The sequence below is a fragment of the Arthrobacter sp. CAU 1506 genome, from assembly GCF_005047635.1.
Lineage (GTDB): Bacteria > Actinomycetota > Actinomycetes > Actinomycetales > Micrococcaceae > Crystallibacter.
The window spans coordinates 115,344-163,512 of sequence record NZ_SUKC01000011.1 but is presented as its reverse complement, the minus strand read 5'-3'; the positions used below and the strand labels follow the sequence as shown (position 1 = coordinate 163,512).

Here is a 48,169-nt window from a genome sequence, read left to right as displayed (position 1 = left end):
CGTCGCGGTGATGGCCGCGCTGAAACAGGAAGCGGACCGGTTGGCGAACGCCGGGGACCGGCGGTCGCGGGGGCAGGTGATGGCCGATACCGTGTTTGAACGCGTCACCGGCCGCAGCACCGCAGACCCGGCCCGGCTGGAAGTGCAACTGGTGATGACCGACCGGGCCTTGCTGAAGGGCGAGCGCGAACCGGCCTGGCTGACCGGCTACGGCATCGTCCCGGCCCAGTACGCCCGCGACCTGATCCGCCTGCCCCAAAACCCGCAACCCCAACCAACCGAAACCGAAACCGGCCGACCACAAGCAGGCCAAAGCCAGCCCGGCGAACGCATGGCCGGCCCGCCGGGTGACGGCATCAGGCAGCAGACGTCGTTTGGTGCGGGAGCCGAGCGAAAGGAGCCGCCGGGAAGCCGCGTCGGGCATCAGGACCCGTCCGCTGCTGGAGCGCGGCAGCAGGCTCCGCCGGCCGGGACCGAGCCGGGTTGGCAGACCGCCCGCGAAACGGCCCGACGGGAGCGGTTGCGGAACCTGAAGGTCGGCGGGGTGGAGGACGTCTGGATCCGGCGCCTCTATACCGCGCCGGGGACCGGGCAGTTGCTGGGCATGGACTCGAAGGCCCGGAAGTTCCCGGACGGGATCCGGCGGATGGTGATGGCCCGGGACGCGGTCTGTGCCAGTCCTTGGTGCGACGCGCCGATCCGGCACATCGACCATATCGTCGCGTGGGCCGAGGGCGGGCCCACCACCCTCGCCAACGGGCACGGACTTTGTGAACGCTGCAACCAGGCCAAGGAAGCCGACGGCTGGACCACCACACCCATCGACGGGCCAACACACAAGGTGAAAACGACCGCCCCGACCGGCCATACCTACACCAGCACCGCACCGCCGCTGCCCGGCACGCCGCCGGGCGGGTCGGCCGCAGAGGCAGCGGGTGTGCAAGAGGCAGCGGCAATGCGGCAGGGCCAGCGAACCGCTACCGCGCCGCTGCTCTTGGTGGAGGCGGCCCTGCGGCAGACGGGTGCCGCCGGCGCTGGCCGCCCAGATATCGGTGCCAAGGGTGGCTGGGCGGTCGTCCGCATCCCGCGGGACAAACTGATCCGCCCTGCGGCCTGACCGCAAAGAGCGGCGTGGGGACAACACTCGCGGTTGGTGCCCCGTGCAAGTTCACATTCGGACACCAGCCTTCTTGAGCCATCGTGGCTGACAGGGGGACTGCCTCCAGACTCGGCCCGATTCTGAGTACTCGGTGCGCCGAGCCCGGTTCGGACTACGGGGCGCGGTAAGGCAGACTTGTAGGCGATGAGCATGATGACCTTTTCCTCCCTGTCAGCCATTCCCGCACAAGCTTCTGGTGATTCCAGTGCACTCACCGGTGTAGCTGACTGGGCTGTTGGCTTGATGGAGACCATCGGTGCCCCCGGCGCCGGACTGGCCATCGCGTTGGAAAACCTTTTCCCGCCGCTGCCCAGTGAAGTGGTGCTTCCGCTGGCCGGCTTCACGGCGAGTCGCGGAAGTTTCACCCTCATCGAGGCACTGCTCTGGACCACGCTGGGCTCGGTCTTCGGCGCTTGGGCGCTGTACGGTCTGGGGGCATGGCTGGGCCGGAGGCGAATGCGCACCATCGTTGCAAAGCTTCCGCTGGTCGATCTGGAGGACGTGGACAAGGTCGAGGCCTGGTTCGGCCGGCACGGCTACAAGGCCGTGTTCTTCGGGCGGATGATTCCGATCTTCCGAAGCCTGATCTCTATCCCCGCTGGCATCGAACGCATGCCTGTGGCCAAGTTCCTCTTGCTGACCAGCGCGGGCAGCCTGATTTGGAACTCCATCTTTGTGTTCGCTGGTTTCTACCTGGGGGAGAACTGGCACATCGTGGAGCAGTACGCGGGCATCTTCCAGAAGGTTGTCATCGTCGTCGTCGTTCTTGCGGTTCTCTACTGGGTAACCACCAGAATCCGTAAGATCCGCAACCGCAGGGGCTAGTAACCCGCCGCTACACTCGTCTGTTCCTGGGGTTCTTGACTGCCCCGAAGCGATCTTGCCGCTGCAGCGGCTGAAGCCGATGTGACCTTCCACCCGTTCTAAGCGGCTTTCACCCGTTGCCGCTGCGCTGAGCGTAGGTTCAAACACCTCCTCCCAGTTCTCCGCCGACTGCCGCCTGCCGTGACTGACCGCACCCGCGGTGGATGCGTCTCATCGACATCACCAAGCGGGTGTCTCACGCCCGATCACAGCCGGCAGCGCGCCAACATCCAACATCCCAGCCCGGTGGCCCGCATCCCGGGCCATGGCTAGTGCTGTCGGCAGATCAGGTGCGGCCCGTCGGTCCATCCGACGATCGCCCCGGCGACGCTGCGACCGACGCTGCCACCGAACGCCGCGGCTGATGCTGCTACCGAACGCTGGGGCCGACGCCGCGCGCCATCTGTAGGCCCACTCATCCTTTCTGCTTGACAAGCGCTTTCGACGTTGTATGGTTAGTTACATCAGTAACTAACCCCTCCACCGAATAACCAGTGGAGGGAACCTGGAAGGAGCGGCTGTGATCGACGATTCAAGGCCGATCTTCCTGCAGATAGCGGAGCTCATCGAGAACGACATCGTGGACGGGGCGCTGGCCGAAGAAAGCCAGGTGCCGTCCACCAATGAGTTCGCCGCTTTCTACCGGATCAATCCCGCCACTGCGGCAAAAGGAGTCAACCGCCTGGTGGATGACGGGATTCTGTACAAGAAGAGGGGGATCGGCATGTTTGTAGCAGCCGGCGCCCGTTCCCGGTTAGTGGCCCAACGGCGCGACGACTTCTTCAGGGAGTACGTCCAGCCGATGACCCGGGAGGCACGAAAACTGGGTATCAGCACCGCACAGCTGACCGAAATGCTCCACCGCACCGAGTCCACCAGCGACATGACAGAGGGAAGCGTGTCCCGATGAACAACCCGACCACACCCGCCGCCATAGAACTGCGGCAGGTGACCAAGACGTACCGCGATGCGACGGCGTTAGACAACGTCAGCCTCCGCTTGGAAGGTAACCGGATCTACGGTCTGCTGGGCCGCAATGGCGCCGGCAAGACCACCTTGATGTCGGTGCTCACCGGCCAAGGCTTCCAGACCAGCGGCGAAGCACTGGTCTTCGGTCAGCACCCCTATGAAAACGACGGCGTGTTGTCCCGGATCTGCTTCATCCGTGAATCGCAGAGGTATCCGGAGGACTTCAGCGCGCAGCGGGCGTTCAAGTCCGCGTCCTTGTTTTTCAAGCACTGGGACCAGGCTTTCGCTGACCAGCTGGTTGAGGAATTCCAGCTGCCACTCAAACGCCGGATCAAGAAGCTCTCCCGCGGCCAACTCTCCGCAGTCGGGGTGATCATTGGGCTGGCGTCCCGCGCGGAGATCACGTTCTTTGACGAGCCGTACCTGGGGCTTGACGCCGTGGCCCGGCAGATCTTCTACGACCGGCTGGTCGAGGACTTTGCCGCGCACCCGCGGACCATCATTCTCTCCTCGCACTTGATCGATGAAGTGGCGAACCTGCTGGAGCACGTGGTCCTGATCGACCGCGGCCGGATCATCCTGGATGACGACGCCGAGGCCATCCGCGGCACGGCCGTCACCGTTGCGGGCAACGCCTCTGCAGTCCAGTCGTTCGCGGCCGGCCGCGAGGTGCTGCATCGTGAGTCCTTGGGCTCGCTGGCTTCGTGGACCGTCGAAGGCCGGATGACGAATGCCGAGCGTGCAGAGGCAGCCGAACTAGGACTGGAGCTGGCACCGGTGTCGCTGCAGCAGTTGGTGGTGCGCAAGACCATGGCAGCAACCGATGCTGTCCTCGATACCGACTCCGAGCTGGAGGTCCTGAAATGAACCGCGTCGTCAACGTTGCGCGCATGCAGCTGATCAACAAGTGGACCTTCCTGGGCATCCCCGCCATCATCATGGTGTCGGCCTTCCTGATAACCCTCGCCATCTGGGCGATGATCCCGGCCAGCGGCGAGACGTTCTACTCTGGGGCTTCGCAGGCGGTGATGTGGTACTTCATGGCGCTGGGCATCCAGTCGCTGACCCTCACGTTCCCGTTCTCGCAGGCCATGAGCGTCAGTCGAAGGACCTTCTACATCGGCACCGTGGGACTGTTCGCCACCGTGGCGCTGGCCATCAGTGTGCTCTACTACCTGCTGGGCCTGGTGGAAGTGGCCACCAACGGCTGGGGCTTCAACGGACAGCTGTATGCGCTGGACTGGATCGCCACTGAGCACGCGGTGGTGCAGATCCTGTTCTACTTCATCGCCATGGTGGCGCTGTTCATGATCGGTTTCTGGTTCGCCACCATCTACAAGCGGTGGCAGGCAACCGGGATGTTGGTCACATGGATCGCCATCGCCGTGGTCCTCATCGGGCTGCTGGGCTTGACCAGTTGGCAGGGATGGTGGCCTGTGGTGGGGCAGTGGTTCGTGGCCCAGACACCGCTGAGTGTCTCCGGCTGGGTGGCGCTGTTCTGCGCGGTTCTTGCTGGCGGGTCCTACCTGACGTTGCGCCGCGCAACCCCCTGATCCAGGCCCCGATCGACGTTCGAAACTTCGGCAGTACGGCGGCTCCCGCATAGCAAGCGGGAGCCGCCGTACTGCGTGTTGGTGGACCGGAACTGTCCGGGTCATCACCTAGTGTGGATCCGTGGCAATTGACTTCACGGCGATCGATTTCGAGACGGCAAACGGGTTCAGGGGCTCGCCATGCTCCGTCGGCTTGAGTAAGGTCCGTGACGGCCGGATCGTCGAGGAAGCCTCATGGCTGATGCGCCCGCCGGACGGCTTCGACCAGTTCGATCCGCGGAATGTCCAGATCCACGGTATTTCCGCAGGCATGGTTGCCGGTAAGCCCCGCTTCGGGGAACTGTTCGCGGACATGGCGGATTTCATCGGCTCCGACGTGCTGGTGGCCCACAACGCTGCGTTCGACATGGGGGTCATCCGGTCGGCCTTGGAAGTGTCTGAACTTTCCGGCCCGGCTTACGACTACGCCTGCACCGTCATCCTGTCGCGGCGCAGCTACTCGTTGGTGTCCTATTCGCTTCCGTTCGTGGCGGAAGCTGCCGGCGTGCCGCTGCTGAACCACCACGACGCCGTGGCGGACGCTCGGGCGTGCGCCGGGATCATGATCGACATCGCCAGCCGTAATTCGGCAGGTAGCATTCCTGACCTGCTCACAGCGATGCAGTTGCGCACCACACGCCTTGAGGCCTATATCCACGGAACTGCCGCCGTCTCGAAGCCAACGCGGACGGCACTGGAACGCCAAACGCTGGCCTCCGCCGGGGGAGTGGCTCCGTCCTCTGCCTGGACGTACTGGCCGGACGAGGGCAGCAACCCCGAGCCGAACCAGGACGCCGACGACTCCCATCCGTTGTACGGCCAGACCGTGGTTTTCACCGGTAATTTGGGCCTGTCTCGCCAGGAGGCCAAGAACCGCGCGGCCGAACTGGGTGCGCGACCGGCCAGCAACGTGACCCGCAAAACCACGGTACTGGTGGTCGGAGACGGTTTCGTCGCCTCGGATCTCAAGAGCGGCCGGGTCACGGCCAAGGCCCACAAGGTGCTGCAGTTGCACGGCAAGGGCCAGCAGATCGAGGTGCTGTCCGAGGGTGAGTTCCTGCAGATGATCGGCGGCCGCTGGCCTGCGCACAGCGCCTGACTGGCACCTAGCCGGCCGCAGCCGCCCGTCAGACCCGCAGACGGACCCCGGTGAGCTCCTCGGACAGGTCGATCAGCCGGGAGGCAGCATTGCGCTCAAGCGCATGACGCTGCGGCGCAACGACGGCGGGGCGCCCGGTCAGTTGGAAGCGTCCGTCGGGCCCCCAATAGTCGCCGTTACGAACCTCATCGCCGGCCGTCGCCTGCACCAGCGGCCACGCTCCGGCGTCCTTGCCCTGTGCCAGCAGGCCGAACAGCAGCCGCTGCCACCGGGTGGCCGGTTGAGAGAGCCGTAGCCCCGGCCTGTCCGGCGTGAAGTACTTCCGGCCATATCCCGGATGCGCCACCACGGACGAGGCAGGCGAGCCTGCTGCATCCAGCAGGCGCGCCAGTTCGAAACCGAAACTCATCACCGCGAGCTTGGACAGGGCGTAGGACCGGTAGCTGGAGTACTTAGCCGGCACAGCGGCCCGGCGGAAGTCCGGGCGTGCCCAGCGGTGGCTGATGCTGCCCACATGCACCACGCGGCCGCGGCTGTGGGTCAGGGCAGGCATCAGCCTGGCAATCAGAGCGAAGTGGCCCAGATGGTTGGTGCCGAACTGCAGTTCGAAGCCATCCTCGGTGAATTGCAGCTCCCGGGAACCGATGACTCCGGCATTGGCCAGCAGGGCATCGATCCGCTTAAGCCCGGCCAGTTCCTCCGCGGCGTGCCGGACCGAGTCCAGACTGGCAAGGTCCAGCTTCTGGAACCTCACGTCTGCTCCAGGCACCGTATTCCGGACTGCTTCCATAGCAGCGCGGCCGCGGGCCTCGTTGCGTGCGGCCATCACCACCGTCGCCCCGGCCGCGGCCAGTTGCTCACTGGCGAAATAGCCCAAGCCGGCATTAGCGCCGGTCACGACGATCGTCTTTCCGTCCTGGCGGCCCGGGGCGGCCGGGTTGCGGGCCATGCCTAGCCTTGGGTCTGCGCCAGGAAGCGGTCGGCCATGCCGCGGATGGCGTCTGTTCCCTCCAGGGCGGCCAGCCAGTCGCCGGGCAGTGCAGCTTCGCCGTAATGGGCGCCCAAGAGGCTTGCGGCAATGCTGCCGGTCGCGTTGCTGTCGCCGTCGTGATTGATCGCCGTGGCGACGGCCCTGCGGAAGTGCTGCTCCGGCGTCGTGCTGTCCGCCGTAGCCAGGACCGCGTAGAGGCCTATGGACAGGGCTTCCTCAGCAGACCGGCCGTCGCCGAGTGCCGCGGTCAGGTCGGCAGGTGCCACCGGGCCTTGGGCGGAGAGTTCGACGGCTGCGCGCAGGCGGCCGGCCAGTTCGGCGGCCGCGGGATCGTGCTCGGTGCGGGCCAGCATGGCGACGGCGGCGCCCGGCAGGGTGGCCTGTTCATGTACCAGCAGACGGATGAACGTCGCCAAGGTGGCCGCGCTGCGGTGTGCGGCCGGATGGCCGTGGGTGAGGGCAGAGCCGTCGGTGGCCAGTCGCTGGACGGTCTGGTCGTCGACGAACGGCAGCAGTCCGAAGGGAGCTGAGCGGGTCACGGTGCTGCTGTCGTGGGCGTCCCGGTTAACCGGTCGGGCCCGGGTGCCCATCTCACCGCTGGCCAGCCCGGACAGGCACGCCTCGGCGGGTGCGCGCCGCGTGTGCAGCACGGTCTGGCCGTCGATCCAGCGCGGCTGCGGCGCCGGCGCGCCATCCGGAAAGCGGCCTTCCTGTGTGGCGTACCAGCGGAGGTAGGCGAGCCAGAGGCAGGCGGCTTCGTCCGCGGCAGTGCCGGCGTTTGCCCACTCCAGGGCCTCGGTCAAGCCGTCGAGGGTGTACAGCGTCAACTGCGTGTCACTGGTGAAATGCCCCGGATCCGGCAGTTGGGAGAAGTCGCGCAGGCCGTCGGCGCCGAACTGCCCGGCGATCAGGTCGAAGGAGTCCAATTCAACGGCTGCCCCCAGTTGGTCGCCGAGCGCGCCGCCGAGCAGGCAGCCGCGTACCCGCGAGGGATAGTCCGGAACAGCATGCGAAGGGTCGTTGGACCGGGAACCGGGAAGCGGGGCATCGGTGATCACGATTATTAGCTTAGGCGTGCGGACCGACATTTTGCCCGACTGGGCTTTCGGGATGTGTTCAGGGTTTTCCCAGAACCCGGTGACAGAGTGGAGTAGTTTTGAGTCAATCGCCGGCGTCCCGCCGGCCCGGTAGGAGGACAGTATCCATGGCAGCAGCCCACCCGGCGGCATCGGCACCAGCCGTCCCCGCCGCCCCACCCCGGCTCGGCGAAGGACGCAGCTACTCAGCCCGCATCGGGGCCGAGGTGGCAGGTTCGTTCTTGCTGTTTTTCGGTGCGCTCGGCATCGGCATGTTCAATCCGCAGGGCTCTTTCGGCGTTCCCTTCGGTTTCGGTTTCGCCGTCATTGCCGGCATGCTCGCCTTCGGCTACATCTCCGGCGGCCAGTTCAACCCGGCGATCACGCTCGGCAGTGCGCTCGCGGGCCGCACGGCCTGGAAGTCGGTTCTGCCCTATGTCTTGGCGCAGCTGGTCGGCATGTCTTTGGCCGCCGTTGTGCTGTGGGTCATCATCGGCAGCCACCCGGCCGGCGCGCAGTCGGAAAGCGTCTTCGCTTCCATCGCCAACGGCTATGCCAGCGGTGATGAGCTGGGCTTCTCGATGGCCGGCGTGTTCCTGGCCGAAACCATCGCGACCGGCCTGCTGGTGGCTGTCTACCTGGGCGCGACCTCGTCCCGCGACCGGCTGCGCAGCGCCCCCTATGCCGTTGGCCTGGCCTTCGCCGTGCTCACCGCGGTAATGCTGCCCATCTCCAATGCCGGCCTGAACCCCGCCCGTTCCACCGCCGCGGTGTACTTCGCCGGTCCCAGCGCGGTGAGCGAACTGTGGCTGTTCTGGGTGGCTCCGCTGCTCGGTGCCGTGATCGCCGGGCTGCTGTACCGCAGCGCCGAGATGGTTCCCAAGGCGCGTAATGCCGCTGACGACGGCGGTGCCCCGGTGGCGTCGGCAGCCGCACCTGTGGAGGGCGCGACAGCCGTCCGGGAGAGCGGTAGCCGAGGTGATGTTCCCAACACCGCGGTGCAGGACCAGCCGGACGCGCCGGTGCCGGCGGACGACCAGGGCGCGGCCGAAGCCCGCGATTTCTTCGACCGCAAGCCGAACCGGCCCCGCCCGGAATCCGACTGACCTCAAGCTGCAAGCGCAACGGCACGTCCCGATTTCCGGGGCGTGCCGTTGCGCTTGTCCGAAACTGTCCTGGCCGGCGGCTAGCTTTGAAGCATGAGGTTATTGCACACGTCCGACTGGCACCTGGGCCGCTCATTCCACGGCGTCGGGATGCTGGAGGCGCAGCGCGGATTCATCGACCAACTCCTGGAAACCGTGCGTGACGAGGACATCGATGCAGTGCTGATCGCCGGCGACGTGTACGACCGCGCGTTGCCCGGCGTGGATGTGGTCAACCTCTTTTCCGAAGCTTTGTCGCGTATCCGTGCCGTCGGGGCCACCGTAATCATGACCAGCGGCAACCATGATTCGGCCAGCCGGTTGGGTTTTGGATCCGGCATCCTGGCCCACGGCGGTGTGCATATCCGCACTCGGCTGGACCAGCTCGCAGATCCGGTGGAGCTGGACCTTGGCGGGGCCACCTTGGCCGTATACGGCATCCCGTACCTCGAACCACGGATGTGTGCCGAGGAGCTCGGGGCGGCGGCCCCCAGCCATACCGCGGTGACACGGTCGGCGTTGGACCGCATCCATGCCGATCTGGCACAACGGCAGGCCAGTGGTCCCGTCCATTCGTTGATCATGGCGCACACGTTTGCCAGTGGCGGCATCAGCTCGGACAGCGAACGGGACCTGAGCATCGGGGGAGTAGGGGCGGTTCCGCTGGATTTGTTCGACGGTTTTGATTACGTGGCGCTGGGACACCTGCACGGACGGCAGGCGTTGAGCAACACCGTGCGCTATTCCGGCTCGCCGCTGCCCTACTCCTTCTCAGAGGCCGGGCATGACAAGGGCGGCATCATTCTCGAGTTCACGGCGGGCGGGCTCAGCACCGTTGAAAACGTCTCCTGGCCCGCCCAGCGCAGGCTCGCCGTGCTCAAGGGGACCCTGCAGGACCTGCTGGAATCCGCGGACCACGCCTGGGCGCAGGATGCGTACTGCCAGATCACCCTGACCGACGACGAACGGCCGCTGAAGGCGATGGAGCAATTGCGCGAACGTTTTCCGGACACCTTGGTGCTGAGCTTCGAACCAGCCTCCGGATCCCGGCGGGACACCATGAGCTACAGCCAGCGGATCGCGAAAGCGCAGGACGACCTGCAGGTCTGCTGCGGTTTCCTGGAGCATGTACGTTCCCGGCCCGCCGACGATGCCGAGCGGGCGCTGCTGGCGGAAGCGCTGAAGGCAGTACAGGCAGCGGAGGTGTCGGCATGAGGATTCACCGGCTGGAAGTACAAGCCTTTGGTCCCTTCGCGGCTCGGGAATCCATCGACTTCGACGAACTCAGCTCGCAGGGACTGTTCCTGCTCAACGGGCCGACCGGTGCCGGCAAGACCAGTATTCTGGACGCCATCTGTTTTGCGCTGTACGGGTCCGTACCCGGAGCGCGTCAGCAGGGCAAGCGGCTGCGCAGCGACCACGCCGAACCGGGGACCGCCCCCGAAGTCGTCTGCGAATTCTCCGCTCGCGGCCGCCGCTTCGAAGTGACCCGCAACCCGCAATGGGAGCGTCCGTCGAGCCGGGCCCGGTCCGGGTCGGTGACGGAGCAGGCACACACCCTGTTGCGCGAGAAGGTACATGGCGTGTGGGTCCAGAAAAGCGGCCGCAACGACGAGGCCGCCGCGGAACTGCTGTCGGTGCTGGGCATGAGTCTGGAACAGTTCACCAAGGTAGTCCTGCTGCCGCAGGGGGACTTCGCTGCCTTCCTGCGGGCCGACGCCAAAGAGCGCCGGCCGCTGCTGCAGCGCCTCTTCGCCACCGACCGCTACGAGGCGGTGGAGCAGGCGCTGGCAGATGAGGCAGCGAAGGCGCGTTCGGCTTATCAGTCTGCGTTGGCGGGTGCTGATCAACTCGTGGAACGGGCAACGGAGGAAGCAGCGCGCCATCTGGCGGCCGACGACATGCCGGACCAGTCGCTGGCTGCCGGGGACCTGCTTGTTGCCTACGAGTCGTCGGTGGGCTCCGCCGCCGCCTCGGTGGAAGGCGCTGCCACCCGCGGACAGGAAGACCTGGGCCGGTTGCTGGAAACCATCGGCAGGCGCGAGCGGGCCGTGGCCGATCACGCGGCCCTGGCGGAACTGGAAAAGCTTTCCGTCGAGCACCGCCAAGCCGCTGACGGCCACGCCGCGTTGACCGAAACGCTGGCAGCGCACCGGTCGGCGGAACTGTTGGCCGCGCCCATCCGTCATCGCGACCAGGCCGCGCTGGCCATGGAACGCGCGGCGAAGGACTTCTTGGACCGGATCGACGCGGCCGAGACGCATCCGCTCTATCCGGCTTTCGTGCCCAGCCGTCCGGAACCCGACCACTCCGGACAGACGCTGCTCGACGAGGCGTCGGACCGGCTTGGCAGCGAGCTTGGGCGAATCCGGTCTTTGCTGCCCGAAGAGCAGCGGTTGCAGACCTCCCGTTCCGACGTGCAACGTTTCGAACAGCATGCGGCGCAGCTGGCGCAGGATCTGGCTGCGGCCACCGCAGATCACCAACAACTCGCCGCCACGGGCCGCGGACTGCAGGATGAACTGGCTGCACTCGCCGAGACCCCGGACGTGGAGCTGCTCACGGAGCGCCTGGAGCAGGCGCAGCACATCCGGGATGCGGTGGCCGACCACACCGCCTGTCTAGCCAAGGCGGAAGCTGCACGCGCAAGCCGCGATGCCGCGCACACCCGGCAACTCGAACGCAAGGAAGCCTGGCTGACCTTGCTGGAACAGCGCTTGGACCAGGCGGCAGCCGAGCTGGCGGCCAACCTTGCCGAGGGAGACCCTTGTCCGGTATGCGGCGGGACCGAGCATCCGCAACCAGCAGTAGCCGCCTCCGGCCAGCTGATCACCCGCGAGCAGGAAGCCGCAGCCCGGGAGCAGCACGATGCTGCCGAGGCACGGTACACCGAGGCACGCGAAGCCTGCGCCAATCTGGAACAGGAGCTGTCCAACTTGGCTTCCCGAGGCGGGGCGACCGACGCAGCCGAAGCGGCCGCGGCCGTGGCAACCGCCCGGGCCAGCTTGGACCATGCGATAGCTGTGCGGGACCGTCGCCGCACGCTGCAGGAACGTTTTGCCGCTACGACGCAGCAGCTCGAACAGATCGCGCGCGAGCTCTCGGCCCTGGCTGTGGCAAAGGCCAGCGCCGATTCCGAGCTCAAGGCGGGGTGGGAACGCACGGACGAGCTGGAACGGAAGCTGCGCGAGGCGCTGCCCGACGGGGGCAGCCTGCACGAGCATGCGGCGTCCCTGTCCCAACTGGACCGGCTCCTGGCTGATGCCCGCAAGCTCCTCGCCCAGCACCGCCATTGCAGCAACGCCTTGGACCAGGCCGAAGGCGAGCTGGCCTCCGCGATCGACCGATCCAACTTCAGCACTGAAGATGACGCCAGGGTCTCGCTGCTGGCGCCGGCACAGCTGCAGGCACTGGAGCAGCGCCACACTGCCTACATCGAGGCCGGTCAGCGGCTGGCGGTGCTGGAGAGCTCGGAACCCGTTGTCCGCGCCCGCGCCGCCCTCGAAAACGGAGAAACCTTGCCGGATTCCGAGGAAATGGAAGCGGCACGCGATCAAGCCGGGGCCTTGGACCGCACGGTGCGGGAGCTCCAGGTGCGGCACGGTGTGCTGGCAGCGTCTCAGCAACAGTTGGCCGCCTACCGCCGGCGTTTCGACGAGGAACAACTCCGTCTGGCGCCGATTGCCGCACGGCACGAACTGCTGCAATCGGTGGCGGACACGGTGAGGGGACTGGGCGAGAACGAACGAAAGATGACGCTGACCACCTACGTCCTCGCCGCCCGGTTGGAGCAGATCGCGGCTGCAGCTACAGAACGCTTGATCGCGATGACTGACGGTCGGTACACCCTGGTCCACGACGACTCGAAATCCGGGAACAAAAAATCCGGACTCGGCCTGCACGTCAGCGATGAATGGACCGGACAGCGGCGCGACACCGCGACCCTTTCCGGCGGAGAGTCTTTTATGGCCTCGCTCGCGTTGGCCCTGGGACTGGCCGACGTCGTCCAAGCCGAAGCCGGCGGCGTGGACATCGAAACGCTCTTCGTCGACGAGGGATTCGGCAGCCTGGATGAGCAGGCCCTCGAACAGGTCATGGATGCTTTGGAGGGGCTGCGCGACGGCGGCCGGGTGATCGGCCTGGTCAGCCATGTGGCGGACATGAAGCAGCGGATCGGCGCTCAACTTCAAGTCACGAAGGGACGCCACGGCTCAACCGTCCGCACGGCACTCACCGGCGTCGCCTGACCACCGGTATGATAGTAACGTTATCCGGGTTGTGCGCATCGGGAGGCGGGACGATGCGCGGTTCGAACCAACGGAAAAACCTATGACATCTCCCGATTCCGACGCGCCCGCGCGGCAACACTCCGCGACCGCTGCTCCGGCCACCAGGCGCAAACGCCGCAATCCCTTCGGCCGCTACGGCCGGTTGGCCCGGCTGGCCGGCACTTCCTTCCTGGCCATCGGATTCCTCGCCCGACTGCCCTTGGCGATGTTGACGGTCGGAGCTTTGACTCTGGTCACCGTGACCAGTGGGTCCTACGCCTCGGGTGGCTTCGCCGCCGGTGCTGTAGGCATCGGTTCAGCCGCCGGGGCACCGCTGTTCGGCTATCTCGCGGATCGAGCGGGACAACGCCCGGTGCTGCTGATCGCCGCCGCGGCCCACACCTGCGCCATCGTCTTGCTGCTGACCTGCGTCTACATCGGCACCAGCGGGGCCGGGGCTGCCGCCGTGTTGGCGGCGGCATTCCTCGTTGGGGCCACCTGCCCGCAGGTCGGGTCGCTGGCGAGGGTGCGCTGGATGGCGATGACGCGCAGCGATAAGCCGGCGCTGGACACGGCGCTGTCCTACGAGAGCACGGCGGATGAACTGACGTTTGTGTTGGGGCCGGCGCTGGTCGGGCTGTTGGCCGCGCTGATCGCGCCTTGGCTTCCCTTCGTGCTGGCGGCCGCGCTGACCGTCACTATGGTGACCGCGTTCGCCGTCCACCCCACGTACCGCACGGTGGTCCCGGTGACCCCGGAGCTGGTCAAGGCGCACCCGGAAGCGGCTGCAGCCGCGACCCCGGTGCGGATCAATTGGCCGCTGGTCTCCATTCCGGTGCTGGGCATGGTGGCCATGGGCACATTCTTTGGGGCGACCCAGAATGCGCTGAGCGCTTTCGGCGGCACCTTTGGGGCGGCCGATGCCGCCGGCCTGCTGTATGCCCTGCTGGGCCTGACATCGGCGTTCGGTGCCCTCTCCGTCGCGTACTGGCCCGCGCGCTGGACGCATGCCTGGCGTTGGGTTGTCTGTGCTGCGTTGATGACGGCTTTTTGCCTCTTGCTGCTGCTGCCGGCCGACGTGCTGCCGATGATCTTCGTGCTGCTGCTGGTCGGCGTTCCCGTCGGGCCGACCATGGTCACGATCTACGGCATTGGAAGCATGGTCGCCCCGGACGAGCGGCTCGGCACGGTCATGACGCTGCTGGCCAGCGGCGTTGTCCTGGGCTCTGCGCTGGGTTCGGCGTGCGCCGGTGCGCTGGCCGAAACCTCCGGGCACACAGGTGCCTTTTTGGTCTCGATTGGCGCCGCGTGCATGCTTTTGGTGCTCGGCCTGGTGGCTGCCGCCGTCGTCAGGCGACGGCAGCGCTGAGCCCGCTCACCGCAGTTCAGCCTCGATGGTGGCAGCTGACCGCTTCAATGCTGCCGCGATCTCCTGGTCGGGGGTCTCGGTTCGGATGTAGACCACCGCTATGGCCGCCGGCAGCTGGCCGGGAACGGAAACCGGCACCGCAACCGCGGAGACGCCGGGGATGACCTCGTCATGGCTGACGGCGTAGCCGATTTCCTTGGCCAGCTGGGCTTCCGGCCGGATGCGTCGTCCCGGAGCGTGTTGTTCCCACTGTTCCCGGGTCAGCGCCGACTGGATGGCGATTCCCGGTGCGCCGGCGTCGAAGGAATGACGCGTGCCCGGATGCTGGACCAGAGCCGTTGTGTGCCGCGGCTCCACCGTGAACAGCGTGACGCAATCGTGTTGATCCCAGACCGCGATGAAAGCGGTCATCATCAGGTCGTTTGCCAGCAAGGTCAGCTCCGGCAGCGCAGCCGACTGCAGGTCCCGTGACACGCCGCGAGCCAGCGCGGCCAACCCCGGGCCTGCCTGCACTCGCCCGGCCGAGTCCCGCGTCAACAGCGAATGGTCCTCGAGGGTCCGCAAGATCCGGTAGGCGATCGAACGGTGCACGCCCAAGGCCTCGGACAGTTCGGCGATGGTCATCGGCGCCTGCGCTTCGGCCAGGATTTCCAGCGCTCGAATGCCGCGTGACAGAGTCTGGGAGTGCGCCGGGGCCGGCTTGGTGGGAGTCTGGCTCATCGGACCATCCTAGGAAGATTGACTGCTTGAAAGCGGACGTGGAGCGGTGACACCAGCGATGTGCCACGCCTCACACCACTATTGTTCTATATCAGGACGAAGTGTCCAACTATAGAACGAATAAAGGCTGCTCTGGGCCCACGACCCCTTGGTGGGCTGAGGCCTCACGGGAACAGTCGACCCTGCCGTTACCCAATTGATATGGGGGCGCTATGTGGGCCGCGCCACTCTCCGGTAATATGGCTCGGGTCACATTACCGACCGTTCGGTAAATACCGTTCTGTGAACGCAACGGAGAGAATATGTCCACGTCAGAAGAGCTGGCAGGCAACATCAGCCCGGCAGCCCGCCGCGAAGAGCGCAAGGTGCTCGCCGGCACCTTAGTTGGCACCACCATTGAGTGGTACGACTTCTTCATTTACGCCCAGGCAGCCGGATTGGTGCTGGCCTCGCTGTACTTTGCCCCGCTGTCGCAGGAGAGCGCCGGGCTGGCGCAGATCGTCTCTTGGGCCTCGCTGGGCATCAGCTTCCTGTTCCGCCCGCTCGGCGCCATCGTCGCGGGCCACCTCGGCGACCGCCTGGGCCGGAAGATGATGCTGGTCTTCACACTGGTGCTCATGGGTGCGGCCACCGCGCTGATCGGTGTGCTGCCGACCTACGCCCAGATCGGCATTTGGGCTCCGATCCTGCTGGTGTTCCTGCGGATCCTGCAAGGTTTCTCGGCTGGCGGTGAATGGGGCGGCGCTGCCCTGATGTCCGTTGAGCATGCCCCGGTGAACAAGCGAGGCTTCTTCGGTGCATACCCGCAGATCGGTGTTCCGTGCGGCATGATCCTGGCCACCGGCGTGATGTGGCTGCTCAGCACCTTGCTGACAGAAGAAGCGTTTATGAGCTGGGGCTGGCGTGTACCGTTCCTGTTCTCGATCGTGCTGATCCTGGTGGGCTACTTCATCCGCCGTTCGGTGGACGAGTCCCCGGTGTTCAAGGAGATGCAGGAACGCAAGAAGGAATCGGCAGCTCCGCTGGGCCAGTTGTTCAAGCACAACTGGAAAGAGGTCATCCAGACCGCGCTGATCTTCATCGCCAACAACGCAGCCGGCTACCTGCTGATCGCGTTCTTCGCGTCCTACGCCACCAAGCCGGTGGAAGCCGGCGGGCTTGGCATGGACCGTCCGTCCGTGCTGCTGGCAACCACGCTGGCCGCCTTCGGCTGGTTGATCTTCACCATGTACGGCGGAATTCTCTCCGACAAGATCGGCCGTGTCCGCACCTTCCAGATTGGCTACGTGTGGGTCCTGCTGTGGCAGATCCCGATGTTCATGCTGATCGACACCGCCAGCATTGTGCTGATGGGCATCGCGATGTTCGTCCTGACCATCGGCCTGGGCCTGTCCTATGGTCCCCAGTCGGCTCTTTACGCCGAGATGTTCCCGGCCCACGTCCGCTACTCCGGCGTATCGATCGGCTACGCCATCGGCGCGATTCTTGGCGGCGCCTTCGCCCCGTTGATCGCGGAAGTGCTGCTGGGGGCGACCGGAACCACCATCTCCATCGGCATCTACATCATGGTGCTCTGCGTCATCTCGCTCGTAGCCGTCTCCGTGGTCAAGGAGACCAAGGGCAAGAACCTGCGGGTGGAGGAAGCGCATCAGGAGTACCTGCAGCAGCACCCTGAGGCACGCGACTCCCACTAGGGAAAGCTCTCCCACCAGGGAGCAGGGACTTCTCCTCTGGACCGCCGTCGGTAATAGATACCGGCGGCGGTCCTTTTTGGGCTGTGGGCGGCCGCTACTGCGGGAGCGCGGTCAGGACTTCGTCGTCGCTGACCTGGTTGAAATGCCGGTAGGCCTCGCCGACGGCGCGAAAGCCCCGTGGCTGACGCAGGCAATAGACGGCGTCGGCCAGCTTCTCCAGTTCTGCGCAGGTCTGCGGAGGACCCACCGGCACGGCGACGACGATCTCTCGTGGCTTGCTTTGCCGGACAGCCTTAATCGCGGCCTTCATGGTGGCGCCGGTCGCCAGGCCGTCGTCGCAAAGTATGGCGGTGCGGCCGACGACCTCCGTCGTCCTTCCGTGCAGATACGCCTCCTGACGGCGCTGCAGCTCGGCACGTTCGGTGGCTTGGACGGCTTGGAGGCGCTGCTCACTGTAATTGCGGCGGCGCAGTTCGGCCACAATGTGGTCCACCATGACGACGGCGGTGTGCCCGCCATGCGCTGCCAGCGCGCCGAATGCTACTTCCGGTTGATCAGGGATCCCCAATTTGCGGACGATGAGGGCATCCAGGCCGGCGCCCAGTTCTTTCGCCACAACGGCAGCCACGGGAACGCCGCCGCGCGCCAGCCCAAGCACGGTGACGTCCTTGCGCCCGCGGTAGTCTGCCAACTCGGCCGCCAATTGATACGCCGCATCGGAGCGATCTGTAAAAGGGGATGGTGCTCCGCTCAACAGTCCCACGGCCTCAAGTATCCTCTCCCATGCGCCAACGGGCGAGGGCGAGTGCGGACTGGGTCAAACCCGCGCCGGGCGAGTGCGGACTGGGTCAAACCCGCGCCGGGCGAGTGCGGACTGGGTCAAACCCGCGCCGGGCGTCGAGGGGACAGTGCCGCCGCCGGACGGGGTCGCTCGAAGGACAACGGCCGCGGGTTGAGGCCCGGGCACCCAGAGATGGTTGTACGGAATCATAGAGGTTCCGACCGACAATCGGTTGAGGCGCGATGGGTAGTTCTCCCCATCGCGCCGGTTCAACTGCCCGGATAAGCTCGTATCAACGGTCGGGCTCGGAACGGGGGCCCGCACCGCCTCGGCCGGACTTGGGTCCGGGCGTGGAAGAGCCGGAGCCGCAGGATTCCCCCCAACGCCTGCTGCTCCGGCCCTTTCGTTTAACCCTGGTGCCCCAAGGTCCCAGTCTGTTGCCTTCAGCTGCCGCCGCCGAAACGATGCGCCGATAGCTCTCGGGTCGGTTGTCTTCACGGAAAGAAAGACCGTTCCCGGAACGGGTGGATGCCCCTGACGCGCATCACCTGGCGTCAGGAGCATCCACCCGTTGAGATATCGAGAGGCGGCGCTATTTATTCAGGGTGTCAGCATCTTCGACGAGCAAATCGTCGAACTTCTCTAGATCGTCGCTGAGACCTGCGTACACTTCAGGCTTCTTCGACTTGAGGTAAGCGCCGTAGACGATGCCGCCGATGACAGCGAGCACGAGTATCCACGGGAGCACGACCACATAGGGCTCCTCGGAACCGGCGACCAGCGGGAACTGCACAATCGCCATGATGCTGAAGACCGCCAGGGCGATAAAGCCAATGGCCGGTGCGATCAGCGTCGTCCAGAGCCGCGGGTCGCGCTTCTTGCGGAAGTAGACGACGACTGACAGGGCGGCGATCGCCTGCACGATGATGATCGAGAGTGTCGCAAAGCCAAGGCCCACCGGAACGAGTGTGAGGATCGACGGCAGGTCCGGGAACGCGAAACGGAAGATCGCCGCGATGACCAATGCAAAAATCAGGTTGGTCAGCAGCGCGCGCTGTGGCGCGCCCTTCGCGTTGGTCTGAGCCAGCCAATGCGGCAGCACCCGTGCGCGACCCAGCGAGTAGAGGTAACGTCCGGCCGAGTTGTGGAATGCCAACTGCGCGGCGAAGAGGCTGACCACGACGAGCACCAGGGCGATGACGACGAAAACCGGCCCAAGATGCTTGTCGATGAGCATCAGGGTGAGGTCGCCCGCCTCGAGATGCTCCATTGCCGTCGCCTGCGCGATGTCGGGACCGATCGAACTGACGATCGCCCACGCGGCAAATGCATGCATGAGACCGATGATGATGATGGCCGCGTAGGTCGCTCGGGGAATGGTCCGGTGAGGATCCTTCGCTTCCTCACCGAAGAGCGCCGTTGCCTCGAAGCCGATAAACGCGGTGGCCGCGAGCAGCAGGCCGATCCACAATGATCCGCCCATGACGATTTCAGGCGTGAACACCGCGAAGCTGAAGCCCTGCTGGAACAGCACGGAGAAACCGAAGACGAAGACCATGATGATTTCGAGCACGAGCGCGACACCCAAAACGACGGCGCTCACATGGATACCCGAGATGGCGAGCAGGTAAACGATGACGAAGAGCACCGCACCGGTCCAGAACCAATCGAGCGTGAACGCCTCGCCGAAGAGTTCGGGCATGACGACCATGCCGGCGAAGAAGCCGATGGTTCCAAGGGCGCCGGCCACGAAGGCATTGTAACCGATCGTGGCGATGATGCCAGTGATGAGGCCCGCAGTCTTGCCCAGGCCTTTCACCGCGATTGCGTAGAAGCCACCAGCGTTGGTCAACTCCTTGGTGATCTGCGCGTAGCCGATCGCAAAGAGCAGCAGGGCCGCTGCGACCATAAGGATCGCGACGGGAACACCGCCGCCGTTGCCGTGCGCGATCGCGAGCGGGAGCACGACGATGAGAACCGTGACTGGAGCAACCGCAGCGAGAACGAGAAAGACAATCGCACTTACTCCAAGCTGGTTGCGTGCCAACACTTCGGTGTGTTTCTCAGACAACTGAACTCCCTTCGAATGAGTTGTGGTGAATGTTGGAAGTGAATCGCATTGCCAGCGGCGAACAACTACTCTGACCGTGCAGCACATCCAGCTTCCGGACTAATAAAGCCAGTTTGCGCCGGATACCGCGGTTCTGGCTTGTCATTCCGTGCATGAAGATAGACAATGCGTGCCCGAACGGCACTGACTTCCAGGCTGCAAGGTGCTGACGCCGGTTACGCGGGGAAGGAGGAACGGCCGGTGTAGCCAAAGTCGGACAGCAGATTGACTCCGTTGACGGCGCGTGACCGGCGGGAGGCCAAGTAACCGACGCTCCAGGCGATGTCGTCGGCCGACTGGATGGGAAAAGCCGGGTCATTCATGGCTTCGCCCAGTCCGCGGCGCGCCATCGGGGTGTCGACAATCGAGGGACAGACGCTGTTGACCCGGATCGCATACTCGTCGAATAGTTCTACGGCCAGCGCCCGTGTCATTTGGACGAGCGCGCCCTTGGACGCGTTGTACGCGAGCATGCCCGGCACCGCAACGAAGCCGGAGTCAGAGCCGACGATGGTCACGCTGCCGCCCTCTGCGCGCTTGAGGTAGGGAAGAGCAAACTTGACCGCAAGGAAGGTGCCGACGACGTTGACGTCGAGGACCTCCCGAAAGCTCTTCGCGCTAACGTCCTCGCAGGCCGCTCCCATTTCGCCTTCGATGCCGGCGCAGCAGACGAGCGCGTCGATGCCGCCCAGCTTGCCGGCGATTCCTCCCACCGCGTCTTCCAGTTGAGAGTCTTCGGCGACATCGGCGCGTGCGGACACGACTCGCGACGGCCCGACGAGTTCGAGTTCGGAGAGTGCCGCGTCCAGTCGGTCCTGGTTTCGGCCGATGATGCCAACCTGTGCACCTTCCCGGGCGAATAGCCGCGCCACGGCCAGGCCGATGCCGGACGAACCTCCCGTCACGACGACGCGTTGCGGCAGGTTGCTGCCCTCAGTGGCTGAAAGTGACATGTGTGCTCCAACTCCCTCGGCCCGGGCGATTGCCTTGCTCTCGGCATTCGCGGTTTGGCTGTGAGACAAGTTACTCACAGTTCGCGCGAGATGGAATAGCAGTCTAGTCACTAGACCTAGAGTCTGATTAGTAGACCTTCGACGGACCCTATTCCATTTGACTGGACTAGGAGTATAGTCGCGGTTACACATTCCAGACTTCGGAGCGAGGAGCCCCATGTCACAGCTGTCCCGTGAGGAAGCCCTCACTATTGCCCGCAACGCCCTACCAATGTTTGGGATAGCGGAAGACGCCGTGATCGACTTCGTCAAACATCGCGAAAACGTCGTCTTCCGCGTGTCCGACGGGTCAGCCGCCTTCGCGCTGCGAATTCATCGGCTGGGTCATCGAACTGACGACGAGGTAAGCACTGAAGGCGCTTTCATGACCGCTTTGGGCGCAGAGGGTTTCCCGGTTCCTGCAGTAGTCCGGACCGTTGCGGGCGCGCTGTTCGCGCCTGTGCCCGATAGCAGCGGGCGGACGCACCACGTCGATGTGCAGAGGTGGATTGCAGGCGGTGAGCCCTTGGGTGATGCCGGAGAGGCATGGCTCGGCGAGGACGCCTTGGAGACCGAAGTTTTCGCGCGACTCGGCGAACTCTGCGCCACGTTCCATCTGGCATCGCGTCGAATAGGGAAGATCTCCGGCTACGCCAGGCCGGCCTGGGACGCCGAGGGACTTGCCGGGGCGGCAGCCCTCTGGGGTGATCCCCGCCGGCTGGGGCGGACCGATGATGAACGCGATGCGATCGACGCGGCCGTGCGGCGCATCGGCCAACGACTGGATCAGTTGGGAACCGCGCCCGCATTTTACGGCGTCATCCATGCTGACTTCACGCCCGAGAATGTTCTGACCGCCGGGGGCCAGCACGTCCTGATTGACTTTGACGATTTTGGAGAAGGCTGGTGGCTGTTCGACCTGGCCACCATCCTGTTTTGGTACCACCGCCACCCGCAAGCCGAGGAGTATCGCCAGGCGCTGCTGGCCGGCTACCGGAGGCATGCGGCTATCCCGGAGCGTGCCATGGAGGACCTGGACACGTTCATCCTGGCCCGGGGCCTCACCTACCTGGGATGGGCGGCCGATCGACCGAGGGACGAAACCAGCGCCTTTTTGCAGTCCGAGGTTCTGCCCGTCGTCGTGGATTTGTGCCGTGAGTACGTGGCTGTCGAAAGGCCGTTGCCGGAAGGGCAGTCGTTGGCGGGGCAGCACACCCCACCGGATGCCAGCCTGCTTGCCCGCCGGACCGCGACCATCGGACCCTACTCGCCCCTGTTCTACGACCGGCCGCTGCACTTCGTGTCCGGCGACGGCGTGTGGTTGGTCGATTCGGAGGGAAACCGCTTTCTCGACGCGTACAACAATGTTCCTCAGGTCGGCCACGCAAATCCTCGGGTGGCAGATGCCGTATGCCGACAGCTCAATACGCTCAATGTGCACACGCGGTACCTCAGTGAACCAATCGTGGACTACGCCGAGCAGCTCTTAGGCACCTTCGACGCACCGCTTGACCGCGTCTACTTCACGAACAGCGGATCCGAGTCCAACGAGCTTGCCATCCGAATTGCGAGGCACATGACCGGCCGCAGCGGCGTGATTGTCACCGATCACAGCTACCACGGCAACACGATTGCACTCGCCGCGCTGACGACCGGTTTGGCCGTTTCGGAGCCATTTGGCGACCATGTCCGCCCCATTCACGTACCGGATCTTGATGGCGAGGGGGAGAACGCAGATTCGCGAATCATCCTGGAGCGCGCTTTGGCAGCGATTGACGAGGCCATCGCATCCCTGGTCGAATCCGGCCATGGTGTGGCTGCCCTGCTGATCGAGCCGGCGTTCTCCACCGAGGGTCTGCCCCGGGTGCCGGCGGGGTACCTTGAGGGGGTCGTCGAGCGGATTCGTGCGGCCGGCGGCTTGGTTATTGCAGACGAGGTCCAGACCGGGTTGGGCCGTTTGGGTGATGTCTGGTGGGGGCACCAGGCGACCGGCATTGAGCCGGACCTGGTCACGCTTGGCAAGCCGTTGGGCAATGGCTATCCGCTGGGCGGCGTGGTCACCACCGCCGCAATCCTTGAGTCCTTCAGCAGCGCCAACATGTACTTCAATACTTTTGCCGGCACCGCCACCGCGGCGGCTGCCGGCCAAGCCGTGCTGAACGAGATCACCGAACACGGGCTGATTGCCCGCTCAGGTGAACTTGGACGGCACGTTGCCCGCCGGCTCGAAGACTTGGTAGCCAGCCATCGCCGGGCGGCCTCTGCTAAGGGACGAGGCCTGTTCTTCGGTTTGGAACTTGTTGACGACGCCGGCCGCCCGGATGCCGGTTTGGCCAAACGGATCGTCGAAGCTCTCGTGCGGAAACGGATCCTGATCAGTCGGATTGGGCCGAACGACAACATCCTCAAGATCCGGCCGCCACTGGTGATTGGCCGGGACGAACTCGACCGCGTCATAGACGCTCTCGACGTGGCACTCGCCGCGGAAACCCATGCAGAAGCCGTCCACGCATGAACGCCGACGATGGTTCGGGTCCGTCCACGGCGCGCCGAGGGGAGGGAGAGTCGGGGACCCAGCTTGCTGAGCTGCCCCTTCCGCTCCGCAAGCGGCAGCAGCTGCAAACCCGTCACGACTTGGTGCGCTCAGCCATCGACATCATCGACGCGTTGGGGGAGAAGGCTGCCACCATCGACCGGATCACTGCGCGGGCCGGCACGTCAAGGGCCACCCTTTACGCGCATTTTCCGGGGGGCCGTGCCGACGTGTTGGCCGAAGCCTACAAGAGGGTTGGCCAGGATTTGATCGACGCAGCGGAGCGCGACGCTGCGGGGCAAGACGATTGGATCGAGAAGCTCTGCGCCTACCCGCGTGCCATGCTCGGCCTTGCCGCTCGGCGCGAGCTGGGCTTCTTCTACAACGTCTCGGGGCCCCAGCACTTCGGGATCGGCAAGCGCCGGGGCAGCGCCTCGCAACATACCCTCGACATGTTTGTCGGCGAACTCCAGCAGGCCCAGGAGCGCGGGGAGCTGCGTGCCGACATCGACATAGAGGCGGTTGCGGGGCTCCTCATCGGCGCCATCCGCGAAGCGGGAATCGATGCTGCCCGTGAACCGGCCACAGCGCCCCGCAACCTCAGGGCGTTCCGCCAGCTTCTGCAAGCCGTCGCCGGCCGCTGACCCGCTCAGCCGCGCCGGTAAGTGCTCGGCGGAACGCCAAAGGCACTGCGAAACACCCGGCTGAAATGGGCTGCATCGGTGAAGCCCCAACGCGTGGCGATGGCACCGACCGCACGGTCTGCCTGCAGCGGGTCGCGCAGGTCGCGACGGCAGCGTTCGAGCCGTCGGGCGCGGATCCACCCGGCTACGGTGGTGCCGGCGTCGTGGAAAATGCTGTGCAAGTGCCGGGTGGAGATGAAGTGGGCTGCGGCAATGGCTGCCGGAGACAGTTCCGGGTCGCCCAGATTGGCATCGATGTGCTGGCGGATCCGTGCCAGCAATTCGCCATGATGGCCGCGCTGGGGCCCGTTCTCGCTGCGCAGTTCGCTGTCAAACAGGGTTGCGAGCAGGTCGACGGCGTTATGGGCCAGCCTGTGGCCGCTGGGGCCCGAGAGCAGTTCAAGGTTGTCCGCCAATTGGACCATGAACGGGCTGATCATCCGGCCGATGCCGGCGTCCCCGGCGAACCGGACGGCGGTCAGATCGGTCACGGAATCCGGCGGCAGGTCCAACGCGTCGTGCGGGAACATCAGCACCAGGGTGCGGAAGTCGTCGTCGAACTCCAAGGTGTAGGGCCGGTGGGTGTCATAGACCGCCAGATCGCCCGGGCGCAGCGTGGCTTCGCGGTTGTCCTGGACGAGGATGCCGGTGCCGGACAGTTGCAGGTTGAGCTTGTAGTAGAGCCGGTCGGACCGCGTGATGAGCGCGGGCGTGCGCAGCACCTTGTGGCTGTTCGCGGTCACTTCCACCACGGACAATTCGTCCAGGACCCGGGAGCGCAGGCGGCCGTGGAATCCGGCGGGGGAGTTGGTGCGGGCCTGCAGGGGCACAAAGGACTCGGAGATCAGCGTGTTCCACTCGGCGAACGAGCGGGCCTCGGCAACCTGGACCGCGGAAGGCGCGGACGGCGCAGACGGGGTGCGCGGCTGGGAAGGTGCGGGAGCCGCGGCCGGCGTGGCAGGCGCGGCATTGGCGAAATCGCTAGCGGTTCCGGCGGTGCCGGATGAGGTGTGGGTGCTGCGTTCGGGAAAGGTGATCGTCACAATGGCCCCTTCGCTTGGAACCGGTTTTCAGGTGTGTCTCAGGACACAGTCTCCACACCATAGCGCCTGCGGGGGCACGTTGTCATCTATTTTCCACAACGGGCGAAAAACAATTTTGATCAGGAATCCGCGGAGACCATTCGAAGCCAACTGTCCAGGTGCTCGATCAACTGCTCAGGGGAGTGGTGGTCAGGGGTGAGTGAGGCGGTGATCTGCGCGCCCAGCAGGAAGGACAGGAGCTGCCCGGCCAGCACATCGTCGCTGGCCGGAGAGCGGACCTCGCCGGCCTCCCGGGCCTCGGCGAGGAAGCGCATGAAGTCCACGCGCCAGCGTTCCATGGAGTCGGAATGGAGTGCGGCCTTGTCCGGATCGGTGAGCGCCTTTTGCCAGAACGGAATGACCAGTCGGGCCTCGCTGATGGTCACATCGGTGACGGGCAATACCTCCAGGCAATACCGCCGCAAGGCGTCCAGGCCGCTGTGGCCACGGATGGAGTCGGCCACCCGCCGGTTTGTCTGGTCGAAGACGTAGCCGAAGGCAAAGGCCAGCAGGTCGTCCTTGGTGGGGAAGTAGGGCTTGAGCGCGCCGTTGGCAAAGCCTGCTTCCGCGGCTATTTCGCGCATGGTGGCACCGTCGATGCCGTGCCGGGCGATGATCCGCCACGTCGCTTGGACCAAATCGACCCTGCGTTGGTCGTGGTCGACGATCTTCGGCACCGGCCGCCTCCTGTAATCGTGCGTAGAAAAAACGTGCGTAGAAAAAACCCTTGCCATGAATCCTACTGAGGGTTATTCTCTACGAACATAGAAAAAAGAACGTGGTGTCGATCACAGCCGAAAAATTCGTCTCCGCGTTTCCCAATCCGTTTGAGAAAGGGCCGCCATGACCACCGCTGCCGCCACCGTTTCCTCCTACGCTTTGGCCTCCGCCGAGGAAATCACCGCCGTCCGCACCATTCTGGCTGAGGCAGGGCTGGCGGGGGAGAACACCCGCTTCGCCTACCTTGGGCTGCTGGATCCGCCGCGCCGCGCTGGTGAAGCGAGCGGAGACCGGCGGTTCCGGGCCTTCCTGCTGGACGTCACGGGCGCCGCGCCCAAGGATGTGACCGTTTCCGTCACCTCCCGCAAGGTCCTGACACAGGTTGAGCTGGATACCTCGGTGACCGGCGAGCTGCCGGTACTCGAGGAGGAGTTCGAGGTCGTCGAGGCCATCCTGTCCACCGATGAACGCTGGTTGAGGGCGATTGCCGACCGCGGTCTGGAAATCGACAAGGTGCGGGTCGCACCGCTCTCTGCCGGGGTGTTCGAGTATCCGGAGGAGAAGGGCCGGCGGATCCTGCGCGGCCTGGCGTTCTACCAAAACTTCCCGGAGGACAGTGCCTGGGCGCACCCGATCGACGGGCTGGTGGCCTATGTGGACATCGTGAACAAGACCGTGGACCAGGTGCTGGACTTCGGCGCCATGCCGGTTCCGGCCGAGCACGGCAACTACACGGATCCGGAACTGACCGGCGAACTCCGCACCACACAGAAGCCCATCGAGATCACCCAGCCCGAAGGACCCAGCTTCACGGTCACTGGCGGCAACCACATCGAGTGGGAGAAGTGGTCCTTTGACGTCGGCTTCGACGTCCGCGAAGGCGTGGTGCTGCACAACATCGGCTTCAAGGACGGCGACCGCACCCGCTCCATCATCAAACGGGCTTCGATCGCCGAAATGGTGGTGCCGTACGGCGACCCGTCGCCGGTGCGCTCCTGGCAGAACTACTTCGACACCGGCGAATATCTGGTGGGCCAGTACGCCAACTCGCTGGAACTGGGCTGCGACTGCCTGGGCGAGATCACCTACCTCTCGCCCGTGATCGCCGACGGTTTCGGCAACCCGCGGGAGATCCGCAACGGCATCTGCATGCACGAAGAGGATTACTCCATCCTGGCCAAGCACTCCGACCTGTGGACCGGGATCAACTACACCCGCCGCAACCGGCGCATGGTGGTCTCCTTCTTCACCACCATCGGCAACTACGACTACGGCTTCTACTGGTACCTCTACCTCGACGGCACCATTGAGTTCGAGGCCAAGGCCACCGGCATCGTGTTCACCAGCGCCTACCCGGGCAAGGGCTACGAGTACGCCTCCGAGATGGCTCCGGGCCTGGGCGCGCCGTACCACCAGCACCTGTTCAGCGCGCGGCTGGATATGGCGCTGGACGGCTTCACCAACCGGGTGGAGGAAGAAGAAGCTGTGCGGGTTCCCCTCGGCGAAGGCAACGAGCGCGGCAACGCCTTCACCCGCCGTCGTGCTCTGCTGAAGACCGAGTCCGAGGGCGTCCGCGAGGCCAACATGCCGGCCGGCCGGACCTGGCACATCTCCAACCCGGAATCCACCAACCGGCTGGGCGAGCCGGTGGCCTACAAGCTGATGCCGCAGGGCCAGCCCACGCTGCTGGCCGACCCGGAGTCCTCCGTGGCCAAGCGCGCGGCCTTCGCTGCCAAGGACCTGTGGGTTACCCAGTATGCCGAGTACGAGCGCTACCCGACCGGCGACTTCGTGAACCAGCATGCCGGCGGCGCCGGACTGCCGGCCTACGTGGCGCAGGACCGCAACATCGATGGCGAGGACATTGTGCTCTGGCATACCTTCGGCCTGACCCACTATCCGCGGGTGGAGGACTGGCCTATCATGCCGGTAGACACGGCCGGATTCAGGCTCCGCCCGGATGGTTTCTTCGACCGCAGCCCCGTGCTGGACGTGCCGGCAAATACGCCTGCCGCCGGCGGGCACTGCCACAGCTAACCAGGGGGTGTGGAGATGACCGCGGTTGCACAGTGGGGATCCACGGCCCAGCACGACGCCGGGGCCCGGCTTGTGCGGCTGGCCCGGCTGTGCGCCGTGGTCGCCTTCACTTCCATCGCCGCCCACCTGTGGATGGCCTGGCAGCACCTGGACACCCCGTGGCAGAGCCTGCTGATGCTGGCCATGGCCGCGTTCTGCCTGCCGTGTGCGCTCAAGTCTTGGCGCCGCGGCGGGGCAGGACCGGCCCGGATGCTGATGTTGGCGGCCCTTGCCATGGCAGCCTTCCACACCTGGCTGCTGACCGGGGCCGGTTCGTACGGCGGCGGCCACGCCGGGCACGGTGTCGCCGCCGCCGGGAGCACTGCGCTCGGCGCAGGCCCCGTGGGGACCGCCGTCGGTGCGGAGTCCCTGACAGCAGTCCTTCCGCACACCGAAATGATGCTGGGCGTCATCCTGCTGGAACTGCTGGCGGCCGTGTCGGCTGCGTTCTACCTGAACCGGTTGCGCCAACGACCGTAGAGCCCAGGCCGCCGGTGTTCACACCGGAGTTCAGGCAACCCCGCCGGAGTTCAGGCCTACACGCAGCGGGACGGATTCGTACCGTTTGGCAGGGGCACGCACCCGGCGTATGAATGAGGGGTGACCCCAGACCCTGACTCCGCTCCCCACCCCGCTCAGAACCGACCCGCTGCCGGCATAACGGAGAGCCCGGACGGCCCGGACGGCGCCGAGCAGGGGTACGTGCCGGATCCCGGCCGCTGGCGGATCCTGTCCGTGCTGCTGGTGGCCATTTTCATGTCGCTGGTGAGCGTCAGCATTGTCAATGTGGTGCTGCCGTCCATCCAGATCGGGCTGGGCGCCTCCGATTCTGACCTGCAGTGGGTCCTGTCCGGCTACGCCCTGACCTTCGGCGTGGTGCTGGTGGCCGCAGGCCGGGCGGGAGACATCCTGGGCCGCGGTCCGTTGTTCATCGCCGGCGTCGCGCTCTTCACCCTGGCCTCGGTGGCCGCCGGACTGGCCCCCGACCCGCTCAGCTTGAACATCACGCGCTTTCTACAAGGACTCGGTTCCGGACTGCTGAATCCGCAGGCCGTGGGCATGATCCAGCAGTACTTTCGCGGTGCCGAACGCGGCCGGGCCTACGGTGCACTCGGCAGCGTGATCGGCATTTCGGTGGCCATCGGGCCCTTGCTAGGCGGGATGATCATCGAGTTCGTCGGCGTGCAGGAGGGGTGGCGTTGGACGTTCCTGGTCAATGTCCCGGTGGGGATCCTGGCCATTGTGCTCGCGTTAGCGTGGTTTAAACCCCGTCACGCCGGGGCCGGCCGTCCCAAGGCGGCAGATGCCGACCGGGATCTGGATCCCCTCGGAGCGGTGCTCCTGGGCCTGGCCGTGCTGGCGCTGCTGTTGCCTTTCGTGGAACGCGGGGCCGGGCCCTGGATCTGGCTGCTGCTGCCGGGCGGCGCTGCGCTGCTGGCGTTGTGGGCGTGGTGGGAACACGCCTACCGGAGCCGGGGCCGAAGCCCGATGGTGGACCTGCGCATTTTCCGCACGCACAGCTTTTCGAACGGCTCCTTGATCGCAGGCCTCTACTTCATGGGCGTAACCAGTGTGTGGGTGCTGGTGGCCCTCTACATCCAGCAAGGGCTGGGCGGCACCGCGCTCGAGGCCGGGCTGATCGGCCTGCCCGCCGCCCTGCTCGGTGCCTATGCGTCGCACTGGTCGGGCCAGCGGGTCCTGGAGCACGGGCGGACATCGATCGTGGTCGGCATCCTCTGCGCGTTGCTGGGGCTGGGCCTGACCATCGCCGTCATCCAATGGGAGGCGGCCGGGGTGCTCAGTATCTGGTGGATGCTGCTGACGCTGTCGTTCATCGGTATGGCGCAGGGCCTGATCATCACTCCCAACCAGACATTGACCCTCGCTGAAGTGCCGCTGGAGTATTCGGGCAGCGCCGGGGGAGTGCTGCAGACATCGCAGCGGATCGGCACTGCCGTGGGCATCGCCGTAATCACCGCCGTGGCCTTTGCGGTCCAGGCCCGGGCCGGCTGGACGGCAGCGATCACCGCGGGCCTGTGCGTCACCGCTGCCTCGGTCGTTGCCACGCTGCTGATCGCCGTGGCCGATGCCCGCCGCAGCTCGCGTTTGTCCGCGGCGAGCTCCGGGCGCCGCTGAATCCGGCGCGGCTGGCACCGGCAACAGCTGATCCGGGCGCTGCTGGCACCGGGCCTCAGGAGCGACCGGCCAACCTGGCCCGCCGGTCAGCGCCGGCGGACTTCGATCTGCCCTTCGCGGACTCGGGTCTCGTAGGCCGGCTGCTCGGAACTGGCCGGACCCCTCACGACGCTGCCGTCCGCGAAGCGGAAGGTGCTGCCGTGCCAGGGGCAGGTGATGCACCCGTCGTCCACCGTCCCCTCATCCAGCGGACCGCCCATGTGGCTGCAGACACTGTCCAACGCCCGGACCGTTCCGCCGCTGCGGTACAGGACCAGCGAGAGGTCGCCGACCTTCGCCAGTTGCGGCGTGTTGTCGGCCAGTTCGCTCGCGGCCAGCACACCGGTCCATTCGGCCGGGCCCTCCCGCCACGCCGTGTGGTTGACGTTGACGCCGCGCGAGTAGCTCAAGTGTCCGCCGAGGTAACCGCCGGACATGAGCAGGCCGAATCCGCCCAGGGCGATCACTTTGGCAACTCCGCGATGGCCGCTGCAGCGGGCCACTAGCGAGGCGGTGAAGCAGATAGTTGCCGACGCATTGGCGGCGGCATGCACGATTCCCACCCGGCGGTCTTCGCCCTGCGTGTCCGACCAGTCGTTCAGTCCGGCCCAGGCCGTGGGCGCCGCGGTCAGGATTCCGGCAGTGACCAGCACGTCGGCGGCGGGCTCGGCGCGGCGGCCGCCCACGGTGTCCAGCAGCGTCGACATGGTCCACGCGCCGATGGGCAGGTCGGTCATCAGTGGATGCAGCGGATGCCCCAGATAGCTGCCGCTGAGGACGTTCCTGACCAACCGCGGTTTGACCAGGCGGCCAACCAGGGCGGCCACCGGCCGGGCGACCTTGTCCAGCGCTTCGGTTTGCTCGATCCGTTCCATCAGCTTGTGCAGAGCAGACATCGGCGTTCCTCTTCCCCATAGAGTGTTGGCCAACGGCAGCCCGCCGGCCGCTGAACGGCCCCCAGTAGCAGCCAGTGTTGCATCGGCGGGCGGAAGCGGCAAGGGTGGGCAGACGCCGGTGGGCGGCCTCCGTACGGAAGCCGCCCACCGGCGTCGTTATTCAAGCAGGCCTGAGCGAACTAGACCTGGTTGCCGATCTTGAAGCCCTTGGCGGCCTGTCCGCGGAAGGTGCCGTCTTCGTCATCTTCCCGGGTGAAGGAGAAACCGTCGGCGCCGATGGTCACCGCCATCTCCGAGCTGTCGGTGCGCTCGACGACTTCCTGCGGGTTGCCGTCGAGGTCCAGCACCAGGGAGGCCTCGGTGTACCAGGACGGGACCACCGGGTTGCCCCACCAGTCGCGGCGCTGGTTGTCGTGCACGTCCCAGGTGATCACGGGGTTGTCCGGATCGCCGGTGTAGTAGTCCTGGGTGTAGATCTCCACGCGGTGGCCGTCCGGGTCCAGGATGTAGAGGTAGAACGCGTTGGACACACCGTGCCGGCCCGGGCCGCGCTCGATCCGGTCGGACATGCGCAGCGCGCCCATCTTGTCGCAGATCTGGATGATGTTGTGCTTCTCATGGGTGGAGAACGCCACGTGGTGCATGCGCGGTCCGTTGCCGCCGGTCAGGGCGGTGTCGTGCACGGTGCCCTTGCGGTGCATCCAGGCGGCGTAGGTCACGCCGTCGGAGTCCTTGATGTCCTCGGTGACGCGGAAGCCCAGGTCCTCCAGGTACTTGCGGCCGCGGGGGACGTCCGGGGTGACCTGGTTGAAGTGGTCCAGACGCACCAGTTCGCCGGCAGAGTAGAGGTCGTAGCGCATGTGCAGGCGCTCCACGTGGTCCACTTCGTGGAAGAACTCGTACGGGAAGCCCAGCGGATCCTCCACCCGCAGCGAGTCCCCAATGCCCTTGACGAAGCCTTCCTTGCGGCGCTCCGTGCGGCAGCCCAATTCCTTGTAGTAAGCCTCGGCGCGGTCCACGTCCTCCGGGGTGCGCACCCGGTAGGCGAAGGCGGCGACGGCGGCGATCGGCCCCTTGCGCAGCACCAGGTTGTGGTGGATGAACTCTTCGAACGAGCGCAGGTAGATCGCCTCGTCGTCTTCGTGGGTCACGTGCAGGCCCAACAGGTCCACGTAGAACGCACGGGACTTGGCCAGATCGGTCACCACGATCTCCATGTAGGCGCAGCGCAGGATGTCCGGGGCCGGGACGGAGGGCTTGGGGATTTCGTTGCTCATGTTTCTCTCTCCTTCGAGCGGTGGGGGATGGGGTTAGGAGTCCATGACCGCGGCGGCATCCTCGGCCTTGCCGAAGACCGGGTTATGCACCTCGCCGAGGTTGATGTGGACGGCCTGCTGGTCGGTGTAGAAATCGATGGAGCGGTAGCCGCCCTCATGGCCCAGGCCGGACGCCTTCACACCGCCGAACGGAGTGCGCAGGTCGCGGACGTTGTTGGAATTCAGCCACACCATGCCGGCCTCGACGTTCTGGGCGAAGTTGTGCGACCGCTTGAGGTCGTTCGTCCAGATGTAGGCGGCCAGTCCGTACTTGGTGTTGTTGGCCAGCTCCAGCGCCTCCTCGTCCGTGTCGAACGGGGTGATGGCCACGACCGGGCCGAAGATCTCCTCCTGGAAGATGCGGGCGTCCGGAGCCACGTCGGCGAAGACGGTCGGCTGGATGAAGTTGCCCTCCGGGAACTCCTCCGGGCGGCCGCCGCCGGCGGTCAGGCGGGCTTCCTGCTTGCCGATCTCCACGTAGGACATGACCTTCTCGAAGTGCTCCGGGTGGACCAGGGCGCCCACCTCGGTGGCCTCGTCGTGGGGGTAGCCCACCTTGACGCGCTTGGCCTGGGCCGAGTAGCGCTCGACGAATTCGTCGTAGATGCTCCGCTCCACCAGGATGCGCGAGCCGGCGGTGCAGCGCTCGCCGTTGAGGGAGAAGACGCCGAAGATGGTCGCGTCGATGGCGGCTTCGAGATCGGCGTCGGCGAAGACGACGGCGGGGGACTTGCCGCCCAGCTCCATGGACAGGCCCTTCAGGTACGGGGCCGCGTTGGCAAAGATGATCTGGCCGGTGCGCGACTCGCCGGTGAAGGAGATCAGCGGGACGTCCGGGTGCTTGACCAGCGAGTCGCCGGCGAAGCCTTCTTCACCGAAGCCGTGGACGATGTTGAAGACGCCCTCGGGCAGGCCCGCTTCCTCGAAGATCCCGGGCCACAGGGACGCGGAGAGCGGGGTGAACTCGGCAGGCTTCAGGACCACCGTGTTGCCGGTCGCCAGCGCCGGGCCCAGCTTCCAGGACTCCAGCATGAACGGCGTGTTCCACGGCGTAATCAGGCCGGCGACGCCGATCGGCTTGCGATTGACGTAGTTGGCCTGGCGGCCGGGGACCTTGAAGGCGTCGTCGTGCTGGGACACGATCAGGTCGGCGAAGAAGCGGAAGTTTTCCGCGGCGCGCTGGGCCTGCCCCAGGGCCTGCTTGATCGGCAGCCCGGTGTCGAAGCATTCCATTTCGGCCAGTTCCTGGCCGCGGGACTCGACGATGTCGGCGATCTTGTGCAGCACCCGGGAGCGCTGGCGCGGCAGCATGGTCGGCCAGGGGCCGTTCTCGAAGGCGTCCTTGGCGGCGGCGACGGCCGCGGCGACGTCGGCGACCTTGCCGGAAGCTGCCTTGATGTAGGGCTTGTTGGTGACCGGGTCCAGCACGTCGAAGGTGTCGCCGTCGATCGAGTCGACGAGCTTGCCGCCGATGTAGTGCTGCAGATGGGTGGGCAGGTTGTCCGGAACAAAGTGCTCGGCCATGATGGTCCTTTCCAATGGGGGTTGCGGTGTCGGGTAGTCGGTTGGGTCTAGAGGGGTGAGGGCGGCATGCCGTCCGCGGCCAGGTAGGCGTTGAGCGTGTTGGTCCGGTGGGCCCGGGCCGCCTTCTCCACCTCGCTGGTGCTGGCACCGGCATCGATCAAATCCAGCAGATGCTCGTGTTCCTCGACCGAGGAGCGGGCACGGCCGGGAATGTGGCTGAAGCTGGACGCCCGCATGGCGTTGAGCCGGTTCCAGCCCCGGTGGACCAGGTCCAGGATGTGCGGGTTGGGGCAGCGCTCGTACAGCACGGCGTGGAACCTGTCGTTGAGCTGGGTGAAGCGGGGCGGATCGAAGTCGTCCAGGCAGCGGCGCAGCTCGGCGTTGATGGCACGCGCTTCGGCCAGGTCCACCGCGGAGAGCAGCGGAGCGGCCAGCGCCGTTGCCGCTCCCTCGATGACGGCCAGCGTCTCCATCGTGTGCAGGTACAACTCGGCGTCAACGGCCGCGACCGTTGCCCCGATGTTGCGCTCGAAGGTCACCAGACCCTCGGCCTCCAGCCGGCGGATCGCCTCGCGCACCGGAACCGTGCTGCAGCCCAGTTCCGCGGCGATGGTGCCGAGGACCAGCCGGTACCCGGGCACCAGCTCGCCCTTGGCGATCCGCTCGTGCAGCAGCTCGTAAGCCTGCTGCGATTTGCTGGGGGCCAGGGTGGTCACTTCGGCTGCTCCGCGACCCAGGCGTCGTAACGGGCGCGCCATTCGGCGTTCATCGGGAACAGGCCCTCGATCTTGTGGCCTTCCTTGACCATCTCGAAGACGAAGGTGTCCTGGCGTTCCTGCTCCACCACCTCGTCGGCGATTTCCGCGGCCAAGGCCGGCGGGATGACCAGGATGCCGTTGTCGTCGGCCACAATGATGTCGCCGGGCTGGATGGTGGTGCCGCCGCAGGCGACCGTGACGTCGGTGTCCCAGGGAACGTGCTTGCGGCCGAGGACCGCCGGGTGGGCGCCGTTGTAGAAGGTGGGGATCTCCAGGGCCGCCACCTCGGACAGGTCGCGGACACCGCCGTCGGTAATGATGGCTTCGGCGCCGCGTACCTGGCTGCGCAGGGCGAGGATGTCGCCGAGAGTGCCGGAGCCCTTTTCGCCGCGGGCCTCCATGACCAGGATCTCGCCCGGGCCGATGGCGTCGATGATGCGCTTCTGGGCGTTGTAGCCGCCGCCGTGGGACTTGAACAGGTCCTCGCGGTTGGGCACGTAGCGCAGCGTGCGCGCCGTGCCGATGACCTTCTGCCCGGGCTTGGTGGCCAGCAGGCCGTCAACGCTGACATTGTTCAGCCCGCGCTTGCGCAGCGCGCCGGAGATGGTGGCCGTCGCAACCGAGAGCAACTTGGCCTTGACGTCTTCGGTCAGCGCGGATTTGCCGGTGACCGCCGGAGCCAGCCCGGCGGCCTCTTCGCTGCCGAAGGCGTCGACCCGGTCCTGGTCGGTGATCTTCGGGGTGTTGCCGAAGGAGGCGAATTCCGCTTCGCCCTGGGTGACCGTGGTGGACAGGCGGCCGGTGCTCAGGCCGGCGGCTTCGTCGGATACTTCAACCTCGACGACGTCGCCCGGCACGATCACGGAGGAGCCGGCCGGGGTGCCGGTGAGGATGACATCGCCCGGGTGCAGGGTCATCAGCTGGGACAGGTCGGCCACAATCCGCGCGAAGGAGAAGATCAGGCCGGCGGTGGTGTCGTCCTGGACCACCTCGCCGTTGACCCAGGTGCGGATCCGCAGCGCGTCCGGGTTGACCGACGCGGCCGGCAGCAAGGCCGGGCCGATCGGGGTGAAGCCGTCGCCGGACTTGGAACGGATGTTGGAGCCCTTGTCCGCGTACTTGATGTCGTAGACGCCCAGATCGTTGCTGGCGGTCACCTGACCCACGTAATCCCAGGCGTCCTCGACGGTGACGCGTCGGGCGGGCTTGCCGATGATCAGGGCGATTTCACCCTCGAAGGCGAGCAGTTCGGTGTTGGCGGGACGCTCCACGGTGCCGCCGGAGAGGGCCAGCGACGAGGAAGCCTTCATGAAGTAGGAAGGGTTCGCGGGGACCCGTCCGCGCTGTGCCGCCCGGGAACTGTAGGAGAGGTGTACGGCCAGCACCTTGCCGGCGTCCTCCAGGATCTTGGTATCCACCGTCTGCAGCGTGGCGGCGGACTGGGTGACGTTGCCTTCGGACAAAGCATCCTCCTGTGAAGTACGAAATCGTATACGATCCATCATGGCGTGTGGCGGAAGCCACGTCAAGAGGGTGGCGAAACATTTCTCGACCGATCGGTCGGAAAGTCTGAAAGCCGGTGCCGGCCTTGCACGAAGCTGTTCCGGGATGGTGCCCGCACTGATGGACCTGACCGCCGAGACGGGTGTGTCCGACCGAAATGACGGATGCGCCCGACCGCAGGGACGGGTGGGTCTAACCGCAGAGACGGAAGGATGGCTGGCTGAAAGCCGCTGATGTCAAGATGCTGCTGCCCGTTTCGTGGCTGACGCGCGGTCGTTGCCACCCGGGATCTGGCTAATACTGTAGCGGCGGCTCAGGGTGTTTCAAAGACTATGAGGGTGCTGCAGTTCAGCCCACGCTGGGCGCGCGGTTTGGCGGCGCGGGGATGGCCAGGTTTCCTGTCGTATTCCCGCCGGTGCGCTCTACGGGTGACTCTGCGGACGATGCGCCGCCCGCCGGCGGCCCGGTCGTAGGCTGAACGGCCGCAGCCGGGGTCCCGGCGGATGGTCCGGTAGCGGATGATTCGGCGTCAGATGGTCGGGTAGCGGGGAAATGAACCGGCGCGGAGGCGACCACATTGGCGGGCGCATCGGACTCATCGGGCCCCTCCGACCCGGCGGAAGCGCCGGAGGGAAATGTCAGTGCCGACTGGTCGGGCAGCGGGGCCTCGGCCTGGTTCCGCAGGCTCACGGCGACCTCGTGTGCGGTAGGCCGCGCGCCCGGGTCGCGGTTGGTCATCCGGGTGAGCAGGTCTTTCCAGTGCCTAGGGAGCGAGTCCGGCACCTCCGGGTCGCGCAGCAGCCGGGCCAAGGCCGCCTCCAGCGGCGTGCCGGAAAAAGCCTTCTGGTGGGTGAGGCATTCGAGCAGGACCAGCCCCAGTGAATAGACATCGCTGGCCCCGCTGACCGGGTGGCCCAAGGCCTGTTCCGGACTGAGGTAGTTGGCGGTCCCGATGGTCGCGCCCTGGGCCGTGGCCATGCTGGCTTCGATCATCCGCGCAATGCCGAAGTCGGACAGCTTGGGGTGGTGCCGGGTGTCCGCGGCATGCCCGTTGGCCAGCAGGATGTTGGCGGGCTTCACGTCGCGGTGGATCACGCCCTGGTCGTGGATGTAGTTCAGCGCATCGGCCAGATCGGCGCCAATCTGCGCTGTTTCGACGGACGTGAGCGGACCAGCGCGCAGCCTGCGCCGCAGGTCGGCCCCTTCAATCAGTTCCATCACCAAAAAACTGGTGGTCGCGCCGTCGTCGGCGGTATGCAGGCCGGCGTCCAGCAAAGTGACCAAACCGGGGTGGTTCAGGGTGGCCAGCAGCAGTGTTTCGGTGTGCTGCCGCCGGTACTCGTCGTCATCGGGCGTCGTCGGAGCGAACATCTTGACGGCCACGTCGCGGCCCAAGGATTGATCCACGGCCCGGTATACAGACGCTGCCCCACCGGTGCCGATAAGCTCCCGTGTCCTGTAGCGCCCGCCCAGGATTGTCTCCATCAAGCCTCCACGCCCCAGGATTTTGCTGTCGTCGGCAATTGTAGCGATGATCAGCCTGCTTGGCGTCTACAGTTGGGGGCGAAAATGGGTTATCCGGCGAGGAATTCGATGGCGGCGGTCTTAAAGGTGCGGGAAGTCACCGCATTGGCGTGCGTGCGGGCAGGCAGCCACACCAATTCGGCTGCCTCGGCGAGCGCCTCCAGCTCAGGAGCGGTGGACGCCAGGTCGTCCCTGTCGCCGGCCACCAGCAGGATGGGCATTTTTGGCACAGCTTCGGCCGGCACAAACGGTTCCGTCTTGATCGCTTCGATCATGGTCATCAGCGCGAAGATGTCGTTGGACGGCACCAGCTTGGCCATCCGCAGCAGTTCAGCGGTGTTGACGTCCTCGATCGGCGTCCCGTCGGCCAGGAAGCGCTGAGCGGCATGCAGGTCGAAGTCTGCCAGCGGGTCTGCGCTGCCCGGGCCGCCGAGTACCATCCGCCGGACCAGTTCCGGCTGGGTGGCGCCGAATTCCCATGCCAGCCGGGCACCCAGGGAGTAGCCGATCAGGTCCACCCCGGTGTCGCCGTCGTCCTCTTTCAAGAGCCGGACCTTGGCGTCCTGAATCAACTGCAGCAGGTCGGCACGGATCCGGCTGGGCGCGTAGGCATCCATTTCTTCGGGGGCGGTGCTTTCGCCGTGGCCGGGAAGGTCTACCGTGACCACGCGCCGACCCGCCTGCGTCAGCGCGGTGATCCAGCCGGCGTCCTCCCAGTTGAGCTTGGCGGAGGAGGCGAAACCGTGGAGCAGGATCACTGGGCGGCGAGGACCTTCGGTGCCCTCGGCGGCCTCGTGCACCTGCACGTGCAGGTGCGGGTCAACGCCTTCAACGGTGTGCTCCCGGTGGGTTCCCATGCTTAGTCCTCGTCGTCGAGCGCCGCGGTCAAGCGGACGCGGCGCTTGGGCGCTTCTTCCTTCGGTACAGTGCCCACAATACCGGCGGTGTCGTCGGGAACCTCGAAGACGATCAGCGGTTCGCCAACCTTGATGATGTCACCGGGGCCGCCGTAGATTTTCACCACCTTGCCGGCCTGCGGCGAGGGCAGCTCGACGGCCGACTTGGTGGTCTCCACCTCCACCAGCGGGTGGTTGCGCTCGATCTGCTCGCCCTCGGCAACCAGCCACTCCAGCACGGTCGCTTCGATCAGGCCTTCGCCCAAGTCGGGCAAGGGGAACGAAATTTCAGCCACGGCGATACTCCAATACTCGCTGGATCCCGAACAGGATGCGGTCAATGTTGGGTACGTACTCGTCTTCCAGATCTCCTGACGGGTACGGTACGTCGAATCCGGTCACCCGTTCAACGGGCGCACGCAGGGTGCCGAAGCAGCGCTCGGTGATCAGCGCTGCCACTTCTGCGCCCAGGCCGGAGGTCAGCGGCGCTTCATGCACGACGACGGCGCGTCGCGTCTTGGCCACGGACGCCGCCAGTCCCTCGGCGTCGATCGGCTTGAGCCAGCGCAGGTCCAGCACCTCGATGTCGATGCCGTCTTCGGCGGCGAGCTCCGCCACCTGCAGGCAGCGGGCCACCATGGCACCCCAGGCCACCAGCGTCAGGTGCTTGCCTTCACGGACAATCCGGGAACCTTCGGGGGAGTAGGCATCGGCCGCGGGCGACGTATCCACCGGGCCCTTCTGCCAGTAACGGGACTTCGGTTCCATGAAGATCACCGGATCCGGCCGGGTCGCGGCGTGCTTGAGCAAGTGGTAGGCCTCGTTCGGGCTGGAGGGGGAGACCACCTTCAGTCCGGGTACGTGGGCGAACAGCGATTCCAGCGACTCGCCGTGATGCTCCGGAGCGCGGATGCCGCCGAAGCTGGGTACCCGCAGCGTGATCGGCATCGGCATGGTGCCGCGGCTGCGGTAGTTCATGCGGCCCACCTGGCAGACAATCTGGTTGATTGCCGGGTAGGCGAAGCCGTCGAACTGCACCTCGGGGATCGGGTGGTAGCCGGCCATGGCCAGGCCCACCGACATGCCCAGAATGCCCGATTCGGCCAGCGGAGTGTCGAAGACCCGGTCCTCTCCGAACTTCTTCTGCAGGCCATCGGTGATCCGGAAGACGCCGCCGAGCTGTCCGACGTCCTCGCCCAGCACCAGTGCCTTGGGGTTGTCCTTCAGCACCTCGGCCAGTGCGCGGTTCAGCGCCTGCTGCATGGAGAGGGTCTCGACGGCGGTGACCACGGCGGGCTCCACCACATCGGCGGACGCCTGCTGGGCGTCGGTGCCGAACGTATTGTCGATGGCGGCTTCGAGGTCGCTGAGAGTGGTGTGCTCAGACATGCTCGGACTCCTCTCGCCAGGCGCGCGCCTGGGCCTTCAAGGCATGGGTGGGTTCCTGATAGACAAAATCGAACATTTCAGTGCCCGGCCGGGAACCAAGTGCTCCCACACCCTGGCGGATCCGTTCCTCTTCGGCCTGGGCGGCTTCGAGCGTTTCAGCGAAAAAGTCCTCGCCGGCGACGCCCTCGGACAGCAGCAGGCTGCGCATCCGGGCCAGCGGATCCTCTCCGCCGTCGGCCCGTTCCTCGGCCAGGGTGCGGTAGCGGCCCGGGTCGTCACTGGTGGAATGCGGGCCGCGGCGGTAGGTCATGGCTTCCACGATCGCCGGGCCGTTGCCGGAGCGGGCGTGGGCCAGAGCGGCAGCCGTGGCCTGGTGCACGGCCACGACGTCGTTACCGTCCACCTGGAGCGACGGCATGGCGTATCCGGCGGCGCGGGCGGCCACCGAGCCGCCGGCCACCTGGCGCTCGGTTGGCACCGAGATGGCGAATCCGTTGTTCTGGATGAAGAAGACCACGGGGGCCTTCATGACGGCCGCGAAGTTCATGGCTTCATGCACGTCGCCCTGCGAGCTCGCGCCGTCGCCGAAGTAGGTGATGGCCACCCCGAGCTCGCCGGCAGGGGTGCCGGAAAGCGTCTGGCCGTGGGCCCAGCCGACGGCGTGCAGCACGGAGCCGGCCACCACGGCCTGGATCGGGGCGAAGCGGGATGCTTGGGGATCGTACAGTCCGCCGTGCCAGCTGGCCTTGTGGGTGGACATGTACTCGACCATATCCACGCCCACGGTGCGGGCCACGCCCATTTCCCGGTAGGTCGGAAACACGAAGTCCCGTTCCATATCCAGTGCGTAGCCGCTGCCGACCTGCGCGGCTTCCTGGCCAAGCTCCGGCGCGTAGCCGGGAATCAGCCCTTGGCGCTGCCAGCGGATGGCTGATTCGTCCAGGTGGCGCACCGCCACCATCAGCCGGTAGAGCTCCTTGAGGTCTTCGGCGGACAGGTCGGGCTGGGCCGACGGGTCCAGGGCAAGAGTGTCGCTCATGCCTGCTCCTCCACGTAGTTTCGGTGCCGCGGCCCGCCGGAAGCGGCGGCCGACGGCGTCGGTTGCTAACCGTGACGATAGTCACCGAAGGCGGGGGTGTGCAATCTGCAACTGATTTACCGCACAACGTGCGCAGTTAGTCGCTTCCATTGGGGGAAGGCGTGGACAAACTGCCAAGCGAGTCAGGGGGCAACGGGGCTTTTTGCCGTGTTTCTGCGGGCGTTGATTTTCGCCGCTACGGCGATGCCGGCAATGAGCCCCAGGGTGGAGAGCAGTTGAATGCCGGTGGCCGGGGAGAAGAAACCCAGCACCAGGATGATGGTCAGCAAGGCCAGGCCGATGAAGGTGACGGCGGGGAAGCCGCGCATCCGGAACGGCAGTTCGGTGCCCTCGCGGTCAGCCCGGCGGCGCAACACCAACTGGGACAGCAGCACCATCCCCCAGACCACCAGGCAGGTCGACCCAACGATATTCAGCAACACAGGGAGGACCCGCTCCGGGAAGACCAGTTCCAGCACGGTGGCCACGAAGCCGAAGGCCACGGACGCGAACACCGCCCTCATCGGAACCCGGCGCTGGCTGAGCCGTTGCAGTGCGTGAGGCGCCTCGCCCCGCTCCGAGAGGGAGAAAATCATCCGCGAGGCCCCGTACAGGTTGGCGTTGAGTGCCGAGAGCAGCGCGATGGCTGCGACCAAGGTGATGGCTGTGTCCGCCCCGGGAATCTTCGCCTCGGAGAGCACCGCGGCGAAGGGGGATGCCAAGGCGGGCGAATCCCACGGCACGGTCAAGGCGATGACCAGCACGGACCCGAAGTAGAACACCAGAATGCGCCAGACCACGGTGCGGATGGCCTTGGCGACGCTGGTGCCCGGGTTTTCGGTCTCCGCTGCCGCTACGGCCACGATCTCGGTGCCGCCGAAGGCGAAGATCACCACCAGCAGCCCGGCGCCGATGCCGGCGATGCCGTTGGGGGCGAAACCGTCTTCGCCGAAGATCACGCCCAGTCCGGGCGAGGCCACGTCGGGCAGCCAGCCAAAGATCAGCGCCGCACCGATGGCGAGAAAGGCCAGGATGGCGACGACCTTGAAGATGGCGAACCAGAACTCGAATTCTCCGTAGTTGCGCACACCGAAGAGGTTGATCACCGTGAAGACCACCATGAAGACCAGCGCGAGCAACCAGACAGGCAGCGACGGCCAGATGGTGGCCAAGAGGCCGGCGGCCCCGACCGCCTCAGCCGCGATCACCACGACCAACTGCAGCCACCAGAGCCAGCCGATGGTGGCGCCGGCAGTGCGGCCGAGCGCCTTCTCCGCGTACGTCGAGAAGGCGCCGCTGCTGGGGTTGGCCGCGGCCATTTCACCCAGGGCCCACATCACGATGATCACCAGCGTGCCGGCCAACAGGTAGGAGATCAGCACGGCGGGCCCGGCGGCCTGGATGCCCGCTCCGGAGCCGAGGAAAAGCCCGGCGCCGATCGCGCTGCCGAGACCCATCATGATCAGCTGGCGCTGTTTCATGCCGTGGCCAAGCCTGCCGGGCGCCGTGCCGGTGGAGTCGCGGTGGTGTGCGGTATTGGCTCGCGGTCGTGGCATCGACTGTCCTGTTGTTTGGTGAAAGCAGCCCGAAGGCTGACAATTTGTCTAGCGGTTTCCCGCACCCGGCGATGACCGAACGTGAAAGGACGCCCAGCGTCATGCAGATCGACTCTCTCGATGCCGACATCGTCGCGCTGTTCACGGAGGACCCGCGGATGTCCGTGCTGGAAGCCTCGCGGGTACTGAAAGTAGCGCGTGCCACAGTACAGGCCCGGTTGGACAAGATGCAACGCGCCGGTGTGACGTCGGGCTGGGGCCCCCGGCTATCTCCCGAAGCGCTGGGCTACGTCGTGCGCGCCTATTGTTCTTTCGTGATCCGGCAGGAATCCGGCCACGACGCGGTGGCCGCTGCGCTCGCCGAGATTCCGGAAGTGCTGGAACTGCATACCGTGTCCGGCGAAAGCGACCTGCTGGCCTGTGTGGTGGCCCGTTCGAATGCGGATTTGCAGCGCGTCCTCGATGAGGTGATGGCGACCAATACGGTGCTCCGCTCGTCCTCGGTGATCGTCCTCAACAGCCATTTTCGGGAGCGAACGCTCCCGCTGGTCAAAGCTGCTGCCGATCCCCGCTGACCTCGGCACTGTGGCCGTCGCCGCCGTCGTAAATTTCGACGTCGTAAATATCGACGTCGGGAATCACCGCCGCCCGGCCGAGTCCGGCTGCGGTTCCGGCGATCGCGGCGACGACGGCAGGCAGGGCTCCCGTTTCCGGAGCGAGGCCGGCAAAAACGGCCCACGTGAACCCGCCCAGGCCGACGGCGAATACCAGGACATGGATCCACTGCCGGCGCACGGGACGGAGTAGGGCGGCCACCGCGAGGGCAGCCGGCGCGCCCAGGAGTGCGGCGAAGAAAAAGCTGACCATCAGCGCCAGGCCCCAGAAGCTCAGGGCTGCCGAGTCTGGCGATACAACCGTGTCGATGATGCTGATGGTCAGGGAAAAAGCGAACCACGAACCGAAGGCCACCAGCCAGCCCTTGAAGAACGCATGGCTGCCCAGCACCACGCGGTGGTTCGCCGGCCGCGGTTTGGCACCGTAGCGACGACGCAGGATCTCCTCGTTGTCCGGCCACTCGAACCGGCGGCGCTGCTCCTCTGGCTGCATGATCCGAAGCCTAGCGTCCCAGCCCTCAATGTCCGGCGCGGGCTTCTCCGGGAATCGGCGCAGATAACTGCGCCGCAGCGCACCGGCGTCACAATCGGCTCCCCAAGGAATCTGATGGGGTCATTCTGACCATAACCCGCTACCATATGTTCTAGTCATCATGACCTTTACTCAGGTTCCGGGAGGAGGCAGCCATGCCGGTCTATTCAGCCAACGTGTCCGAGCGCGCGCAACAGCCCCCGGAACTGGCAATTTCCACAGTCATCTTTGCCCTGCGTCCGGACCCGGAAGCCGGCGGCCCCACGCTGTGGCTGCCGCTGGTCCGGCGCACGCGCCAGCCTTTCCGTGATCTTTGGGCGCTGCCCGGCGGGCCGCTCCGCCCGGACGAAGCGCTGCAGGATGCGGCGGCCCGGAATCTGCAGGAGACCACCGGACTGCAACCGAGCTACCTCGAGCAGCTCTACGCGTTCGGAGGCCTGGACCGTTCGCCGGTCCAGCGGGTGGTCTCGATTGTCTACTGGGCCCTGGTGAAGCCGGACGAGGCGGCGCTGGCCCGCGAGACGGAGAACGTCCGCTGGGTGCGCGCCGACGACCTTGGACAGTTGGCCTTCGACCACAACCACATCGTGGAGTACGCGCTGTGGCGGCTGCGCAACAAGGTGGAATACAGTTCCATCGCTTACGCCTTCCTGGGCTCCACGTTCACGCTGGCGCAGGTCCGCGAAGTCTACGAGGCCGTGCTGGGCAGGCAGCTCGATCCCGCCAACTTCCGCCGCCAGCTGCGCGCCACGCCGGACATCGAACCGACCGACGAGTACCTGCAAGGCGGCCGGCACCGGCCGCCCCGGCTCTACCGCTACACCGGCGGCGCCGCCCAGCTCAGCGGCAGCCCGCCCGCCTGACAGCCTTGCGCGCACCACGGACACCCAGACTTGACCACCTGCCCAGAACATCGGAGAACACCATGCCATCGGTCAACAGCACCATCCAGCTGATCACCCGCGAGGAAGCGCTGGCTGCCGGCGCGGGTGCGCCCGCGTCCACCTGCACACCCGGGCTGGCCGAGGGGCCGTGGACCTTTGATACCGCGTCGGCCAGCGGAGCGTGGGCGCCGTCCTACGGGCCGGGCGCCTCGTTGGCCGATCCGGCGCCCGCCGCCACCCCGCGGCAGGGCGAGATTCCGGCCGAATACCGGCTGGCCAGCGACGCGGAGCTGGAGGCGCGGATCCTTGCCGCCAAGCAGAAGCTCGGCGAGAAGCTGGTGATCCTGGGCCACTTCTACCAGCGCGACGAAGTGGTCAAATACGCCGACTTCGTGGGCGATTCCTTCCAGTTGGCCCGCGCCGCCAAGGAGAAGCCCGAAGCTGAGGTCATCGTGTTCTGCGGGGTGCACTTTATGGCCGAAACCGCTGACATGCTCTCCGGCCCCGACCAAGCGGTGATCCTGCCGAACCTGGCGGCCGGCTGCTCGATGGCGGACATGGCGGACATCGACTCGGTGCAGGCCTGCTGGGACCAGCTCACCGGTGTGCTCGGCAGCGGTCCGGACGCGGACGGCAAGGTCCCGGTCATCCCGGTGACCTACATGAATTCGTCGGCCGCGCTCAAGGGATTCTGCGGCGAGAACGGCGGGATTGTCTGCACTTCGTCGAACGCCGAGACCGTGTTGGAATGGGCCTTCGAGCGCGCCCACCGCGTGCTCTTCTTCCCGGACCAGCACCTGGGCCGCAATACCGCCAAGGCCATGGGTGTGCCGCTGGAACAGATGCCCATGTGGAATCCGCGCCAACCACTCGGCGGCAACGACGAAGCCACGCTGCTCGACTCGCGGGTGATCCTCTGGCACGGCTTCTGCTCGGTGCACAAGCGCTTCACGGTGGACCAGATCGACAAGGCCCGCGCCGATTACCCCGGCGTCCGGGTCATCGTGCACCCCGAATGCCCCATGCCGGTGGTGGACGCCGCGGACGAAGCCGGCTCCACCGACTACATCCGCAAGGCCGTGGCGGCGGCCACCGAGCCGACGGTCTTCGCCATCGGCACCGAGATCAACATGGTCAACCGGCTGGCCGCCGAGTACCCGCAGCACACCATCTTCTGCCTGGATCCGGTGATCTGCCCGTGCTCCACCATGTACCGGATCCACCCGGGCTACCTGGCCTGGGTGCTCGAGGCCTACGCCGGCACCGGCGAAGTGCCCGGCGGCGAAGTGCTGAACCGGATCACCGTGTCCGATTCCGTGGCCGTCCCCGCCCGCGTGGCGCTGGAACGGATGCTGGCAGCCAAGCCGTGAACAGCAACGCCGCCCGGCGCATCGCGGTGGTGGGCTCCGGCATCGCCGGGCTCTACGCCGCCGCGCTTGCCGCGAATCGGCCGGACACCGCCGTCACCCTCATCACCAAGGGCAAGTTGGCCGAGTCCAACACCTGGCACGCCCAGGGCGGCATCACCGCGGTGACCGCGCAGGGGATCTCGGCAGGGGACTCCGTGGCGGCCCACGTGGCGGACACGCTCAGCGCGGGCGCGCAACTGAACGACGACGGCGCCGTCCGCCTGTTGTGCGAAGGTGCGGCGCAGGAGATCGCCACCTTGGAAGAGTGGGGTGTGCCCTTCGACCGGCATGGCGAGGGATTCTCGCTCGGCCTCGAAGGAGCGCACTCGGCGGCGCGGATCCTGCACGCCGGCGGCGACCGGACCGGAGCCGGCATCGCCGAAGTGCTGATCCGGGTGGTCCGCCGCCTGGCCGAAGAAGGGCGGCTGCACATCCTCGAGCACACCCGGGTGCGGCGGCTGCTGCTGGACGGGGGCCGCGTCACCGGGGTGGAAGCGACGGAAGTGCGGACCGACGCCAACGCCGGGGATGCGGCGCCGGCGCAGCTGGCCGCCGACGTCGTGATTCTGGCGACCGGCGGAGCGGGGCAGTTGTTCCCGGCCACCACCAACCCGGCCACGGCAACCGGCGACGGCGTGGCGCTGGCCTGGGACGCCGGGGCGGTGTTGGCCGACCTGGAGTTCATCCAGTTCCACCCCACCCTGCTGGACCCGGCGGCCACCGGCGGCAGCCCGTTCATGATCTCGGAGGCGGTGCGCGGCGAGGGGGCCGTGCTGGTGGACGCCGCCGGGGAGCGGTTCATGCCGGCACTGCACCCGGTCGCCGAACTGGCGCCCCGGGACGTGGTCTCGCGCTGCATCCACCAGCAGCTGCGGCTGCAGGAGGAACGTGGCCTGGTGCCGCAGGTCTTCCTGGACGCCACGGCCGTGGAGCGGGAGAAGGGCCCCGGCTTCCTGGCCGCGCGGTTCCCGCTGATCGATGCCACGGTCCGCTCGCTCGGCTTCGACTGGACCAGCCAGCCGCTGCCGGTGCGCCCGGCCTCGCATTACTGGATGGGCGGGGTGCAAACCGACGCAGACGGCCGGACCTCGATGCCCGGACTTTTCGCGGTGGGCGAGGTGGCCTGCACCGGAGTACACGGAGCCAACCGGCTGGCCTCGAACTCGCTGCTGGAGGGGCTGGTCTTCGCCCGCCGCGCCGTCGCGGCGCTGGACAGGCCGGCCACTGCGCCGGAGTTCCGCGCGGTGCCGCTGGATGTTGGCCTCCCGACCGGCGTCCCGACAGGTTTCCCGGGGAGCGACACCCGGCATGCCGGTAGCGGGCCGGATGAAGGAACCACCCCGTGCACGCGCAAACAGATCCAGACCCTAATGGCGGCGGCCGCCGGCGTGGTGCGTGACGGCGCGGCGCTGCAGGACGCGGCCCGGCAGCTGGCGCAGCGGCACCTGCCGGCCACCGGTACCGCGCCGGTCGAGGATGCCGCCCTGCTGACCCTGGCCCGGCTGGTCGTGGCGGCCGCCGCCGCGCGGCAGAACAGCATCGGCGCGCACTTCCGCAGCGATCACCCCCAGGCCCCTGCGGACCGGGCGCGGCTGGCTTTCGTGAACGCCCGCACGGTGGACGCAGCCGCCTCCCTTTCCAGACCGTCCCAGCGAATCCTGCAGGAGCAGCCATGAACCCTATCCAGCCGATCGACGGCACCGCCCTGGAACGGATCGTCGCCGGGGCGCTCACCGAGGATGCGCCGTGGGGCGACATCACGTCCAACACGCTGATCCCAGCCGACGCCAGCGCCACCGCGGAGCTGGCCGCCCGCGAGCCCGGCTTCTTCTCCGGCGGCCCGGTGTTAGCCGAGGTCTTCCGTCAAGTGGACCCGTCCGTGCAGGTGGACCTGAAGGTTGAGGACGGCGCCGCCTTCGCCGCCGGAGACGTGCTGGCAGTGCTGTCCGGCAACGCCCGGGCGATCCTGCTGGGCGAGCGCGTGGCGCTGAATTTGGTGCAGCGGCTGAGCGCGATCGCCACCCAGACCGCGGCCTTCGTCGCCGAAGCCGCCGGCACCGGTGCCCGGCTGGTGGACACGCGCAAGACCACGCCGGGACTGCGGGCGCTGGAGCGCTACGCGGTGCGCTGCGGCGGCGGGCACAACCACCGCTATTCGCTCTCCGACGCAGTGATGGCCAAGGACAACCATC

Annotated in this window: 41 protein-coding genes (1 of these 41 running past the window's edge); 21 read left to right on the top strand and 20 right to left on the bottom strand. The window is 66.4% G+C overall.

Features of this window, described 5'->3' with window-relative positions; all coding sequences use genetic code 11:
* From E4J89_RS13730 to E4J89_RS13705, 6 genes are all read left to right on the top strand, one after another.
* A partial coding sequence (locus E4J89_RS13730; protein ID WP_240691891.1) for an HNH endonuclease signature motif containing protein occupies positions 1 to 1,117 on the top strand: 1,117 nt, incomplete at its 5' end.
* A gap of 195 nt (positions 1,118 to 1,312) precedes the next feature.
* Positions 1,313 to 1,984, top strand: coding sequence for a DedA family protein (locus tag E4J89_RS13725; protein ID WP_205754500.1), 672 nt, complete (start codon positions 1,313 to 1,315; stop codon positions 1,982 to 1,984).
* Positions 1,985 to 2,543: 559 nt separating this feature from the next.
* Positions 2,544 to 2,933: a GntR family transcriptional regulator gene (locus E4J89_RS13720; RefSeq protein WP_136786704.1), complete on the top strand. Its 390-nt coding sequence runs from the start codon at positions 2,544 to 2,546 to the stop codon at positions 2,931 to 2,933.
* The gene (locus tag E4J89_RS13715; RefSeq protein ID WP_136786703.1) at positions 2,930 to 3,859 is read left to right on the top strand and encodes an ABC transporter ATP-binding protein; all 930 of its coding nucleotides are present in this window, start codon (positions 2,930 to 2,932) and stop codon (positions 3,857 to 3,859) included. The genes E4J89_RS13720 and E4J89_RS13715 overlap by 4 nt, the downstream gene beginning before the upstream one ends.
* Positions 3,856 to 4,545 (top strand): hypothetical protein, encoded by a 690-nt coding sequence (locus E4J89_RS13710; RefSeq protein ID WP_136786702.1) that lies wholly within the window; start codon positions 3,856 to 3,858, stop codon positions 4,543 to 4,545. The genes E4J89_RS13715 and E4J89_RS13710 overlap by 4 nt, the downstream gene beginning before the upstream one ends.
* Before the next feature lie 121 nt (positions 4,546 to 4,666).
* Positions 4,667 to 5,683, top strand: coding sequence for an exonuclease domain-containing protein (locus E4J89_RS13705; protein WP_136786701.1), 1,017 nt, complete (start codon positions 4,667 to 4,669; stop codon positions 5,681 to 5,683).
* A gap of 28 nt (positions 5,684 to 5,711) precedes the next feature.
* Here the strand turns inward: E4J89_RS13705 and E4J89_RS13700 are convergent, their stop codons facing one another.
* The gene (locus tag E4J89_RS13700; RefSeq protein ID WP_136786700.1) at positions 5,712 to 6,632 is read right to left on the bottom strand and encodes an SDR family NAD(P)-dependent oxidoreductase; all 921 of its coding nucleotides are present in this window, start codon (positions 6,630 to 6,632) and stop codon (positions 5,712 to 5,714) included.
* Positions 6,633 to 6,634: 2 nt separating this feature from the next.
* Complete coding sequence (locus tag E4J89_RS13695) at positions 6,635 to 7,729, bottom strand: ADP-ribosylglycohydrolase family protein (RefSeq protein WP_240691897.1); 1,095 nt, start codon at positions 7,727 to 7,729, stop codon at positions 6,635 to 6,637.
* Positions 7,730 to 7,878: 149 nt separating this feature from the next.
* On the opposite strand from E4J89_RS13695, the gene E4J89_RS13690 reads away from it, so the two are divergent.
* The 4 genes from E4J89_RS13690 to E4J89_RS13675 all read left to right on the top strand — a co-directional run bounded on the left by E4J89_RS13690 (position 7,879) and on the right by E4J89_RS13675 (position 14,532).
* Positions 7,879 to 8,856 carry an aquaporin gene (locus tag E4J89_RS13690; RefSeq protein WP_136786698.1) on the top strand — a complete coding sequence of 326 codons (978 nt, stop codon included), beginning with the start codon at positions 7,879 to 7,881 and terminating at the stop codon, positions 8,854 to 8,856.
* A gap of 93 nt (positions 8,857 to 8,949) precedes the next feature.
* Positions 8,950 to 10,110, top strand: coding sequence for an exonuclease SbcCD subunit D (locus E4J89_RS13685; RefSeq protein ID WP_136786697.1), 1,161 nt, complete (start codon positions 8,950 to 8,952; stop codon positions 10,108 to 10,110).
* Positions 10,107 to 13,142 carry an SMC family ATPase gene (locus E4J89_RS13680; protein ID WP_136786696.1) on the top strand — a complete coding sequence of 1,012 codons (3,036 nt, stop codon included), beginning with the start codon at positions 10,107 to 10,109 and terminating at the stop codon, positions 13,140 to 13,142. Before E4J89_RS13685 ends, E4J89_RS13680 begins: the two co-directional genes overlap by 4 nt.
* Before the next feature lie 82 nt (positions 13,143 to 13,224).
* On the top strand, positions 13,225 to 14,532 hold the full coding sequence (locus tag E4J89_RS13675; RefSeq protein WP_136786695.1) for an MFS transporter: 1,308 nt from the start codon (positions 13,225 to 13,227) through the stop codon (positions 14,530 to 14,532).
* Between the two features lie 6 nt (positions 14,533 to 14,538).
* On the opposite strand, the gene E4J89_RS13670 is transcribed toward E4J89_RS13675, so the two are convergent.
* On the bottom strand, positions 14,539 to 15,252 hold the full coding sequence (locus E4J89_RS13670; protein ID WP_136786694.1) for a helix-turn-helix domain-containing protein: 714 nt from the start codon (positions 15,250 to 15,252) through the stop codon (positions 14,539 to 14,541).
* A 302-nt stretch (positions 15,253 to 15,554) separates the two neighbouring features.
* Between E4J89_RS13670 and E4J89_RS13665 the strand changes: the two genes are divergently transcribed.
* The gene (locus E4J89_RS13665; RefSeq protein WP_136786693.1) at positions 15,555 to 16,946 is read left to right on the top strand and encodes an MFS transporter; all 1,392 of its coding nucleotides are present in this window, start codon (positions 15,555 to 15,557) and stop codon (positions 16,944 to 16,946) included.
* A 94-nt stretch (positions 16,947 to 17,040) separates the two neighbouring features.
* On the opposite strand, the gene E4J89_RS13660 is transcribed toward E4J89_RS13665, so the two are convergent.
* The 3 genes from E4J89_RS13660 to E4J89_RS13650 all read right to left on the bottom strand — a co-directional run bounded on the left by E4J89_RS13660 (position 17,041) and on the right by E4J89_RS13650 (position 20,790).
* Positions 17,041 to 17,709: a phosphoribosyltransferase family protein gene (locus tag E4J89_RS13660; protein ID WP_276606346.1), complete on the bottom strand. Its 669-nt coding sequence runs from the start codon at positions 17,707 to 17,709 to the stop codon at positions 17,041 to 17,043.
* Between the two features lie 610 nt (positions 17,710 to 18,319).
* Positions 18,320 to 19,798 (bottom strand): APC family permease, encoded by a 1,479-nt coding sequence (locus E4J89_RS13655; RefSeq protein WP_240691890.1) that lies wholly within the window; start codon positions 19,796 to 19,798, stop codon positions 18,320 to 18,322.
* Positions 19,799 to 20,013: 215 nt separating this feature from the next.
* Complete coding sequence (locus E4J89_RS13650; protein WP_136786690.1) at positions 20,014 to 20,790, bottom strand: SDR family oxidoreductase; 777 nt, start codon at positions 20,788 to 20,790, stop codon at positions 20,014 to 20,016.
* A 217-nt stretch (positions 20,791 to 21,007) separates the two neighbouring features.
* Here E4J89_RS13650 and E4J89_RS13645 point away from each other — a divergent pair, with 217 nt between their 5' ends.
* Both E4J89_RS13645 and E4J89_RS13640 read left to right on the top strand, forming a co-directional pair.
* Positions 21,008 to 23,344 carry an aminotransferase class III-fold pyridoxal phosphate-dependent enzyme gene (locus tag E4J89_RS13645; protein WP_136786689.1) on the top strand — a complete coding sequence of 779 codons (2,337 nt, stop codon included), beginning with the start codon at positions 21,008 to 21,010 and terminating at the stop codon, positions 23,342 to 23,344.
* On the top strand, positions 23,341 to 24,006 hold the full coding sequence (locus E4J89_RS13640) for a TetR/AcrR family transcriptional regulator (protein WP_136786688.1): 666 nt from the start codon (positions 23,341 to 23,343) through the stop codon (positions 24,004 to 24,006). The genes E4J89_RS13645 and E4J89_RS13640 overlap by 4 nt, the downstream gene beginning before the upstream one ends.
* A gap of 5 nt (positions 24,007 to 24,011) precedes the next feature.
* Here E4J89_RS13640 and E4J89_RS13635 read toward each other — a convergent pair whose 3' ends face one another.
* Together E4J89_RS13635 and E4J89_RS13630 are read right to left on the bottom strand one after the other, a co-directional pair.
* The gene (locus E4J89_RS13635; RefSeq protein WP_240691896.1) at positions 24,012 to 24,893 is read right to left on the bottom strand and encodes a helix-turn-helix domain-containing protein; all 882 of its coding nucleotides are present in this window, start codon (positions 24,891 to 24,893) and stop codon (positions 24,012 to 24,014) included.
* A 314-nt stretch (positions 24,894 to 25,207) separates the two neighbouring features.
* Positions 25,208 to 25,804 carry a TetR/AcrR family transcriptional regulator gene (locus E4J89_RS13630; RefSeq protein WP_136786687.1) on the bottom strand — a complete coding sequence of 199 codons (597 nt, stop codon included), beginning with the start codon at positions 25,802 to 25,804 and terminating at the stop codon, positions 25,208 to 25,210.
* Positions 25,805 to 25,970: 166 nt separating this feature from the next.
* Here E4J89_RS13630 and E4J89_RS13625 point away from each other — a divergent pair, with 166 nt between their 5' ends.
* From E4J89_RS13625 to E4J89_RS13615, 3 genes are all read left to right on the top strand, one after another.
* Positions 25,971 to 27,884, top strand: a complete 1,914-nt coding sequence (locus E4J89_RS13625) for a primary-amine oxidase (protein ID WP_136786686.1) — start codon at positions 25,971 to 25,973, stop codon at positions 27,882 to 27,884.
* A gap of 15 nt (positions 27,885 to 27,899) precedes the next feature.
* Positions 27,900 to 28,403, top strand: a complete 504-nt coding sequence (locus tag E4J89_RS13620; protein ID WP_136786685.1) for a hypothetical protein — start codon at positions 27,900 to 27,902, stop codon at positions 28,401 to 28,403.
* Between the two features lie 120 nt (positions 28,404 to 28,523).
* Positions 28,524 to 30,059 carry an MFS transporter gene (locus tag E4J89_RS13615; protein ID WP_346763387.1) on the top strand — a complete coding sequence of 512 codons (1,536 nt, stop codon included), beginning with the start codon at positions 28,524 to 28,526 and terminating at the stop codon, positions 30,057 to 30,059.
* 86 nt (positions 30,060 to 30,145) lie between these two features.
* Here E4J89_RS13615 and E4J89_RS13610 read toward each other — a convergent pair whose 3' ends face one another.
* From E4J89_RS13610 to E4J89_RS13560, 11 genes are all read right to left on the bottom strand, one after another.
* Positions 30,146 to 30,994 (bottom strand): Rieske (2Fe-2S) protein, encoded by an 849-nt coding sequence (locus tag E4J89_RS13610; RefSeq protein WP_136786684.1) that lies wholly within the window; start codon positions 30,992 to 30,994, stop codon positions 30,146 to 30,148.
* 179 nt (positions 30,995 to 31,173) lie between these two features.
* Positions 31,174 to 32,271: a 3,4-dihydroxyphenylacetate 2,3-dioxygenase gene (gene hpaD, locus E4J89_RS13605; RefSeq protein WP_136786683.1), complete on the bottom strand. Its 1,098-nt coding sequence runs from the start codon at positions 32,269 to 32,271 to the stop codon at positions 31,174 to 31,176.
* 33 nt (positions 32,272 to 32,304) lie between these two features.
* The gene (hpaE, locus tag E4J89_RS13600) at positions 32,305 to 33,834 is read right to left on the bottom strand and encodes a 5-carboxymethyl-2-hydroxymuconate semialdehyde dehydrogenase (RefSeq protein WP_136786682.1); all 1,530 of its coding nucleotides are present in this window, start codon (positions 33,832 to 33,834) and stop codon (positions 32,305 to 32,307) included.
* Between the two features lie 47 nt (positions 33,835 to 33,881).
* A complete protein-coding gene (locus E4J89_RS13595; RefSeq protein WP_136786681.1) occupies positions 33,882 to 34,592 on the bottom strand; it encodes a GntR family transcriptional regulator in 711 nt (236 codons plus the stop codon).
* On the bottom strand, positions 34,547 to 36,055 hold the full coding sequence (locus E4J89_RS13590; RefSeq protein ID WP_276606345.1) for a fumarylacetoacetate hydrolase family protein: 1,509 nt from the start codon (positions 36,053 to 36,055) through the stop codon (positions 34,547 to 34,549). Before E4J89_RS13590 ends, E4J89_RS13595 begins: the two co-directional genes overlap by 46 nt.
* Positions 36,056 to 36,443: 388 nt before the next feature.
* Entirely contained in the window at positions 36,444 to 37,580 is a 1,137-nt protein-coding gene (locus E4J89_RS13585) for a serine/threonine-protein kinase (protein WP_136786680.1), read from the bottom strand.
* 89 nt (positions 37,581 to 37,669) lie between these two features.
* A complete protein-coding gene (locus E4J89_RS13580; protein ID WP_136786679.1) occupies positions 37,670 to 38,476 on the bottom strand; it encodes an alpha/beta fold hydrolase in 807 nt (268 codons plus the stop codon).
* Positions 38,477 to 38,478: 2 nt separating this feature from the next.
* Positions 38,479 to 38,811 (bottom strand): biotin/lipoyl-containing protein, encoded by a 333-nt coding sequence (locus E4J89_RS13575; protein WP_136786678.1) that lies wholly within the window; start codon positions 38,809 to 38,811, stop codon positions 38,479 to 38,481.
* Positions 38,804 to 39,778 carry an alpha-ketoacid dehydrogenase subunit beta gene (locus tag E4J89_RS13570; RefSeq protein ID WP_240691893.1) on the bottom strand — a complete coding sequence of 325 codons (975 nt, stop codon included), beginning with the start codon at positions 39,776 to 39,778 and terminating at the stop codon, positions 38,804 to 38,806. Before E4J89_RS13570 ends, E4J89_RS13575 begins: the two co-directional genes overlap by 8 nt.
* A 118-nt stretch (positions 39,779 to 39,896) precedes the next feature.
* Positions 39,897 to 40,943: a thiamine pyrophosphate-dependent enzyme gene (locus tag E4J89_RS13565; protein WP_136786676.1), complete on the bottom strand. Its 1,047-nt coding sequence runs from the start codon at positions 40,941 to 40,943 to the stop codon at positions 39,897 to 39,899.
* Positions 40,944 to 41,125: 182 nt separating this feature from the next.
* On the bottom strand, positions 41,126 to 42,442 hold the full coding sequence (locus E4J89_RS13560) for an amino acid permease (RefSeq protein ID WP_136786716.1): 1,317 nt from the start codon (positions 42,440 to 42,442) through the stop codon (positions 41,126 to 41,128).
* Between the two features lie 197 nt (positions 42,443 to 42,639).
* Here E4J89_RS13560 and E4J89_RS13555 point away from each other — a divergent pair, with 197 nt between their 5' ends.
* Positions 42,640 to 43,113 (top strand): Lrp/AsnC family transcriptional regulator, encoded by a 474-nt coding sequence (locus tag E4J89_RS13555; RefSeq protein WP_136786675.1) that lies wholly within the window; start codon positions 42,640 to 42,642, stop codon positions 43,111 to 43,113.
* Here the strand turns inward: E4J89_RS13555 and E4J89_RS13550 are convergent.
* The gene (locus E4J89_RS13550; RefSeq protein WP_136786674.1) at positions 43,088 to 43,645 is read right to left on the bottom strand and encodes a hypothetical protein; all 558 of its coding nucleotides are present in this window, start codon (positions 43,643 to 43,645) and stop codon (positions 43,088 to 43,090) included. The genes E4J89_RS13555 and E4J89_RS13550 overlap by 26 nt on opposite strands.
* 194 nt (positions 43,646 to 43,839) lie before the next feature.
* Between E4J89_RS13550 and E4J89_RS13545 the strand changes: the two genes are divergently transcribed.
* From E4J89_RS13545 to nadC, 4 genes are all read left to right on the top strand, one after another.
* Entirely contained in the window at positions 43,840 to 44,547 is a 708-nt protein-coding gene (locus E4J89_RS13545) for an NUDIX domain-containing protein (RefSeq protein WP_136786673.1), read from the top strand.
* A 62-nt stretch (positions 44,548 to 44,609) separates the two neighbouring features.
* On the top strand, positions 44,610 to 45,938 hold the full coding sequence (gene nadA, locus E4J89_RS13540) for a quinolinate synthase NadA (RefSeq protein WP_136786672.1): 1,329 nt from the start codon (positions 44,610 to 44,612) through the stop codon (positions 45,936 to 45,938).
* Positions 45,935 to 47,653, top strand: a complete 1,719-nt coding sequence (nadB, locus tag E4J89_RS13535) for an L-aspartate oxidase (protein WP_136786671.1) — start codon at positions 45,935 to 45,937, stop codon at positions 47,651 to 47,653. Before nadA ends, nadB begins: the two co-directional genes overlap by 4 nt.
* A protein-coding gene (gene nadC, locus E4J89_RS13530; protein WP_136786670.1) for a carboxylating nicotinate-nucleotide diphosphorylase crosses the window boundary here: on the top strand, positions 47,650 to 48,169 show its 5' portion. It continues 407 nt past the right edge of the window; the window shows 520 of its 927 coding nt (coding positions 1–520); its start codon is at positions 47,650 to 47,652; its stop codon lies beyond the right edge, outside the window. Before nadB ends, nadC begins: the two co-directional genes overlap by 4 nt.

Coding starts and splice junctions, on each gene's coding strand:
- hpaE (WP_136786682.1), bottom strand. CDS start 33,834: ATGGCCGAGCACTTTGTTCCGGACAACCTGCCCACCCATCTGCAGCAC.
- E4J89_RS13625 (WP_136786686.1), top strand. CDS start 25,971: ATGACCACCGCTGCCGCCACCGTTTCCTCCTACGCTTTGGCCTCCGCC.
- E4J89_RS13700 (WP_136786700.1), bottom strand. CDS start 6,632: ATGGCCCGCAACCCGGCCGCCCCGGGCCGCCAGGACGGAAAGACGATC.
- E4J89_RS13690 (WP_136786698.1), top strand. CDS start 7,879: ATGGCAGCAGCCCACCCGGCGGCATCGGCACCAGCCGTCCCCGCCGCC.
- hpaD (WP_136786683.1), bottom strand. CDS start 32,271: ATGAGCAACGAAATCCCCAAGCCCTCCGTCCCGGCCCCGGACATCCTG.
- E4J89_RS13715 (WP_136786703.1), top strand. CDS start 2,930: ATGAACAACCCGACCACACCCGCCGCCATAGAACTGCGGCAGGTGACC.
- E4J89_RS13550 (WP_136786674.1), bottom strand. CDS start 43,645: ATGCAGCCAGAGGAGCAGCGCCGCCGGTTCGAGTGGCCGGACAACGAG.
- E4J89_RS13685 (WP_136786697.1), top strand. CDS start 8,950: ATGAGGTTATTGCACACGTCCGACTGGCACCTGGGCCGCTCATTCCAC.
- E4J89_RS13560 (WP_136786716.1), bottom strand. CDS start 42,442: ATGATGGGTCTCGGCAGCGCGATCGGCGCCGGGCTTTTCCTCGGCTCC.
- E4J89_RS13675 (WP_136786695.1), top strand. CDS start 13,225: ATGACATCTCCCGATTCCGACGCGCCCGCGCGGCAACACTCCGCGACC.
- E4J89_RS13585 (WP_136786680.1), bottom strand. CDS start 37,580: ATGGAGACAATCCTGGGCGGGCGCTACAGGACACGGGAGCTTATCGGC.
- E4J89_RS13555 (WP_136786675.1), top strand. CDS start 42,640: ATGCAGATCGACTCTCTCGATGCCGACATCGTCGCGCTGTTCACGGAG.
- E4J89_RS13670 (WP_136786694.1), bottom strand. CDS start 15,252: ATGAGCCAGACTCCCACCAAGCCGGCCCCGGCGCACTCCCAGACTCTG.
- E4J89_RS13580 (WP_136786679.1), bottom strand. CDS start 38,476: ATGGGAACCCACCGGGAGCACACCGTTGAAGGCGTTGACCCGCACCTG.
- E4J89_RS13620 (WP_136786685.1), top strand. CDS start 27,900: ATGACCGCGGTTGCACAGTGGGGATCCACGGCCCAGCACGACGCCGGG.
- E4J89_RS13710 (WP_136786702.1), top strand. CDS start 3,856: ATGAACCGCGTCGTCAACGTTGCGCGCATGCAGCTGATCAACAAGTGG.
- E4J89_RS13570 (WP_240691893.1), bottom strand. CDS start 39,778: ATGCAGCAGGCGCTGAACCGCGCACTGGCCGAGGTGCTGAAGGACAAC.
- E4J89_RS13645 (WP_136786689.1), top strand. CDS start 21,008: ATGTCACAGCTGTCCCGTGAGGAAGCCCTCACTATTGCCCGCAACGCC.
- E4J89_RS13595 (WP_136786681.1), bottom strand. CDS start 34,592: ATGGCGCGCCCGTTACGACGCCTGGGTCGCGGAGCAGCCGAAGTGACC.
- E4J89_RS13665 (WP_136786693.1), top strand. CDS start 15,555: ATGTCCACGTCAGAAGAGCTGGCAGGCAACATCAGCCCGGCAGCCCGC.
- E4J89_RS13610 (WP_136786684.1), bottom strand. CDS start 30,994: ATGTCTGCTCTGCACAAGCTGATGGAACGGATCGAGCAAACCGAAGCG.
- E4J89_RS13545 (WP_136786673.1), top strand. CDS start 43,840: ATGCCGGTCTATTCAGCCAACGTGTCCGAGCGCGCGCAACAGCCCCCG.
- E4J89_RS13640 (WP_136786688.1), top strand. CDS start 23,341: ATGAACGCCGACGATGGTTCGGGTCCGTCCACGGCGCGCCGAGGGGAG.
- E4J89_RS13650 (WP_136786690.1), bottom strand. CDS start 20,790: ATGTCACTTTCAGCCACTGAGGGCAGCAACCTGCCGCAACGCGTCGTC.
- nadA (WP_136786672.1), top strand. CDS start 44,610: ATGCCATCGGTCAACAGCACCATCCAGCTGATCACCCGCGAGGAAGCG.
- E4J89_RS13565 (WP_136786676.1), bottom strand. CDS start 40,943: ATGAGCGACACTCTTGCCCTGGACCCGTCGGCCCAGCCCGACCTGTCC.
- E4J89_RS13680 (WP_136786696.1), top strand. CDS start 10,107: ATGAGGATTCACCGGCTGGAAGTACAAGCCTTTGGTCCCTTCGCGGCT.
- E4J89_RS13725 (WP_205754500.1), top strand. CDS start 1,313: ATGACCTTTTCCTCCCTGTCAGCCATTCCCGCACAAGCTTCTGGTGAT.